Origin of the sequence: Bacteroides xylanisolvens XB1A (assembly GCF_000210075.1) — a bacterium.
Lineage (GTDB): Bacteria > Bacteroidota > Bacteroidia > Bacteroidales > Bacteroidaceae > Bacteroides > Bacteroides xylanisolvens.
Genome location: NC_021017.1, coordinates 3,825,342 through 3,883,012, shown reverse-complemented (window position 1 = coordinate 3,883,012; position 57,671 = coordinate 3,825,342). Strand labels below are relative to the sequence as shown.

General features: G+C 40.5%; 39 protein-coding genes, 1 tRNA gene and 1 pseudogene (1 of these 41 only partly in view). 20 read left to right on the top strand and 21 right to left on the bottom strand.

Annotated elements, in window-relative coordinates; translation table 11 throughout:
• The 4 genes from BXY_RS14985 to BXY_RS14970 all read left to right on the top strand — a co-directional run.
• Positions 1–259 carry the 3' end of a ParB/RepB/Spo0J family partition protein gene (locus BXY_RS14985; RefSeq protein WP_004301392.1) on the top strand. Its footprint begins 632 nt before the window's first position, so the window shows 259 of its 891 coding nt (coding positions 633–891); its start codon lies off the left edge, out of view; the stop codon is at positions 257–259.
• Positions 260–1,147, top strand: a complete 888-nt coding sequence (locus tag BXY_RS14980; RefSeq protein ID WP_015532347.1) for a DUF5683 domain-containing protein — start codon at positions 260–262, stop codon at positions 1,145–1,147.
• Between the two features lie 33 nt (positions 1,148–1,180).
• Positions 1,181–2,476, top strand: a complete 1,296-nt coding sequence (locus tag BXY_RS14975; protein WP_015532346.1) for a lytic transglycosylase domain-containing protein — start codon at positions 1,181–1,183, stop codon at positions 2,474–2,476.
• Between the two features lie 72 nt (positions 2,477–2,548).
• Complete coding sequence (locus tag BXY_RS14970) at positions 2,549–4,789, top strand: RelA/SpoT family protein (protein ID WP_015532345.1); 2,241 nt, start codon at positions 2,549–2,551, stop codon at positions 4,787–4,789.
• 119 nt (positions 4,790–4,908) lie between these two features.
• On the opposite strand, the gene BXY_RS14965 is transcribed toward BXY_RS14970, so the two are convergent.
• On the bottom strand, positions 4,909–5,253 hold the full coding sequence (locus BXY_RS14965; RefSeq protein ID WP_004301384.1) for a MerR family transcriptional regulator: 345 nt from the start codon (positions 5,251–5,253) through the stop codon (positions 4,909–4,911).
• A 20-nt stretch (positions 5,254–5,273) separates the two neighbouring features.
• On the bottom strand, positions 5,274–6,242 hold the full coding sequence (locus BXY_RS14960) for a M23 family metallopeptidase (protein WP_004315137.1): 969 nt from the start codon (positions 6,240–6,242) through the stop codon (positions 5,274–5,276).
• 171 nt (positions 6,243–6,413) lie between these two features.
• Here BXY_RS14960 and alaS point away from each other — a divergent pair, with 171 nt between their 5' ends.
• The 7 genes from alaS (at position 6,414) to BXY_RS14925 (ending at position 19,647) form a co-directional block, all read left to right on the top strand.
• On the top strand, positions 6,414–9,032 hold the full coding sequence (alaS, locus tag BXY_RS14955; RefSeq protein WP_004315136.1) for an alanine--tRNA ligase: 2,619 nt from the start codon (positions 6,414–6,416) through the stop codon (positions 9,030–9,032).
• 524 nt (positions 9,033–9,556) lie between these two features.
• Positions 9,557–11,794 carry a GH92 family glycosyl hydrolase gene (locus BXY_RS14950; RefSeq protein WP_134993107.1) on the top strand — a complete coding sequence of 746 codons (2,238 nt, stop codon included), beginning with the start codon at positions 9,557–9,559 and terminating at the stop codon, positions 11,792–11,794.
• A 27-nt stretch (positions 11,795–11,821) separates the two neighbouring features.
• Complete coding sequence (locus BXY_RS14945) at positions 11,822–12,379, top strand: RNA polymerase sigma-70 factor (RefSeq protein ID WP_004310994.1); 558 nt, start codon at positions 11,822–11,824, stop codon at positions 12,377–12,379.
• A gap of 34 nt (positions 12,380–12,413) precedes the next feature.
• On the top strand, positions 12,414–13,421 hold the full coding sequence (locus BXY_RS14940) for a FecR family protein (protein ID WP_009039026.1): 1,008 nt from the start codon (positions 12,414–12,416) through the stop codon (positions 13,419–13,421).
• Between the two features lie 44 nt (positions 13,422–13,465).
• Positions 13,466–15,772 carry a GH92 family glycosyl hydrolase gene (locus BXY_RS14935; protein ID WP_009039025.1) on the top strand — a complete coding sequence of 769 codons (2,307 nt, stop codon included), beginning with the start codon at positions 13,466–13,468 and terminating at the stop codon, positions 15,770–15,772.
• A 104-nt stretch (positions 15,773–15,876) separates the two neighbouring features.
• Positions 15,877–18,147, top strand: a complete 2,271-nt coding sequence (locus BXY_RS14930; protein WP_015532343.1) for a GH92 family glycosyl hydrolase — start codon at positions 15,877–15,879, stop codon at positions 18,145–18,147.
• Between the two features lie 843 nt (positions 18,148–18,990).
• Positions 18,991–19,647 carry a Fic family protein gene (locus tag BXY_RS14925; protein WP_009039023.1) on the top strand — a complete coding sequence of 219 codons (657 nt, stop codon included), beginning with the start codon at positions 18,991–18,993 and terminating at the stop codon, positions 19,645–19,647.
• Between the two features lie 135 nt (positions 19,648–19,782).
• On the opposite strand, the gene BXY_RS14920 is transcribed toward BXY_RS14925, so the two are convergent.
• The 8 genes from BXY_RS14920 to BXY_RS14885 form a co-directional block, all read right to left on the bottom strand.
• On the bottom strand, positions 19,783–21,126 hold the full coding sequence (locus BXY_RS14920) for a DUF4989 domain-containing protein (RefSeq protein ID WP_015532340.1): 1,344 nt from the start codon (positions 21,124–21,126) through the stop codon (positions 19,783–19,785).
• A 30-nt stretch (positions 21,127–21,156) separates the two neighbouring features.
• A complete protein-coding gene (locus BXY_RS14915) occupies positions 21,157–22,587 on the bottom strand; it encodes a BT_3987 domain-containing protein (RefSeq protein ID WP_008760902.1) in 1,431 nt (476 codons plus the stop codon).
• A gap of 33 nt (positions 22,588–22,620) precedes the next feature.
• Positions 22,621–23,775 (bottom strand): DUF1735 and LamG domain-containing protein, encoded by a 1,155-nt coding sequence (locus BXY_RS14910; protein WP_009039021.1) that lies wholly within the window; start codon positions 23,773–23,775, stop codon positions 22,621–22,623.
• An 8-nt stretch (positions 23,776–23,783) separates the two neighbouring features.
• The gene (locus tag BXY_RS14905) at positions 23,784–24,860 is read right to left on the bottom strand and encodes a glycoside hydrolase family 18 (RefSeq protein WP_009039020.1); all 1,077 of its coding nucleotides are present in this window, start codon (positions 24,858–24,860) and stop codon (positions 23,784–23,786) included.
• Positions 24,861–24,884: 24 nt separating this feature from the next.
• Positions 24,885–26,498, bottom strand: a complete 1,614-nt coding sequence (locus tag BXY_RS14900; RefSeq protein ID WP_015532339.1) for a RagB/SusD family nutrient uptake outer membrane protein — start codon at positions 26,496–26,498, stop codon at positions 24,885–24,887.
• A gap of 16 nt (positions 26,499–26,514) precedes the next feature.
• Positions 26,515–29,898, bottom strand: a complete 3,384-nt coding sequence (locus tag BXY_RS14895; protein ID WP_009039018.1) for a SusC/RagA family TonB-linked outer membrane protein — start codon at positions 29,896–29,898, stop codon at positions 26,515–26,517.
• Between the two features lie 387 nt (positions 29,899–30,285).
• Positions 30,286–31,428, bottom strand: coding sequence for an AAA family ATPase (locus BXY_RS14890; RefSeq protein ID WP_009039017.1), 1,143 nt, complete (start codon positions 31,426–31,428; stop codon positions 30,286–30,288).
• Between the two features lie 97 nt (positions 31,429–31,525).
• The gene (locus BXY_RS14885; RefSeq protein WP_015532338.1) at positions 31,526–32,944 is read right to left on the bottom strand and encodes an ATP-dependent DNA helicase; all 1,419 of its coding nucleotides are present in this window, start codon (positions 32,942–32,944) and stop codon (positions 31,526–31,528) included.
• A 95-nt stretch (positions 32,945–33,039) separates the two neighbouring features.
• Here BXY_RS14885 and BXY_RS14880 point away from each other — a divergent pair, with 95 nt between their 5' ends.
• The 3 genes from BXY_RS14880 to BXY_RS14870 are packed head-to-tail and all read left to right on the top strand — an operon-like array spanning position 33,040 to position 35,020.
• The gene (locus BXY_RS14880) at positions 33,040–33,726 is read left to right on the top strand and encodes a hypothetical protein (RefSeq protein ID WP_004301363.1); all 687 of its coding nucleotides are present in this window, start codon (positions 33,040–33,042) and stop codon (positions 33,724–33,726) included.
• Positions 33,726–34,496, top strand: a complete 771-nt coding sequence (locus BXY_RS14875; RefSeq protein WP_004323629.1) for a DUF3822 family protein — start codon at positions 33,726–33,728, stop codon at positions 34,494–34,496. The genes BXY_RS14880 and BXY_RS14875 overlap by 1 nt, the downstream gene beginning before the upstream one ends.
• The gene (locus tag BXY_RS14870) at positions 34,487–35,020 is read left to right on the top strand and encodes an RsmD family RNA methyltransferase (RefSeq protein ID WP_015532337.1); all 534 of its coding nucleotides are present in this window, start codon (positions 34,487–34,489) and stop codon (positions 35,018–35,020) included. The genes BXY_RS14875 and BXY_RS14870 overlap by 10 nt, the downstream gene beginning before the upstream one ends.
• 24 nt (positions 35,021–35,044) lie before the next feature.
• On the opposite strand, the gene cls is transcribed toward BXY_RS14870, so the two are convergent.
• The 3 genes from cls to BXY_RS14855 form a co-directional block, all read right to left on the bottom strand.
• Positions 35,045–36,484 (bottom strand): cardiolipin synthase, encoded by a 1,440-nt coding sequence (gene cls, locus BXY_RS14865; RefSeq protein WP_004301164.1) that lies wholly within the window; start codon positions 36,482–36,484, stop codon positions 35,045–35,047.
• A gap of 132 nt (positions 36,485–36,616) precedes the next feature.
• A complete protein-coding gene (locus tag BXY_RS14860; protein ID WP_004311007.1) occupies positions 36,617–39,538 on the bottom strand; it encodes a TonB-dependent receptor in 2,922 nt (973 codons plus the stop codon).
• A gap of 83 nt (positions 39,539–39,621) precedes the next feature.
• Entirely contained in the window at positions 39,622–40,026 is a 405-nt protein-coding gene (locus BXY_RS14855; RefSeq protein ID WP_004305412.1) for a hypothetical protein, read from the bottom strand.
• A gap of 80 nt (positions 40,027–40,106) precedes the next feature.
• Here BXY_RS14855 and aroB point away from each other — a divergent pair, with 80 nt between their 5' ends.
• The gene (gene aroB, locus BXY_RS14850; RefSeq protein ID WP_004305415.1) at positions 40,107–41,168 is read left to right on the top strand and encodes a 3-dehydroquinate synthase; all 1,062 of its coding nucleotides are present in this window, start codon (positions 40,107–40,109) and stop codon (positions 41,166–41,168) included.
• Positions 41,169–41,280: 112 nt separating this feature from the next.
• On the opposite strand, the gene BXY_RS14845 is transcribed toward aroB, so the two are convergent.
• From BXY_RS14845 to BXY_RS14815, 7 genes are all read right to left on the bottom strand, one after another.
• On the bottom strand, positions 41,281–42,150 hold the full coding sequence (locus BXY_RS14845) for a helix-turn-helix domain-containing protein (RefSeq protein WP_015532336.1): 870 nt from the start codon (positions 42,148–42,150) through the stop codon (positions 41,281–41,283).
• A 679-nt stretch (positions 42,151–42,829) separates the two neighbouring features.
• Positions 42,830–43,678 (bottom strand): 5' nucleotidase, NT5C type, encoded by an 849-nt coding sequence (locus BXY_RS14840; RefSeq protein ID WP_015532335.1) that lies wholly within the window; start codon positions 43,676–43,678, stop codon positions 42,830–42,832.
• Positions 43,679–43,754: 76 nt separating this feature from the next.
• Positions 43,755–44,630 (bottom strand): LysM peptidoglycan-binding domain-containing protein, encoded by an 876-nt coding sequence (locus tag BXY_RS14835; RefSeq protein ID WP_015532334.1) that lies wholly within the window; start codon positions 44,628–44,630, stop codon positions 43,755–43,757.
• A gap of 142 nt (positions 44,631–44,772) precedes the next feature.
• The gene (locus BXY_RS14830; protein WP_015532333.1) at positions 44,773–45,855 is read right to left on the bottom strand and encodes a hypothetical protein; all 1,083 of its coding nucleotides are present in this window, start codon (positions 45,853–45,855) and stop codon (positions 44,773–44,775) included.
• Positions 45,856–46,836: 981 nt separating this feature from the next.
• Positions 46,837–47,865 carry a phage/plasmid replication domain-containing protein gene (locus BXY_RS14825; protein WP_015532332.1) on the bottom strand — a complete coding sequence of 343 codons (1,029 nt, stop codon included), beginning with the start codon at positions 47,863–47,865 and terminating at the stop codon, positions 46,837–46,839.
• A gap of 37 nt (positions 47,866–47,902) precedes the next feature.
• Entirely contained in the window at positions 47,903–48,703 is an 801-nt protein-coding gene (locus BXY_RS14820; protein WP_015532331.1) for a helix-turn-helix transcriptional regulator, read from the bottom strand.
• Positions 48,704–48,726: 23 nt separating this feature from the next.
• Entirely contained in the window at positions 48,727–49,971 is a 1,245-nt protein-coding gene (locus BXY_RS14815; RefSeq protein WP_015532330.1) for a site-specific integrase, read from the bottom strand.
• Positions 49,972–50,468: 497 nt separating this feature from the next.
• On the opposite strand from BXY_RS14815, the gene BXY_RS14810 reads away from it, so the two are divergent.
• From BXY_RS14810 to BXY_RS14800, 3 genes are all read left to right on the top strand, one after another.
• Positions 50,469–50,543 (top strand) — tRNA-Pro (locus tag BXY_RS14810).
• 57 nt (positions 50,544–50,600) lie between these two features.
• Positions 50,601–51,821 carry an S-adenosylmethionine:tRNA ribosyltransferase-isomerase gene (locus BXY_RS14805; RefSeq protein WP_015532329.1) on the top strand — a complete coding sequence of 407 codons (1,221 nt, stop codon included), beginning with the start codon at positions 50,601–50,603 and terminating at the stop codon, positions 51,819–51,821.
• Positions 51,822–51,865: 44 nt separating this feature from the next.
• Positions 51,866–52,384 carry an NUDIX hydrolase gene (locus BXY_RS14800; RefSeq protein WP_004323622.1) on the top strand — a complete coding sequence of 173 codons (519 nt, stop codon included), beginning with the start codon at positions 51,866–51,868 and terminating at the stop codon, positions 52,382–52,384.
• On the opposite strand, the gene BXY_RS14795 is transcribed toward BXY_RS14800, so the two are convergent.
• Positions 52,362–52,904 carry a glutathione peroxidase gene (locus tag BXY_RS14795; protein ID WP_015532328.1) on the bottom strand — a complete coding sequence of 181 codons (543 nt, stop codon included), beginning with the start codon at positions 52,902–52,904 and terminating at the stop codon, positions 52,362–52,364. The two genes, BXY_RS14800 and BXY_RS14795, sit on opposite strands and share 23 nt — an antisense overlap.
• A gap of 210 nt (positions 52,905–53,114) precedes the next feature.
• Here BXY_RS14795 and BXY_RS14790 point away from each other — a divergent pair, with 210 nt between their 5' ends.
• Together BXY_RS14790 and BXY_RS23620 are read left to right on the top strand one after the other, a co-directional pair.
• Complete coding sequence (locus BXY_RS14790) at positions 53,115–57,440, top strand: CusA/CzcA family heavy metal efflux RND transporter (RefSeq protein ID WP_015532327.1); 4,326 nt, start codon at positions 53,115–53,117, stop codon at positions 57,438–57,440.
• Between the two features lie 62 nt (positions 57,441–57,502).
• A pseudogene (locus tag BXY_RS23620) lies at positions 57,503–57,671 on the top strand (efflux RND transporter periplasmic adaptor subunit); the annotation flags it as partial.

Genomic DNA, 57,671 nt, shown 5'->3' with positions numbered 1-57,671 from the left:
TTCAGTCCGCAAAGTAGAAGAAATTGTTAAATCATTAAGCGAAGGAGAAGCTGTGAAAAGCGGCACACGGAAAATAACACCCAAACGTGGCAAACTTCCTGAAGAATTCAACTTATTGAAGCAACAACTCTCCGGCTTTTTCAACACCAAGGTACAACTCACCTGCTCTGAAAAGGGAAAAGGCAAGATCAGTATTCCTTTCGGGAACGAGGAGGAACTGGAACGTATCATGGAAATCTTCGATACGCTAAAGAAGTAAATGACAAGAAAAAGTAAGAAATATCAGTTACTAGTCAGCGCCCTGCTTCTCTGTTTTTTACAGGTGGCAGGGATTGATGTGTATGCACAATCCACTATTACTCCGGCACGGAAAGATACAACAATCATACAGCGCGAAGCGCCGAAAGCCCGTGCACGAAGGCATCGTGATCCGATTATACAGGACTCGGTGAAGAAGGATTCTATCCAAATCATACCATCCAAAGAACTTCCGGCCATCGACAGTTTGTCAGCTGCTAAAATACAGATAGCGGACAGCTTGGATGCAGCCAACAAGAAAGAGCTGAAAAAGATAGAGCAACCTGCCTCCATTGTTGTAAAGACCGACACTGTGCCGCCACCTGCTCAAGATATTAACAAGAAAATATTTATCCCGAATCCGACCAAAGCAACGTGGTTGGCAGTCGTATTCCCCGGTGGAGGACAGATTTACAACCGTAAATACTGGAAATTACCTATTATATATGGAGGATTTGCTGGTTGTGCTTACGCCTTAAGTTGGAACGGTAAGATGTACAAAGACTATTCGCAAGCCTATCTGGACATTATGGACAGCAATCCGAATACGAAAAGTTACGAAGATTTGTTGCCCCCGAACTCCACTTATAATGAGGAGCAGCTAAAAAACACACTAAAACGAAGAAAAGATATGTTCCGTCGTTATCGGGACCTTAGTATATTTGCTTTTATCGGAGTTTACCTGATCTCTATCATCGACGCTTATGTAGATGCAGAGTTGTCCAACTTCGATATAACCCCCGACTTGAGTATGAAAGTAGAACCGGCTGTTATCGACAATAACAACCAGTTCCGCTCCAGCAGTTTAAAAAGCAAGTCGGTTGGTCTGCAATGCGTATTACGATTTTAAAAACACAATTTAGATTGATCTTATTATTGAAGCATGAAGAAATTAGTTAACTATTGTTCGATTATTTTTCTTTTACTGGTGGCAACGTCGCAGGTAAAAGCGCAAAGTGTAGATGTAGTGATTCGTGAAAATGGAACTGAACGCAAAGAAAGCATCGACCTGCCTAAAAGTATGACATATCCACTTGACAGTCTGTTGAACGACTGGAAAGCCAAAAATTATATTGACTTAGGCAAAGATTGCAGTACAGCTGAAATCAACCCTTTATTCAGCGACTCTGTCTATATCGACCGCTTGTCACGCATTCCGGCTATCATGGAAATGCCTTATAATGATATTATCCGCAAATTCATCGATATGTATGCAGGACGCTTGCGTAATCAGGTTTCTTTCATGTTGAGTGCCTGCAACTTCTATATGCCGATTTTTGAAGAAGCATTGGATGCATACGGACTTCCACTGGAACTTAGATATCTCCCGATTATCGAATCTGCATTAAACCCCTCTGCCGTGTCACGCGCAGGCGCTTCCGGTCTGTGGCAATTTATGATCGGTACAGGTAAGATCTATGGTTTGGAATCAAACAGCCTGGTAGATGAACGACGCGACCCGATTAAAGCAACTTGGGCTGCCGCACGTTATCTCAAAGAAATGTACGATATCTATGGAGACTGGAATCTTGTGATTGCTGCTTATAACTGTGGGCCCGGTACTATCAACAAGGCAATCCGCCGTGCCAATGGCGAAACGGATTACTGGAAAATTTATAATTACCTGCCTAAAGAGACACGTGGTTACGTACCTGCCTTTATCGCCGCTAATTATGTGATGACTTACTATTGTGACCATAATATTTGTCCGATGGAAACAAATATCCCGGCAAGTACCGACACAGTACAAGTGAACAAAAATCTGCACTTCGAACAGATTGCTGATCTTTGCAACGTACCTTTGGATCAAATCAAGAGCTTGAATCCGCAATATAAGAAGCACATGATTCCGGGTGACAGCAAGCCTTATACTTTAAGACTTCCTATCGATGCTATCAGTACCTTTATAGATAAGCAAGACACAATTTACGCACATCGTGCCGACGAATTGTTCCGCAACCGAAAAACCGTTGCAGTAAAGGAAATTACCCCCTCAACCCGCAAAACGACAGCAGCTGTTGCCGGTAAAGGCAAACCGACCTACTACACAATAAAAAGTGGAGACACTTTGTCAACTATCGCCGGAAAGTATGGCGTCACAATTAAGGATATACAAAGGTGGAATGGAATGTCCAACACCAAAATTGCTGCAGGAAAACGATTGAAAATATACAAATAAACAGCTTCCTGCTTGCATCGTTCGGAAATTTGCTTATTTTTGCAGAACTAAGCAAGTGAAAGGATAACAATTATGGATAATCTGCCCCCTAAAGAAATAAGTGATGAAGAGATGATCAATCAGGCGTTCCACGAACTACTGAATGATTATCTCAACACTAAACATCGCAAAAAGGTTGAAATCATTACGAAGGCTTTCAACTTCGCCAATCAGGCGCATAAAGGTATCAAACGTCGTTCGGGCGAACCTTATATTATGCACCCGATTGCCGTTGCAAGTATTGTATGTAATGAGATCGGCCTGGGTTCAACTTCTATATGTGCGGCCTTGTTGCATGATGTAGTAGAAGACACTGATTACACAGTAGAAGACATTGAAAATATCTTTGGCCCGAAGATTGCCCAAATTGTGGACGGACTGACCAAGATATCCGGCGGAATTTTCGGTGACCGTGCTTCAGCACAAGCAGAGAACTTCAAGAAGTTACTGCTCACTATGTCGAACGATATCCGGGTAATTCTTATCAAGATAGCCGACCGTTTGCACAACATGCGTACCCTCGGTTCCATGTTGCCCAACAAGCAATATAAGATTGCAGGCGAAACGCTTTACATCTATGCGCCACTCGCCAACCGCCTGGGTCTCTATAAAATAAAAACAGAGCTTGAGAATCTAAGCTTCAAATATGAACATCCCGAAGAATATGCGGAAATAGAAGAGAAGTTGAATGCCACAGCTGCCGAACGCGACAAAGTTTTCAACGACTTCACTGCTCCTATCCGTACACAGTTGGATAAGATGGGATTAAAATACCGGATACTTGCCCGCGTAAAATCAATCTATTCTATCTGGAACAAAATGCAGACCAAGCATGTTCCTTTTGAAGAAATATTTGATCTACTAGCTGTCCGTATCATCTTCGAGCCACGTAACATAGAAGAAGAACTCAACGACTGTTTCGACATTTACGTTTCCATCTCCAAGATATACAAGCCTCATCCGGACCGTCTGCGCGACTGGGTGAGCCATCCTAAAGCAAATGGTTATCAGGCATTGCATGTCACCCTGATGGGTAATAACGGACAATGGATTGAAGTCCAGATTCGTAGTGAACGAATGAATGACGTTGCCGAACAAGGTTTCGCCGCTCACTGGAAATACAAAGAAGGAGGAGGCAGCGAAGATGAAGGAGAGTTGGAAAAATGGTTGAAAACCATTAAGGAGATATTGGATGATCCGCAACCGGATGCCATTGATTTTCTGGATACCATCAAACTTAATTTATTTGCTTCTGAAATATTCGTATTCACCCCCAAAGGTGAGCTGAAGACTATGCCGCAGAATTCTACGGCTCTCGACTTCGCGTTTTCCCTGCATACGGATATTGGCAGCCATTGTATTGGTGCCAAAGTCAACCACAAATTAGTTCCGTTAAGCCATAAATTGCAAAGTGGTGACCAAGTTGAGATCCTGACTTCAAAATCGCAACGTGTGCAACCGCAATGGGAAGTTTTTGCAACCACTGCCCGTGCCCGTGCCAAGATAGCAGCCATCCTCCGCAAAGAGCGTAAAGCAAACCAGAAGATAGGTGAAGAAATCCTTAACGAGTTTTTGAAAAAAGAGGAAATCCGCCCTGAAGAAACCGTTATTGAGAAGCTGCGCAAACTGCATAATGCCAAGAATGAAGAAGAACTGCTGGCCGCCATTGGCAGCAAAGCAATCGTCTTGGGAGAAGCGGATAAGAATGAACTGAAAGAAAAGCAAACCAGTAACTGGAAGAAATATCTGACTTTCTCTTTCGGCAACAATAAAGAGAAGCAGGAAGAAAAAGAGCCGCAAGAAAAAGAAAAGATCAATCCGAAGCAAGTGCTCAAGCTGACAGAAGAAAGTTTGCAGAAGAAATATATCATGGCCGAATGTTGCCATCCTATTCCCGGTGATGACGTATTGGGATATGTGGATGAAAACGACCGGATCATTATCCACAAACGCCAATGTCCTGTTGCCGCCAAACTGAAGAGCAGTTATGGCAACCGTATATTAGCAACAGAATGGGATACACACAAAGAACTATCTTTCCTGGTATATATATATATAAAAGGTATAGACAGCATGGGACTTTTGAATGAAGTCACCCAGGTTATCTCCAGACAGCTCAATGTAAATATCCGTAAGCTGACCATCGAAACCGAAGATGGTATCTTTGAAGGAAAAATTCAGTTATGGGTACATGACGTGGATGATGTGAAAACCATCTGTAACAATCTGAAGAAAATACAGAATATCAAACAGGTGAGCCGCGTAGAAGAATAGCTTTCAAACGGTAAATAAGAAAACGATGAACGGTGAATAAGTTGCAGTATCATGCAAATTGTTCACCGTTCATTTTGTTATGAGGTTTCTTGGCTATCGAATCCATTATCGATTAGCATTTATTCCCGTCCATCCAATTCGCGTTTAATAGCCAAAAGCTCTTCTTTTATCGCTTTCAGCTTATTTACAATCTCATAATTACGAACCGTAGCTTCTTTATTATCCTTCAAACGTTGCCGGGCACCGGGAAGTGTCATGCCTTTTTCTTTTACCAAATGGTAGATAAGTCCGATCGTTTCTACATCTTCTTTGCGGTACTGACGTATTCCTCTTCCCGCTGTCTTAGGAGAGATTTGCGGAAATTCCTTTTCCCAAAAACGGAGCAATGACGGATTGACTCCGAACATATCGGCAACTTCTCCTATTGAATAATATAGCTTCAATTCTTTGTCTGTATTAAGCATAACACTCCTGTTTTAAGATTTTAATCAAATACTTTACCATGATTGGCTGCCAACTGAATCATCTTTTCATAATCTTCGGCACTCAAATCCATGAAATAATAATTGACCGGATTTACTACCTGCCCTTTCACGTACACTTCATAATGCAAATGCGGGCCGGTACTTTTTCCTGTACTACCCACTTTTCCGATAATCTCACCACGTACCACTTTCTTTCCGACTTTCGTATTAAATCCCTGCAAGTGAGCATACCGAGTAAGATACCCGAAACCATGATCTATCTCAATAGTATTACCGTATCCGGTTTCCCATCCCACTTTCACCACTGTTCCGTTTCCGGTAGCATAAACATCCGTTCCCGGATGAGCAGAGAAGTCCATGCCTGCATGGAACTTTGTCGTACCATAAATAGGGTCAATACGTGTACCATAACCGGATGCTGTCTGACGAAGATCTTTATTCGAAATAGGCTGTATGGCCGGAATACATTTCAGCATCTCATCGTGGTTCTTACACATATCAATCACATCATCGAAAGATTTCGACTGGATATAAAGCCTTTTGGAAAGCACGTCCAACTTTTGAGTCGTATTCACCACCAGCTTGGCATTCGCCAAATCCATCAGTTCTTCGTAACGGTTCGTCCCGCCATAACCTGCCTGACGAATAGCCGGAGAAACAGGATCTGCCTGTAAAATCACCCGATACAGATTATCGTCACGTTGCTGAATATCCTGAAGCACCCCCATAGCGTCGTCCAAACGCCGGGAAAGCACATTGTACTGCGCCAAAAGACGGCTGTTTTCAATTCTTAATTCCTTCTCCGACGGAGAACCAAAAATCAAAAGCAATACAATAAAGCAACCTGCTCCCAACCCCATTCCATAGAAAAGCCGACGCAGGATACTAAGCGCACGCTGCCGTACAGTAGGGTAAATTCGATCATAAGTCTGGGTCTGTGGATTATAGATGTAGTATACTTTGCGCATCTTTTTGGAAATATTTCGCTTGTTAATACGGCAAAAGTAATAAAAACAAGCTATCTTTGCACAGTTTTTACGAATTTATGAGTTGTGATTTATGATTTATTGGGGATTCCTCCCCTCTCTCATATCCCACAGCCCATAATTCATAATTCATAAATCATAATTCTTCATTATATGTTGACTGCAAAAGAGATCAGAGATTCATTCAAGAATTTCTTTGAGTCGAAAGGACACCACATCGTTCCCTCGGCTCCGATGGTGATTAAAGATGACCCTACCCTGATGTTTACGAACGCGGGTATGAACCAGTTTAAAGATATTATTTTGGGTAACCATCCGGCGAAATACCAAAGAGTCGCGGACTCGCAAAAATGTTTGCGTGTAAGCGGAAAGCATAATGACCTGGAAGAAGTAGGACACGATACGTACCACCACACCATGTTTGAAATGCTTGGTAACTGGTCGTTCGGCGATTACTTCAAGAAAGAAGCGATCAGCTGGGCATGGGAATATCTGGTAGAAGTCTTGAAACTGAATCCGGAACATCTCTATGCAACCGTATTTGAAGGAAGTCCTGAAGAAGGATTGAGCCGTGACGACGAAGCTGCTTCCTATTGGGAACAGTTCTTGCCGAAAGATCACATCATCAACGGTAACAAACACGACAACTTCTGGGAAATGGGTGATACAGGACCTTGCGGACCTTGTTCCGAAATCCATATCGACCTCCGTCCTGCTGAAGAACGTGCCAAGATCTCCGGTCGCGACCTCGTGAACCACGATCACCCGCAGGTAATTGAAATCTGGAACCTCGTGTTCATGCAATACAACCGCAAAGCAGACGGCAGTCTTGAGCCGCTTCCTGCCAAGGTTATTGATACCGGTATGGGATTCGAACGTCTTTGTATGGCTCTGCAAGGCAAAACATCCAACTACGACACAGACGTATTCCAGCCAATGTTGAAAGCTATTGCAGCAATGTCGGGTACAGAATATGGAAAAGACAAGCAACAAGATATTGCTATGCGTGTGATTGCCGACCATATCCGTACCATTGCATTCTCAATCACAGATGGCCAGTTGCCGTCTAATGCAAAGGCAGGTTATGTGATCCGCCGTATCCTTCGCCGTGCTGTTCGTTACGGATATACTTTCCTCGGACAGAAACAGGCATTTATGTATAAGTTGCTTCCTGTATTGATTGATAACATGGGAGAGGCTTATCCTGAACTAGTTGCACAAAAGACACTGATTGAAAAAGTAATCAAGGAAGAAGAAGAATCATTCCTCCGCACTTTAGAAACTGGTATCCGTTTATTGGATAAGACAATGGAAGATACCAAAGCCAATGGAAAAACTGAAATCAGCGGTAAAGATGCCTTTACTTTGTATGATACATTCGGTTTCCCGCTCGACTTGACAGAGCTGATTCTCCGTGAAAACGGAATGACTGTCAACATTGAAGAGTTCAATGAAGAAATGCAGCAACAGAAACAGCGTGCACGTAATGCTGCCGCCATCGAAACTGGTGACTGGATTGTACTGAAAGAAGGAACTACTGAATTCGTTGGTTACGATTACACTGAATACGAGGCTTCTATCCTTCGTTACCGTCAGATCAAACAAAAGAACCAGACATTGTATCAGATTGTACTCGACTATACTCCGTTCTATGCAGAAAGTGGTGGTCAGGTAGGTGATACAGGTGTATTGGTGAGCGAGTTCGAGACGATTGAAGTGGTCGACACAAAGAAAGAGAATAATCTTCCGATACATATTACCAAAAAGTTACCCGAACATCCGGAAGCTCCGATGATGGCTTGTGTAGATACTGACAAACGCGCTGCCTGCGCAGCTAATCACTCGGCGACTCACTTGCTGGATGCTGCTTTACGTGAAGTATTGGGTGAACACATCGAACAGAAAGGTTCATTGGTTACACCGGATTCATTGCGTTTCGACTTCTCTCACTTCCAGAAAGTGACCGATGAAGAAATCCGTAAAGTTGAACATATCGTCAATGCAAGAATCCGCGCTAATATCCCATTGAAAGAATATCGCAATATTCCTATCGAGGAAGCTAAGGAGTTGGGAGCTATCGCTCTCTTTGGTGAAAAGTATGGCGACAGAGTTCGTGTGATCCAGTTCGGTACTTCTATCGAGTTCTGCGGTGGTACACACGTAGCTGCAACCGGAAATATCGGTATGGTGAAAATCATCTCCGAAAGTTCTGTTGCTGCCGGCGTTCGCCGTATTGAAGCTTATACCGGAGCACGCGTGGAAGAAATGCTGGATACGATACAAGATACACTTAGCGACTTGAAGGCTCTCTTTAACAATGCTCCTGACTTGAGAATTGCAATCCGTAAATATCTGGATGAAAATGCAGGATTGAAAAAGCAGGTAGAAGACTTCATGAAAGAGAAAGAAGCAGCTTTGAAGGAAAGACTACTGAAAAATGTACAAGAGATCCACGGTATCAAAGTAATCAAGTTCTGTGCCCCACTACCGGCAGAAGTAGTGAAGAATATCGCTTTCCAACTTCGGGGTGAAATCACAGAAAACTTGTTCTTCGTAGCCGGAAGTACAGACAATGGCAAACCGATGCTGACAGTAATGCTTAGCGATAATTTGGTTGCTGGTGGTCTGAAAGCTGGTAATCTGGTAAAAGAGGCTGCCAAACTGATTCAAGGTGGCGGCGGTGGCCAACCTCACTTCGCTACTGCAGGAGGCAAAAATGCTGATGGACTACCGGCAGCAGTTGAAAAAGTACTGGAGCTGGCAGGAATCTAAGAATAAATAAAAGAGGCTGTCTAACAGGCCCCGAAAAAAAGAAATCACCCCTGTCAGAGTTTGTTCTGATAGGGGTGAAATCGTTAAAAAGAGACTTATAGACAACCTCTTTTACGTAAAGACTTAAAATTAGACGCGTCTGAATAAATACATAAGAAACTCCCTATTAATGTAGAAAAAAAATAGTGACGGTATATGCACAGGATAGTGACGGTATCGCTGGCATATAGCGTCACTATTTGCATCGGATAGCGTCACTATTTTACAGAAGGGAATTCACCAACAACAATTTCGGCTTGAATCCCCTTTTGAATCCCCTATAAAAGCATCGGGGAAGGATATTTCCTACCCTCCCCCCAAAACCAACAAACCCGGTAAAAAATAGAAGTCTATTTGTCTCTTTCTAAAAATATTAGCTTATAATTTAGGCTTGTCACAGTTTTTTTCTACCTTTGTGACCAGATTAATTATTTTTCTTATCCTTCAAATAAATAAAATAAGTAATCACTAATACCTAAAGAATGATGAGAACACCTGCTTATCTATGCCTGCTGTTAACCTGCATGCTCATTTCTTGTACCCCTACGCAAGAGAAACACGAAATAGATTACACATCTTATGTAAATCCATTTATCGGAACAGACTTCACTGGAAACACTTATCCTGGTGCCCAAGCTCCTTTCGGCATGGTGCAACTTAGCCCGGACAACGGACTCCCCGGATGGGACCGTATCTCTGGTTATTTCTATCCGGATAGTACGATTGCCGGTTTCAGCCACACGCATCTTTCCGGCACTGGAGCGGGAGATTTGTATGACATCTCTTTCATGCCTGTCACTCTTCCCTACAAAGAAGCGGAAGCACCGCTTGGCATCCATTCTAAATTCTCCCACAAAGATGAAAGTGCTCATGCCGGTTATTATCAAGTACGCCTGACTGATTATAACATCAACGTCGAACTGACTGCCACCGAGCGTTGTGGTATCCAACGTTATACGTTTCCGGAAGCCCAATCTGCTATCTTCTTAAATCTGAAGAAAGCCATGAACTGGGATTTTACCAACGATTCTCATATCGAAGTCGTAGACTCCGTCACCATTCAAGGTTACCGTTTCTCCGACGGCTGGGCACGCGATCAACACATCTATTTCCGCACCCGATTCTCCAAGCCTTTTGAGAAAATGGAACTGGACACAACTGCCATCATCAAAGACAATAAACGTATCGGCACAGCTGTTATCGCCCGCTTCGATTTCAACACCCAAAAGGATGAACAGATATTGGTAAACACTGCCATTTCCGGTGTCAGCATGGAAGGAGCAGCCAAAAACCTGCAAGCTGAAGTCCCCGAAAATAACTTCGACAAATACTTGGCGGAAACAAAAGCAAACTGGAACCGCCAGCTCGGAAAGATTGAAATAAAAGGTGATAATGAGAACGATAAAGTGAACTTCTACACCGCTCTCTATCACTCAATGATTGCTCCAACTATTTACAGTGATGTAGACGGAGCTTACTACGGTCCCGATAAGAAAGTACACCAAGCCGACGGCTGGATTAATTATAGCACTTTCTCCTTATGGGATACATACCGTGCCGCCCACCCGCTCTTTACTTATACCGAACCCGAGCGTGTCAACGACATGGTGAAATCCTTCATCGCCTTCTACGAACAGAATGGCCGTCTGCCAGTGTGGAACTTCTACGGAAGTGAAACAGACATGATGATCGGTTATCATGCTGTTCCTGTTATTGTAGACGCCTATCTGAAAGGAATCGGCGACTTCGACGCAAAGAAAGCCTTGGATGCTTGCATAGCAACGGCTAATCTGGATAATTACCGCGGCATCGGACTCTACAAAGAATTAGGATACATACCTTACAACGTAACAGACCACTACAACGCAGAAAACTGGTCGTTATCCAAAACACTGGAATACGCTTTCGATGACTATTGCATTGCCGAAATGGCGAAGAAGATGGGCAAACAAGACATTGCGGACGAATTTTATAAACGTTCTCAAAATTACAAGAATGTTTATAACCCCGCCACTTCTTTCATGCAGCCACGTGACGACAAAGGCACCTTTATCAAGGACTTCAAAGCCGATGACTATACACCACACATTTGCGAAAGTAACGGATGGCAATACTTTTGGTCTGTTCAGCATGACATTAACGGACTGATCGACCTTGTAGGAGGTAAAAACCGATTTGCCGAAAAACTGGACAGTATGTTCACCTATCATCCAGCAGCAGATGACGAACTACCTATCTTCAGCACGGGCATGATAGGACAATATGCGCATGGCAATGAACCGAGCCATCATGTTATTTATCTGTTCAATGCTATAGGACACGAAAATCGCACACAAGAATATGTGGCCAAAGTGATGAACGAGCTCTACAAAAACGAACCAGCCGGTCTTTGTGGCAACGAAGATTGCGGACAGATGTCAGCATGGTATGTATTCAGTGCGATGGGATTCTACCCCGTCAATCCCGTCAGTGGAAAATACGAGATAGGTACTCCCCTATTCCCGGAAATGCAATTACATCTGGCGAATGGAAAAACTTTCACCGTACTGGCCCCCAAAGTGAACAAAGAAAATATCTATATCCAATCCATCAAAATAGATGGAGAACCGTATGACAAAACGTATCTTACTCACGAGCAAATCATGAGTGGAGCAACTGTCGAATTCGAAATGAGTAACACCCCTAAAGCAATTGGAGTCATATTCGAAGAAAATAACCCATAAGCCAAACCTGAACAACCAATTGAGAGAATGAACGAAAACTTCGATATAACCTATAAAGCACTATTTCGCCGGTACTACCCCAGCCTGATTTTCTATGCTACCCGTCTGGTGGGAGAAGAAGAAGCAGAGGATGTAGTGCAGGACGTATTTGTAGAATTATGGAAGCGGAAAGACCACATAGAGATAGGCGACCAAATCCAGGCCTTTCTCTATCGTGCCGTTTACACCCGTGCCCTTAACGTCTTGAAACACCGCAGTGTGGAAGAAGGTTATTGTGTTGCCATGGAAGAAATCAACCAAAGACGCGCAGAATTCTATCAACCGGACAACAACGAAGTGATTCGGAGGATCGAAGACAAGGAACTCCGCAAGGAAATTCATGATGCAATTAATGAACTCCCTGACAAATGCAAAGAGGTTTTCAAACTTAGCTATCTGCATGATATGAAAAACAAGGAAATAGCCGATATTCTCGGAGTTTCACTCCGCACGGTGGAAGCCCATATGTATAAGGCTTTAAAATACTTGCGTGGCCGACTTGATCCTCTTTGGACGATTCTTTTCTTATTTTTATGGCGATTATAATAAGTGTTTTTGCGTTTTGAATTGTATTACTAATATGAAGGAAAAGAAAATGAGTAATCTGAGTGAAGAAATAATAAACAGATATCTGACAGGACAGTGTTCTGAAGAAGAGCTTATCGAGGTTAATGCCTGGATGAAGGAATCGGAAGAAAATGCCCGCCAGCTCTTTCGTATGGAAGAAATCTATCATTTGGGTAAATTCGACCAGTACACTGATGAACAACGGATACTTCGTGCGGAAAAACAACTCTATAAAAAGCTGGACGAAGAGAAAGGTAAACAGAGCAAAATACTAAGCATGCATCGCTGGATGAAATATGCCGCAGTGATTGCTGTAATGTTGGTCATGGGTGGTGGAGTCGGATATTGGTTCTATCAAAGCGGAAACAATCAACAAATGATGGTTGCAGTAGCCAGCGAAGGCATTGTTAAGGAGGTAGTCTTACCGGATGGCAGCAAGGTTTGGCTGAACAATGCAGCAACCTTGAAATATCCACGTGAGTTCTCCGAAAAGGAACGCAATGTCTACCTGGAAGGAGAAGCTTATTTTGAGGTCACCAGAAACCGCCATAAGCCATTCACCGTTCAAAGTGATGCAATACGCGTACGCGTATTGGGAACTACGTTCAATTTAAAATCCAATAAACGTTGCCGAATAGCAGAGGCGACACTTATTGAAGGTGAGATTGAAGTAAAAGGCAATAAGGAAGAGGGGCAGATTATCCTCACTCCGGGGCAACGTGCGGAACTGAACAAAAATAATGGACGATTGACCGTGAAACAAGTGGATGCCAAGTTGGATGCTGTTTGGCACGATAATCTGATTCCATTCCAAAAAGCAGATATCTTCACCATCACCAAAGCGCTGGAGCGTTTCTATGATGTGAAAATCATTCTGTCTCCTGACATTCAGACGGGTAAAACTTACTCCGGTGTACTGAAAAGGAAATCGAATATCGAGTCAGTGTTAAAATCATTGCAAAACTCTATACCTATTGATTATAAAATTGTCGGAAACAATATCTTCATTTCTCCCAAATAAGAAGTAAAAGATGAACCGGATAAAACTTAAAAGCTATTAATACCATGAAATTAAAAACATTCCTAATAGTAGAATGTTTAGGAGGTTTATTCACACTTAGCTCCTGCACAGCCCCCACTAATGTAAAAGACTATAGTGCTTACGTCAACCCTTTCATCGGTACCGGTGGACATGGTCATACCTTCCCCGGAGCGGTAGTTCCCCACGGGATGATTCAGCCCAGTCCGGACACCCGGATCGATGGTTGGGATGCCTGTTCCGGTTATTATTATGCCGACTCTACCATCAATGGCTTCTCACACACACACGTCAGCGGTACAGGTTGTTGCGACTATGGAGATGTCTTGCTCATGCCAACTGTGGGTAAACAACAATATCGTACAACCGATCCCCAAAGCCAACGCCTAGCATACGCTTCCTCTTTCTCACATAAGAATGAAATCGCAGAACCAGGATATTATTCTGTCTTTCTTGATACTTACCAGGTGAAAGCTGAAATTTCATCCACCAAACGAGGAGCAATCCATCGCTATACTTTTCCCGAAAACGCCGAATCCGGGTTTATCATCGACCTAGATTACAGCCTGCAACGACAGACTAACTCCGAGATGGAAATAGAAGTAATAAGCGATACGGAAATCTGTGGACATAAGAAAACAACTTATTGGGCTTTCGACCAATATATCAACTTCTACGCTAAATTTTCCAAACCATTCTCTTATACGCTCGTTACGGATTCTATCACCATGGACAATGGCAAACGGCTTCCTGTCTGCAAAGCATTATTGCATTTCAACACCAGTAAAGACGAGCAGGTTCTTGTTAAAGTAGGTGTGTCCGCTGTCGATATTGCCGGTGCACGGAAGAACGTTGAATCAGAAATTCCCGGATGGGATTTCGAGAAAGTACGTAAAGACGCACGTACGGCATGGAATGAATATCTTTCCAAAATTGATATTACAACTTCCGATAAAGAAGATAAAGCCATCTTCTACACGGCCCTCTATCATACGGGAATCAGTCCAAATCTGTTCACTGATGCAGACGGACGTTATTTAGGAATGGATCTTGAAGTGCATCAAGGAGACACCCTTAATCCGATATACACTGTTTTTTCTTTATGGGATACTTTCCGTGCGCTACATCCGCTAATGACTATCATTGATCCTGATCTGAATAATCACTTTATCAATTCGTTAATTAAAAAGCATCAGGAAGGTGGAATATACCCCATGTGGGACTTGGCTTCCAATTACACCGGCACTATGATTGGTTATCATGCTGTTCCGGTCATCGTGGATGCCTACATGAAAGGGTATCGCAATTTTGATGCCAAAGAGGCTTATAAAGCCTGCCTGCGTGCCGCCGAATATGACACTACCGGCATCAAATGTCCGGATTTGGTATTGCCTCATCTCATGCCTAAAGCAAAATATTATAAGAATGCCATCGGATATATCCCTTGTGACCGCGAAAACGAATCAGTGGCCAAAGCGTTAGAATATGCGTATGATGACTGGTGTATCTCTATCTTTGCAGAAGCGATGAGTGATTTTGAATCCAAAGCAAAGTATGAACGCTTCGCCAAGGCTTACGAATTCTATTTCGACAAATCAATCCGCTTCATGCGTGGATTAGATTCAAAAGGTGAATGGCGTACTCCATTCAATCCGCGTGCATCTACTCACCGCAGCGATGATTATTGTGAAGGAACAGCTTGGCAATGGACTTGGTTTGTGCCGCATGATGTAGAAGGATTAGTCAATCTGATGGGTGGAGAAGATGCTTTTGTCCAGAAACTCGATTCCTTATTCTCGGCCGATTCATCACTTGAAGGTGAGACAACCTCATCAGATATCAGCGGACTGATCGGGCAATATGCACATGGAAACGAACCAAGTCACCATGTGATCCATCTATATAACTACGTTAACCATCCTTGGAGGACTCAAGAGTTGGTGGATAGCGTTTACCGGAGCCAGTATACCAACAGTATAGACGGTCTTTCGGGCAATGAGGACTGCGGTCAGATGTCTGCCTGGTATATACTCAACTCTATGGGATTCTATCAGGTATGTCCCGGCAAGCCGGTATATTCCATCGGACGTCCTGCCTTCGACAAAGCAGTTATCAATCTGCCTGAAGGAAAGACTTTCAGTATTGTAGTCAAGAATAATGGAAAAAAGAATAAATACATTGAAAGTGTATTGCTGAACGGTAAAGCTCTAAACATTCCATTCTTTAACCATCAGGATATTGCGAATGGAGGAATGATGGAAATCAAGATGACCGATCATCCTACGAAATGGGGAGTCCTCTCTCCGGCTCTCTCCTCCAAAGAAGAGGAATGAGTTGGTACTAGCTGTTCAAATTGAATAAAAAAAACAAAACCTTGAAAAATAAATTGGCTCAATCGATTTCTGATTCGATTGAGCCATAAATAATAAATAAGACCATGAAAAAGTATCTCCTATTAGTATGCGCATTAAGTTGTATCGTCTTTGCAAAAGCCAAAGACTGGACGCAGTATGTCAATCCGCTTATGGGTTCTCAATCTAGTTTCGAGTTATCAACTGGTAATACTTATCCAGCCATTGCCCGTCCGTGGGGGATGAATTTCTGGACTCCACAGACAGGAAAGATGGGAGACGGATGGCAATACACTTATACAGCTAATAAGATTCGTGGATTTAAACAAACACATCAACCCAGTCCGTGGATTAATGATTACGGACAATTCTCTATTATGCCTGTAGTAGGCAAACCGGAATTCAATGAAGAGAAGCGTGCCAGTTGGTTTGCCCACAAAGGAGAAACTGCCACTCCTTATTATTATAAAGTATATCTTGCAGAGCATGATGTAGTGACAGAAATGGCTCCAACCGAGCGTGCCGTTCTTTTCCGTTTCACTTTTCCGGAAAACGATCATTCGTATGTTGTAGTGGATGCCTTCGATAAGGGATCGTATATTAAGGTTATTCCGGAAGAAAACAAGATTATCGGTTACACGACTCGCAACAGCGGTGGAGTTCCCGAAAACTTTAAAAATTACTTTATTATTGAATTCGACAAGCCTTTCACATATAAAGCTACGGTAGCCAATGGCAATCTGCAGGAAAATGTTACCGAACAGACAACAGATCATGCCGGAGCCATTATTGGTTTCCAAACACATAAGGGCGAACAAGTACATGCAAGAATTGCTTCTTCTTTCATCAATTTTGAACAGGTAGCTTTGAATATGAAAGAGTTGGGCAAAGATAATATTGAACAGCTAGCCAAGAAAGGAAAAGAAGTGTGGAACCAAGTGTTAGGCAAAATAGAAGTAGAAGGAGGCAATCTCGATCAATATCGCACATTCTATTCTTGTTTATATCGTTCATTGCTCTTCCCACGCAAATTCTACGAACTGGATGCTGCCGGACAACCTGTTCATTACAGTCCTTATAACGGGCAAGTATTACCGGGGTATATGTATACTGACACAGGCTTTTGGGATACTTTCCGTTGCCTATTCCCGTTATTGAACCTAATGTACCCGTCAGTCAACAAGGAAATGCAGGAAGGTCTGATCAATACATATAAAGAGAGCGGTTTCTTCCCGGAATGGGCAAGTCCGGGGCACAGAGGCTGTATGGTTGGTAACAACTCTGCTTCTGTCTTAGTGGATGCTTACATGAAAGGAGTGAAAGTGGACGATATAAAAACATTGTATGAAGGGCTGATTCACGGAACGGAGAATGTACATCCACAAGTATCATCAACAGGACGTTTGGGATATGAATATTACAATAAACTGGGTTACGTGCCTTATGATGTAAAAATCAATGAGAACGCCGCACGCACGTTGGAATATGCATACAATGACTGGTGTATCTACCAACTGGCAAAGGAACTTAAACGTCCGAAGAAAGAGATTAACCTCTTCGCCAAACGTGCCATGAACTACAAGAATCTTTTCGACAAAGAATCCAAACTGATGCGCGGACGCAACGAAGACGGTACATTCCAGTCTCCATTTTCTCCGTTGAAATGGGGTGACGCTTTCACGGAAGGAAATAGCTGGCACTACACTTGGTCTGTATTCCACGACCCTCAGGGACTTATCGACCTGATGGGTGGAAAAGACATGTTTATCACAATGATGGACTCCGTATTTGCCGTACCGCCTGTCTTTGACGACAGCTACTACGGACAGGTGATTCACGAAATACGTGAAATGACTGTTATGAACATGGGAAACTATGCGCATGGCAACCAGCCTATCCAGCACATGATTTACTTATATGACTATGCCGGTCAGCCCTGGAAAGCCCAATACTGGCTGCGCCAGGTTATGGACAGAATGTACACTCCGGGCCCGGACGGTTATTGCGGCGATGAAGACAACGGGCAGACTTCCGCCTGGTATGTATTTTCGGCACTGGGATTCTACCCTGTTTGCCCGGGAACGGACGAGTATATCATAGGTGCCCCGTTATTCAAGAAAGCTACGCTCCACTTCGAGAATGGAAACAGTTTAGTGATTGATGCTCCGAACAACAGCAAAAAGAATTTCTATGTCAACTCGCTGAATGTTAATGGTACTGATTATACCAAGAATTATCTCCGTCACGAAGACTTATTCAAAGGTGGCACTATCAAAGTGGATATGGGTAACCAACCGAATAAGAACAGAGGAACGAAAGAAGAGGATATGCCTTATTCTTTCTCTAAAGAGCAATAATCCTTTCTCTATAAAATTGTCGCCATCCCGGTTTCAGCCTTCAGTTTCTTTCTGAAAGTAGCTAATTATCGGGATTCTGGCTGAAAGCGATAGCCTGAAAGCAAAGAAGTCCGCTTTCAGGCTATTGTTTTTGATTACTTTTCACTACTTTTTGAGATAAAGTATCATAAATGCCACTATAAGACCATTACTATTCATCGATTTCACCTGATTCTCGAAATGCCGATGAATAAAGAGATAGCGGGTGAAAGCAAGTGGCAAATTCAGGTAAAACTGGACATTATCGGTTTCACCTTGTTTTTCAAAAATATCCCTTGAGCTAAAAACAATATCATTATAGCTAATCCGGATATGATTATAGCTAATAAAAATATGCTTATAGCAAATCTGTTGTCAGGTATTAATAGATAATCCATCAGGTATTAACAGCCTGAGCACAAGGTATTAACACCTTAATTTTCAGCCACTAATGCTTGAGTTGGTGTATCTATATATTCAACACATTGTATCTATATACTTACCATATTGAATCTATATATTCAGTACGGTGGCTCTATATGCCCAGCAACCGGTATAAACAAATTTGAAAGGTGAAAGCAATAACGGGAGATTTCACCTTGATTTCTTCTACGCTTTCACCCGCTATCTCCTTATTCATCGATGTTTCAGATATAAGGTGAAACTGGTGGAATTTATGAGTTTAAAGTTCATGTTATACTTATGAGAATCAGTAATTGAAAACAAATTCTCATTCATTTCCGTGCAGAATGGAATGAAATCTTCATTTCCCATCACTCCACAGCAATAAAAGGCTCTTCACTCACCGAAGAAGAATGCCGCCTGTTGATTGTAGACGGTATCACCGCCAAGGGAAAACCGCTGTATGATTATAATATGGTAAAGGATCATTTTGAAGCTTTGCGTTTTATAGTGGAAGAGGCTAAAAAGAAACGTGAAATTACTCCTGTTTTTATACAGGATATTTCAGTTCACGTAATGCGTACAACAGGAAGTATAATTCATTCCAGCGCAGGAGATTATGATTCTTCTAAAGGAGACTGGCGCAAATCTTCTGTACATGTAGGCGACCGTTACTTCGTAAACTATCAAAAAGTAGAACGTGAAGTAACCCGTCTATGCGAAATACTAAATCAGCGTATCAAACAAGTTCAGACACTCGACTCTATCTATCAGTTAGCTTTCGACGCCCATTTTTATTTAGTCAGCATCCATCCGTTTGCCGATGGAAACGGAAGAATTTCACGCTTATTGATGAATTATATTCTCTCTTATCATCAACTCCCTCTAGCCACTATATTCAAAGAGGATAAACTGGAATATTATCAGGCATTGGAAGCATCATGTCCTCAAGATGATGAAGAACCGGACTTATGCCCTATCCGTAATTTCATGTTTGCTCAACAAATGAAGTATCTTTCAATGGAGATTAAGAAATACAAGCAGGCGGAGAAAAAGGGGGGGATGAGGTTTGTTTTCTAAGTAGATATAATGAAGGTAGCAGTTGAATAAATTATACATTTAATCAACTATTGAATTATAGAAATACAAAAAAAGAGCCAGGCTTTCTGAATGAAGCCCGACTCTAAAATTAACTTGTATGCTAATGACTAGACCTTACTGAGCGTTGTAGATATAAACTTCAGTTAAATCAATAAATCTATTATAACGTCCCTCTAGTTCAACCTTCACATAGCGAGTGTTTTGAGGAGTAAAGAATTGGAAATAATGGTTATACGCCTGAGGAGTATCAAGTGAACCTTGCGTAACCCATGTTTCATTATCCATTGAGGTAGAAATAGTTACCTTCTTAGGAGATGATGCCGAACCATTATTATAATAATCAATACCAAAACCGGTCATTGTCTTTTCCGACTTCATATCAACAACAAACCAGAAATCACCCTGCTTATAGACATCATTTCCACCGCTTCCACCTTTGCCGTCAATAAGCACATTACCATTCCCCCAAAGACTCGGATCCAATTCTACCGACCAACCAGTTTTAGCCAGTTCAACCCAATTAGTAACCTTATCGGATACATATCCAAAGTTTCTGAAGACTTTATTGACATTGAAAGTCAGGAAGTTCTCCTTCTTATTTTCTACAACAACAGGGTCTTCACTTTCTGCCGAAGCAGTCACCACAAGCGTATGAGTTTCAGGATCTGCAGTTGTCAACAAGAAGGCGTCGGTAATAGACCATGTAATGTCTGCTGATTCTAACTCTCCAGCAGGTATGATGATTTCAGCAGGAGTAACAGTGATATCATTCATAAATTGTTCGTCCAGCCCTGTAGTGGCAAGTTTCACCTTTACGTCTTTTCTTGCCGGCTTATCCAACTTCATCTTGAAAGTATAGGATATAGGATCAGGATTGACAATCGCTCCTTGAGAGAAAGCACGTTCAAATGTAACGTTATTACCGCTCTCACCAACCACAGAGCATGAAGCTGTGTATGCTTCCTTCTCTATTACAACTTTAGATTCTATTGGTTCAGTTCCTATCTTATATCCTTCCACACTGGCTTTCACACCCAGTTCGTAGGTTGCCGCATCATAATTGGGTACTGCAAAACTAAAATCTTCATCCTTCAAAGCCACAGTGACAGAAGCATCTGTTGAACCGGCAGGAAGAACTACTTTAGTGGCACTGATCTCTACATTTTCTTTTGGGATATTAGTATTTATAATATCAAAAGTCACTGTAGCATCTTCCGGTGATGCAACAAAATGGAATGTATAAGTTCTAGTGACAGGACCATCTAATTCCAATGTACCATCAGATTTGTAAACTGCAGTTAACGCCGCTTTAGACGCTCCTTCCGCATCGTCAATCGTTATAGTAGGCTGATTCACCGGATATTTAACCAAATCCACCACCTCATCATCCTGACATCCAGCAAAAGTAACGAATGATCCTATTGCCAGAGATAAAAAGAGTTTATAATGTGCTTTCATATTCTTGTTTTTTATTTGTTCCTATTTTATTTAAAGATCATCCGGATATTTATATGGCGTCGGATCATTCTTCTTGTAGAATATAGTCGGTGCTGCTACATTAGACCCGTACAATACTTCACCACCACCTTGAAGACGGCTGAAAACACTACCATATTTAGCCGGACTTGGAGCAAATCCCATAAACCATCCATACCCTCCATCTATCATACTTTGAGCTTTAGAAGCTGATAAGCTACCGCCACCGCCTAAGTTGAATTCCATTGAAATACCGGAGCATTGTTTCTTTGTCATTTGTCCGATAGGATATGCAGCACTACCATAGTTGGCTACCACAATATCTATCCATTCTTTTGCATCTACCCCGTCAACAGTAGCTACACCATACATCTGTCCCCAATCAAATACAGTAACCAGTTTATCCGGCATTGCCTGTTTGGTTTCATAACACAGACGAGCTGCAGCAGCCGTACTTGGATTAGTAAGAGACGGATTGCTCAAATCAGGACTGTTTGAATACTCATCGTCATAATTTACTCCATCCAAGTTATATGCCTTACAATACTGGGCAACTTCACGGGCAAAGTCTTTAGCACCTTGTTCGGAAAGCTGTGCCAAGCCTGTAATGTCATGGTTACCAAGCAGTCCTAACAATACTTTCACACCACGTCTACGCAGTGGCTGAAGAAGAGTTTCATTATTATCCAACAGATACTGTACATTCGGGTTACATTGTACACGAGGACGTCCTGCTTCAGCATCATAGTTGATATTAGCAGCAAACAGTACAACAACATCCCAAAGAAGTTTTCCATTCTCTAATTGGAAAGAAAGAGTATTCAGCGGATTTACGTCATTTACTTCAAAGAACAAATAACCTTGCATTACACCTTCTCCTTTATATGCATCACCGGCATTTCGCATATCTTTCACCAGATAAATACAATGTTTCGCATCTTCATCTTTAATAGTGATATCACTGCTCTGATCACTGATAGCTACCGGAATAGCATATGTTTTATCTTCCTGCAGACCTTCTCCTGCCCGAATAGTCATCTCTACCTCCGCTGATTTAGTATTAGCGTTCACTGTAAGTATTCCTTCGTTAGCAAAGGTAACCAGGTCCTGCGGATACAATGCAAAATCTGTATTATGCGCTTTATTATACGTTTCCAAATAAGCAGCATCAATTTTCACTTTTGCCGATGTAGCTGTATTAGGTGTCTTGCTCAACCCCATTTTTACGGTAGTGGCATAAGTCTCACCGTGCAATTCGACAACCTTAGAAACTAAGTTCGACTTTCCATCACGCAGATATGCATTATTTTCATAAATGCCACTGTAGGCCGACTCATCAATATTCTTTCCGACCTCAAGATCATCAGCACAAGAGGTCAAGAATGCAGTACTGCTCACAATCATGGCAGCGAACAAACCCGAAGTTATATATTTCATATTCATAATGAATTCTTGAATAAAAGATTAAACCAACAATTAATTTATCTTAGGAATCTCTACTTTTACCCAAGTAGGATCGCCCGAACCTGTAATATCATTACCATGTCCAGTCTGGTCGGTAATAACATTTCCGGCACCTTCATTAAACTTCCAGTAAGCAACCAGTCCTTCACTGGCAGGATCTACTTCATAAGGATTAGTGGCAATTTGCTCTGCCGTTCTTTGCACTGACCACACGCGGACTTCTGAAATATCTCCCGGCAACCAACGAGTATCATCCCAAGCGCGACCAATATAACAACCACTGCTCAAAGATACATTACCTGAAGCTGCTTCGTCTTTATAAACAAGCACACCATCTTTATAATAGATTCGTTCTTTTGTCGTATTATCATAAACAATGGCAATGTGTACCCACTCATTAATCGGTAAACCCGGAACAACATTCGGACCTGGGAAATTACCACCGGGAGCTACTACCTGAACTTGATCACGTGGACGGTCAGCATCACCAATACGTACAAGGAATTTACCTTCAATACCGAAAACAGAACTCAGGGCATTTTCACGTCCTGCCACCCAGTCTTCACTACGAACCAAAGCCTCAATAGTAACAGTAGAAAGACCATTCACACTGCTCTTCCAGTTAATTGGGAAATAGATTTCTTTGATATTTGCCACTACATTAATAAGGGCAGCACCCTTAAATATGAAATAAGCAGTACGGGCACTTTCAAGTACATCAATATTGGATGCATCTAGAATGGTGACGGGCAATACATAGCGTTTTGACTTATCCAATTCGTTGGTATTCTTAAAGTCAATCACAATATTATCACTGGAAATATCCCCTGCCTTAATAGTAGTAGTTTTTGTTGGTATATTATAAAAATATGAATCCAGTGCAGTTGCATTATCATTGTAAATCAAATTATATGCTGCTGTCATAGCGGGAGCCGCATCAAAGCTTATTTGAATATCTTGTTCTGCCGGCGATGCTATACGATAGCTAAGTTCACGGGTAGCCTCAGTTATACTGGGCTTAATCAGCAAATCATCACAAACAGGAGCCGAGCTAACATAGAGTTTATTGTCATAATGATGCTCTTCATTGATATCTTCATTCTTACAACCACTCACTGTGACTGTTGTAAGAGCCAAAAGCGCAAAACAATATTTATAGAGTTTCATTTCTATTCTTATTTATTAGGATTCATAATACGAATAACTTCACGCACATATCCATAAGTATTGTTATAATAATCATTATGGACATTCATAATAAAGATTCCTTTCCGGGTGTAATTAGGAGATGCTTCAACCATCCACTGGGCTGCTCCCGGAGCTGCTACTAGTTTATTGCCTTTTTCATCTACTGTACTCCAGTAACCCTTCACTTTATCCTTATCGTCAGCCTGCGGCAATTCGACACAAACGATAAAACGATCAACAGGAACAGGATTCACTCCCCCTTCTGTACCGCCTACTGCATCTATACCTGCCTGAATAGCTAAATATGCTTTTAAAGCAAGATCATCAGCATTGGTAGAAGAAGCAGTTTTCAACATGATGTAGTCAAACTTGCTTAACATATCCATATTCTCCGGCACTAAATATTGTACATTTCCGTAGAATACCAGAGTCTTGTCATCATGATTGCCTTGCCAGTTCATCACCTCGCCAAAAAACTTCTGTTGACGGTCATTATATTCTTTCAGAGCTGCCTCCGGAAGGCTCACCAGTGAACGCCCCGTATAATCAGCAATAACACCATCAAAGTTATATTTGTCACAAAGTGCCAACATCTCATTAGTGCGTTCACCGATATACTGAAGAGCATCCTCTTCTGTCAACTCCGGTTCGGCTTTTACTTTCTCCTTCCAGGCATTTTCAATGCTGGAATAATCAATACTGTAAACCGTACGAGTTCCTTTCTCGCGTATTTTGACCATTTCTGCCTGTACTTCGGGACTTACTTCCGGATTATTCAGACAAATGAAATCAACGCTGTCAGGTACGACGGTCAAACGTTCAGCCTGCTTGCCGGGAGATCCCTTAGGGTTCTCGAAAGAAACAAAAGTGACCTTATGTTCTTCAGACTTATATCTGTTCAAATCCTTCAGATAGTCAGCATACAACTGAGGATTCTGCTCTTCAAATGTAGGAGTATTCAATTGGAGACTTTCCACATCTGTCCAATCACTACATGAAGTTATTGTCAGAGCTGATGCCAGAAACAGCAGAGCAGACAATCTATATTTCAGGTTATTTTTCATATATACTTTCCTTTAAGTTTAATATTATTTTTTAGAAGCCCACCATACATCTGTAGCCATATTATCTGCACCGTGCAGGTAGTTGGCAATCGCATATTCTACATTTGCCTTGTTGCTGACAAATTCATCCAACGGATAAGGCATACGACGTGCACCTTTCTCTGAATCAACTACACCACCGCTCTTATTTTCTTTCACCGGGATCAGTTTCGGATATCCGGTACGGCGGAAGTCTGCCCAAGCTTCATTACCTAATTGCCAGTTAGCAATCCACTTCTGTACGATAATGCGTTCTTGCTTCTCTTCTTTGTCGGCACTATCATTCCATTTAATAGTGATATTGGACAGAGCATTCTGATAAGTATTCGTACCTGCCGGATCGGTATATGCAGTCGGTTCGTTTACATCATCTTTCAGATAGTCTTCTGCACCGTCTACCCCCCATTGTTCAAATGACAGACGGATACCTTGATTATAGAATGATTCGGCTGTACCACCCATGCTGAAGTTGAAAACAGCTTGTCCTTCAGCACGTAAGAAAGCTACTTCGGCTGCATTCATCCAATAAAGCGGAGATGTAGGAGCAATGTTCACCCCAGAGTATTTATGTCCGGTTGTCTTCAGTTCGGGAATGACAATACCACGACGCATTCCTACATAGCCCTGTCCTACCCATTCGGATTTTGTGAAGAACTTTTCACGTCTGTTATCCTTGTAACCATTCATATAGCAGATGATATCAGCAGCAGCATGCGTATCACCACCAGTCAAACAGGGTACGCCGCCATGATCGGAAGTCTGTACCTGATTGTAGCGGGTAGCTACATAAATAGGATTTTGTGAAGTCTCAAAGTAGTTCCATGTTGCATTGTCCGCATTCGATTCAATGACACCTCCGTTTGCAGGATTCACAGCTTCTTCAGCCATCTGTTGAGCTTTCACCGGATTAGCATAAGCTATACGGATAGCAAGACGCAACTTCAGTGAGTTGGCAAATCTGATCCACTTCTTTACATCACCTTTATATATATAGTCGGCTGTAGGAACGAGCTGTTCGTTAGAATTCTCATTGAGTGTGGCAATAGCTGCATTCAACTCATCGAAGAATGTATTATATGTCACTTCCTGAGAATCATAAGGAGTAGCAATTTCGCCATTCGCACCTATCTGAGAATAAGGTATCGGACCAAAAGCATCAGTTACACGATGCATAGCTGCCACCTTTATCACTTGTGCAATGGCATAAGGAACCGGATCATTCGTATTCTGTGATACCAGTTTCACTTGGGTCAGATTAGAATATAATGTCGGAATAATCTTATCACTTTTCAGAAACACACGGCTCCAGTCGTCTTTCGGATTAAAAGTGGAGATAGCCTCAGTAAAGCCAGCATTAGAATCGGCAAAATATCCGCCTAAAGGTCCGCCCAACAAGCAGTCTGTGAACTGAGCTGTATTTACATCCGGTGATACCACGCAACCGGCCAGATTATTCATGGCAGATCCCAAAGCGTATCCATCCGCTGACAAATCAGGAGCTTCATATGGGTTGGAATTGATATTCTCATAGTTACCGATACACGAAGACAGGGCAACGGTAAGAGATCCAAGTACTATTTTATTTATTATATTTTTCATACCTATCTTGATTTATTTAGAATTTAAAGCTCAGATTAAAGCCAATATTACGCAATGAAGGCATCATAAAGTAGTCAATTCCCTGATAGAAGTTATCAGTAGATGCCACGCTTTCAGGATCGAAAGGAGCCTTGTTGTAGATCATCCAAAGATTACGTCCGATCAATGAAACTTTGATATCACACACATTGCCCAGCCATTTTCTCGGAATAGTATAACCGATAGAAGCTTCCTGCAAACGAATATTAGTAGCGGAATAAATGTAATACTGAGGAACAGCCGTACCACCAGCTACTACTGAATACCAGCCTTCCGGATTTACACGGTCGTTTCCATTTACCGATACATAACCTTTGTCACGTGCAGCAGCAGATGCTTCAGAAACTCCGAAATTATCGAGAACAGCTTGTGTACGTGAGAATACAACTCCACCCAGACGAGCTGATACAAGGAATGCCACATTAATGTTTTTCCAACTGAAATTGTTACGCCATGCCAAGTTTCCTTTCGGCAATACACTTCCTAATTTGATGTAATTATTAGCTTCCAGACTCTCTGTTACAACACTGTTGTTCTCATCGATATAAACAGCTCCATTGGCATCTCTCTTCAAATCCATCAAGGAGTAAATGTCACCCATGCTTCCACCTTCTTTCAGGATGAAACGGGTACTACCCAAGCCACCCATATTCAAAGAAGAAATAGAGAATTTCTCGCCAGTAATAGGATTGATGGCATTATCAGCTAAGGTAAGAATCTTGTTCTTGTTCATTGAATAAGTAACTCCTGTATTCCAAGTAAAATCTTTCCATGTATTATTGTAGTTCAACGCTAACTCAAGACCTTGATTGCGAACTGCACCTGTCTGAATGTAGATACGCGCATATTCACCTACCGGCAACTCAGGATTGAATGTCTGATTCATTGTCTTGGCGTTATAATAAGTCACATCTAGTTCGAAGTTCTTGAAGAAACGCATATTCATACCCACTTCAAAAGAATTAGTACGTTCCGGTTTCAAATTATATACCGGGAAGTCAGTCAGGTTACTCCACTGACCAATACTAGTATTCCATGTAAACAGAGGATTAGCTATATATCTTTTGAATGCTGTACCCACAGAAGCAAAAGAACCGCGTATCTTCCAGTAAGACAGATAGTCCTTATTCAATTTAGGCATCAACTCAGACAACACTACAGACATACCTACCGAAGGATAGAAGAATGATTTATTGACGGAGTTAGGACCTGCCAACTGTGAAGGCCAGTCATTACGACCTGTCAATGTCAGATAATAAGTACTTTGGTAACCAACTTCGGCAGATGCATAGATAGACTGAGTCTGTTCACGCCATCCAGTCTGCATTTTGTTTGTCTTAGTCGTACTCAGGTTTTGAATATAGAAACCGTTTGTCAATCCAGCCTTTTCACCGGCAAATGTTTGTGAATCATCAGCAATAGGTCCGCGTACAGCCATTTCATCATATCGCATATCAGTAAACGATCCACCCATATTAGCCTGTAAAGACCATTTTTCGCCGAATGTTTTGTTCACACTTACCAGGAAGTCTGCATACAACTGCTTTTCGTAGCTTCTGGAAATGCCATAAAGGCCACGATCAGACAGCTCTGTCAGCTGAGTATTTGTACTGGCATAAGCCTTTTCCGTATAATCATTGTTAGAATTATCCAGGCGAACACGTCCGGAAACACTCAACCAGTCAAGAATCTGATAATTCAGACTTGCACCTAACATATAGCGGTCTTTCTTATTTTCACGCAAGTTACGGTAGTTCACCCAATAAGGATTCTGCATAGTCATATTACCATCACCTGTCGGCCAGTACTGAGTATAAATCTTACGTGCAACGTCATAGCGTTCGTACATTTTAATATCTTCCCAATCATTGCCGCGAGGGAACAAGTAAGCTCCTACCAATGGATTGTTGTAAGTACCCTGGTTCACCATATTGCGGTCTTTCTGCAAAATGTAGCTGGCATTTACATCCAATGTCATTTTATCATCGAGGAATGAAGTAGTATTACGCACGTTGAAATTATAACGGTCATATTTGTTGTTAGGAACGAGACCTTTTGAATTAACCGCTGCAGCGGAAGCATAAGTTTGGTTCTTTTCCGAACCGGTAGAGAACGATACGCTTTCTGTACCGATAACACCTGTCTGAAAATAATCATCACGAGGATTATATCCGAAATATCTGGCCTCTGTCAGTTTAGGACCCCAGCTACGACTGGAGTTATCATCTTTCACACCACCAATACCTGTACCATAACGTGTCTGGAAACGGGGCATTACCAAAGGAGCGTTAAACTCAACACTACTGTTCACAGTGATATTCACACGACCTTCTTTTCCTTTTTTAGTAGTAATGATAATCGCACCATTGGCAGCATCGGAACCGTAAAGCGCAGCTGCTGCCGCACCAGTCAGCACAGACATTGATTCAATATCTTCCGGGTTAATGTCGGCAATCGGCTCAGTATTTCCTTTAGAAGAAAACTCCGTTCCGTTCACTTTATTTGCATTGGAGTACATTGGAACACCGTCTACTACATACAATGCATTGGAAGACTGCATGATAGATTTTGTACCACGCATCACTACCTTGGACATACCGCCCACTCCGGACGAAGAAGCATTGATATTAACACCGGCTACTTTACCACTCAATGAATTGATAAAGTTAGGGTCTTTATTGGCAGTCACCGCATCAGCGTTTACTTGCTGTACATTGTAAGACAGCGCTTTCTCTGAGCGTTTGATTCCCAATGCCGTAACTACGACTTCCTCCAAGACTTGAGCATCTTCTTTTAAAGTAATATTAATAGCAGTATTGCCTGCTACAGCTCTCTCCAATGTTTGATACCCAACATACGAAAATTGCAAAACTGCATCTGAACCTGTAACGACCAATGTATAATTACCATCAAAATCAGTAATAGTACCATTAGTGGTTCCTTTTTCCAAGACGGAAACACCAATCAGAGGTTCGTTATTAGCATCTACCACCTTACCTGTTACTTTCTGTTGTTGTTGAGCCGACTTTGTCGTAGAAGATGCATTTGCTTTCGACAAATAAACGACATTGTCATCAATTTTATAAACGATATCTTTCCCCTTCAAAGCCTTGTCCAGTACTTCTACCAAAGAAACATCTTTAACATTCAATGACTCTATGCGCATTGAAGCCAAATTGTCATCATAAAAAAATTGATACTTAGATTGAGACTGGATTTGCTTAATCACAGTTCCTAAAGAAGAATTGGAGATCCTAATTGTCAACTGTGCTATTGCAGATTGTGCCGGAAGGGCGAATAGCAACAAGATCAACAATGCCCGAAAAATCTTCGAGCCTCTACACGAGTCATTGATTCTCATACATTTGAATTTAAGATTAAACATTAGTTTTTAAACAAAAATTAGAATCGAAATTCTATGTATTATTCTCGATTCACATTTATATAACAACCCATACCTTAAAAAACACTTAGAGGATTTTGAAAAAAAATAAATATAATCTCATATTTACTTTCCCATAATGAGTATCTTTTCTATTCATCCTAACTGGAAATCAATAATTTATAAAGAAAAAGAGATTTTTTTTATAAAAATTGGAGTCTGTTCAATTTTTATAAAATCATAAAGACTATCAATAAAGGCATCATACCAATCCTTATGAATATACAAGGAAAAAACGCAATATTAAAGTAAGCAGACATTAATATTGTGGTTTTCATTTTTTAATTGACGTGATAGTAAATCTTACTATCTATACACATATTTCAACCAGTATTCAAATGCAGGATCTTGAATTTCAATGATATTTCCAAACAATACATCAATTAAATCCTTTCCCAATGTTGCCTTACGCAAATTTTTAATATTGGCAGATGTACCTAATTTATATTTGGTCAACACTTCTTTTGAAAAGAAATTAGAAACCCCATCAGCTACTGCAAGCAAAAAATTAAGTTGTTTGGGTGTTAAAGAATCAACAACATTAGCAAATAACAGACTCAATTGAGCAATCAAGCTACTAAAAGCCTCTTCAACAATTTCTTTCGTACAACCGCTATCCGGCGTACGAAACCAAACTTGTTGACTTAATTGTTGAGTATAGTAAGGATGATTTTTCATCTTATCGGCAATAAGTCCTGCCAATTCTGTTGAGATCTGTTTTCCCGTATCAGCAAAACGTTCAGAAATAAAAGTAACCCACTCCGCACGTTCTATCTTTGAAAGAAAAAGAATATCACCAAATTTATAAAATGGCATACCATAGTTATTAAATATATTCAGCAACATATGCCGCTTACTACCATACAAACAATAACAAACTGAAGTATGCTTTTGCCAATGGGAACGAAGTTTACGTTGAAAAGCCAATGGTTCTTCATATTCATTGATATTTTGAAACTCGTCAATATAAACAACAATCCTTTTTTTCGTATCATTAGCAATCACCTGAGGCAAATCCAAAATTTCATCATAAGACAAACGACTGTCCTTAAATTCAATACCAAACGAAAGTTCATAAGTTTGAGTTGCATCAGATATAGAAACTATAGGAGCCAGCCGTCCCAAGTATTTCTTTACCCCACCGACAAATTCTTCCCAAACAGTAGTGGTAGATTTTAATAAGGAATTTGCAAAAACAGTATAAAACTCTTCTTCTGTACGACAATTAAAAATATCAACCTGACAAATGATAACATCCTTTTCTTCCTCAGATATCAATTTAGCGACTTTATGTACCAAAGACGCCTTTCCCCAACGACGAGGAGATATAATAACAGTATTTATCAGCCCTTTAAAGTTTTTCTTTAAGAACTCTGTTTCATTCCTACGATTCGTAAAATTCTCGTTTTCAGCTATTCGCCCATATAAAAAAGGAGTTTCCATATTCATCTGTTTTGGTGCAAAAATAGGAATAAAGTATGAAATCAGTTAGTTTGAAATCAGTTGATTTCAAACTAACTGATTTCATATTTGATATTCCAACCATCTATTCTACCTGCTCTTTCGGATAATTCACCAAATACAGTGTCTTCGTCGCCCGAGTGAAGGCGGTATACAACCACCGGAAATAATCTGGAGTCAAATATTCATCTGTCATATACCCCTGATCTAAAAATACATTCTGCCACTGTCCGCCTTGCGCTTTATGACAGGTTATTGCGTATGCATATTTCACCTGTAAAGCATTGTAATGTGGATCGGCTTTCATCTTTTTCATCCGGTCTCTTTTGTTTGGAATATCTATATAATCCTCAAGTACCGTATAGAACAATCGGTCATTGTCTTCTTTCGACAATGCAGGTGAGTCCGAACGTAAGGTATCCAATAATAGATTCGCATCCAATTCAAAATCATTCTGGTCAGGAAATCTGAGAGTCACTTCCGCAAAGCGAAAACCATACATCTCCCGTGTCTTACGGACACGACGCACGACTGCAATTTCTCCATTGGCAATGAAGTCCATTTCCTTATATTGCTCCGTCCAATAATAATTATTTTTGGCTATCATCAACATATCTCCTGTATTCAGTTCATCTTCCCGCCAAAGGATCTGTGCACGTATTCCGTTATTATATAGGTTCGCGCGTTTATTTGAACGACAAATCACAATCGTCTCATCCATGCCGTCATGTTCATAACAACTGGTAATGGCATCAATCAATTCCGTACCCGGCATCATCTTTATATCAGGAAAACCTGTTATTTTTATTTTAGGTAAAGAATAACAATCATCCTCCGCTATCAGTTGCCTCAACTGCGTGGCATTCCACAATATTCCGGATTCTTGCACCTGCCGAACCACTTGGGTAAGATCAATCTCACGTACTTCAAGTCCATAACCTTTCAATGCATCAGCAAAAAGCGCAGGACTCAACTCCTCACCTACCGGGGGAAGCTGTGCGGTATCTCCCATCAACAAGAGCCGGCAACCTTGTCCCGAATACACAAATTGCACCAAATCATCCAATAAACGTCCTGTTCCAAACATACTGCCCGACAGTCCTTCGTTTGAAATCATGGAAGCCTCGTCGACAATAAACAATGTATTGGTAGCTAAATTGTCATTGATCGAAAAGTTACTAAGCTCATTAGAAAAAGATTGTTGTCTATATATTTTTTTATGAATAGTAAAAGCCGGATGTCCTGCATACGCTGAAAAAACTTTTGCCGCACGTCCTGTAGGAGCCAACAATACAGATTTCTGCTGCAGCTGATCCATCGTTTTCACCAATGCCCCTACCAACGATGTTTTACCAGTACCAGCATACCCTCTTAAGATAAAGACTTCATCTGCCAGTGTGGACAGCAGAAACTCTGAAAGAGATTTTACAGCAATTTCCTGCTCTAAAGTTGGCTGATAAGGAAAATTTTCCTTAATTTGCCTTTCTAAATAGTTATTTATCATTTTTGTACGAGAAAAAAGTTCGAGGAACTATCGTATTTAAATTTATTTATTCTATTTTTGCGATGCGAATATAACAACTAAAAACATAATTTATCATGAAAACAGTATTTAATATTGTATTGGTGCTTTGTGCTGCTGCACTGATTTACATCTGTTACACCAGCATTATGGGTCCTATCAATTTTGAAAACGCAAAAAAAGAAAGAGAAAAAGCAGTCATTGCCCGTTTGATCGACATCCGTAAGGCACAGCAGGAATACCGTTCGCTGCACCGCGGAATGTATGCACCCAAATTAGACACACTGATTGATTTCGTTAAAAATCAAAAATTGCCGTTCGTTATGAAGATGGGAATGTTAACTGACAAGCAATTGGAAGACGGACTGACTGAAAAGAAAGCCATGGCTATCATCGAAAAAGCAAAGAAAACCGGTAGATACGATGAAGTTAAGAAATGGGGACTTGAAAACTTCAAACGTGACACTATGTGGGTAGCTGTATTGGATACTATCTATCCAAAAGGATTCAATGCCGACTCTATGAAATATATTCCTCACGGAAATGGTGCTCAATTCGAAATGAATGTGAAAAATGACACTGCCAAGTCTGGTGCTCCAGTATATTTGTTCGAAGTGAAAGCTCCATACGAAACTTATTTGAGCGGACTTGACAAACAAGAAATCATCAACCTAAAAGACCTGGATTCTAAACTAGGTAAATATAGCGGCTTGATGGTAGGTTCTATCGATACTCCAAACAATGGTGCTGGTAACTGGGAATAATGATTGATTTTACTAAATCAAAACAATATACTTTATCCATCCGTCTTAGTACGGATGGATTTTCTTTTTCTATCTATAACCCGATTCATGACGATTCGCTTTCAATAATAGAGAAAGAGATAGACACATCTCTATCCCTTACAGCCAATCTAAAGGCGGTCTTTCACGAATCGGACTTCCTAAATCATCCTTACAAACGGGTAAATATAATGATGGCAAGCAAGCGTTTTACAATTGCGCCATTAGACTTATTTGAGGAGGGGCAGGCGGAACTTCTGTTTTATCATAATCATCAGAAAAGAGAAAACGAAACGGTGCTCTATAATATTCTAAGAAAGAATAATGTAGCTGTCATCTTCGGCATAGATAAAAGCGCACAGACCTTTTTGAATGAACAATATCCCGAAGCTCGTTTCTATTCTCAATCTACTCCATTCATCGATTATTTTTCTGTAAAAAGCAGACTGGGAAACAGTAAGAAGATGTATGCTTCTGTACGCAAAGACGGCATTGACATCTATTGCTTTGAACGAGGACATCTGCTTCTGGCCAATTCCTTTGAATGTACGCACACAGAAGACCGTATTTACTATTTATTGTACGCCTGGAAACAACTGGAGTTTAATCAGGAACGGGATGAGTTACACCTAACCGGAATACTTCCGGAAAAAGACGTTTTAATGAGTGAATTAAAAAAGTTTATCCTACAGGTATTCATTATGAATCCTGCAACTAATATTGACATGCAAGCCTTATTAACATGCGAGTAATCAGCGGTATTTACAAACGAAGAAGATTTGACGTGCCCCGAACATTTAAAGCACGCCCTACGACAGATTTCGCCAAAGAAAATCTGTTTAATGTACTCAATAACTATATCGATTTTGAAGAAGGAATAATAGCTCTTGATTTGTTTGCCGGGACAGGAAGCATCAGTATCGAACTGGTATCCCGTGGATGCGACCGTGTTATCAGCATTGAAAAAGATCCTGCACATCACTCATTCATCTGCAAAATCATGAAAGAGGTGCAGACAGACAAATGTCTGCCGATACGCGGAGATGTATTCAAGTTTATCAGGAATGGCCGCGAACAGTTCGACTTCATTTTTGCCGATCCTCCCTACGCTTTAAAAGAGTTGGAAACAATCCCCGAATTAATCTTTCAGAATAATCTTCTCAAAGAAGGAGGATTATTGGTATTGGAGCATGGAAAAGATAATAATTTCGAAGAAAATCCACATTTCTTTGAGAGAAGGGTGTATGGAAGTGTGAACTTCTCACTATTCAGATAAGATCCAAATACAATTTCATCCTTATTAAAGTAGCGGAGCCAATAAACGCACGATAGACTCCGCAGCTTTTTGTCTCCACGAACGTCTGCCCCAATTCTTCAAAAAGATCTGTGTACTTTCGCGCTGGTCCTGAAGAAATATTTCTTTCATTTCAAGGGCAGTTTCTACGTCATACATAAAAGCATTCACCTCAAAGTTATGCTCAAAGCTACGGAAGTCAACATTGGTAGAGCCTACAGTGGAAAGCATATCATCTGAAACCATCAGCTTAGAATGTAGAAAACCTTTCTTATAAAAATAGACTTTAACACCTGCCTGCATCACATCTGCCAAATAAGAACGCGATCCAAGATGAGTTATCCAGTTATCTGCACGTTCCGGTAACATCAAGCGTATATCCACCCCAGACAATGCTGCTGTTTGCATAGCTGCTAATATTGGTTCTGTAGGCAAAAAATAAGGTGTTTGCATATAGAAATATTTTTTTGCACTGGTAATGGCAACAGTCAATCCCTGCATGATTTCTTTCCATGGCCCGATAGGCTCACTCGTGACAATCTGCACTAAAGAACTTCCGCAAGAGTCAATCTTCGGAAAATAACGGGAAGCGGTTATCAACGTACGGTCTACAAAATACCAATCAAGCAAAAAAGCTGTTTGTAAACCATGCACTGCCTTGCCTTCCAACATGATATGCGTATCGCGCCAAATCCCCCAAGAAAAGCCACGCATATAACGTTCTGCCAGGTTCATTCCCCCAACGAAGCCCACGCGTCCGTCAATAACGACAATCTTTCTATGGTTACGGTAATTCACCCTACTGGTAAATAAAGGAAAACGTACTTTCAAAAAGCTCCTGACTTCGATACCGGCATTGCGCATTTCTTCAAAAAAACGGTTAGGTACATGCCAGCAACCTACATCATCATAGATAACCCGTACTTCAACCCCGTGAGAAGCTTTTTCTATCAGCACATCCCTGACCATACGCCCGATAGCGTCATCTTCAAAGATGTAATATTCCATGTGGATATGCTGCTTCGCTTTTTGCAGTTCACGCAACAATGATTGAAGTTTGGTATATCCTTCGGTATAGACTGCCACACGGTTCCCCTCAAATGGAAACGCTTGATTCGTTTGCTGGAAAAGCTGAATAAGACGGGAGTATTCATAAGGAACGTCCGAACAATCCTGTGCGAGATATTCGGCCATTGGTTTCTTCAATAAGCGGTCGTAGCTTTTTTGCCCAATGATACGTTCGCGACGTTGACTCCGCCCAAAGAAAAAATAAAAGACAAGTCCGACAATAGGAAGGAAAAGTAATATGAGTATCCATGCCATGGTTTTAACCGGATTCCGGTTGTCAAGAATGATGATGACAATCGTACCGATAATGGCTCCAAAATAAAGAATATCAAAAGCCACTGTTGCTATCTGACTAAGCATATAGTTCCAATCAATCATAGGAATCTCCTTTCATACGGATACTAAACAACAAATATAGAGTAAATTCTCGGATTAACAAAGAAGTCCCGGCAACAACATTGAATCGTTGTGCCGGGACTTCCTGTTTTTATTTAAACCTATTACTCTGCTTTAGTGTGGTCTGCCACCTCCAAAGCCACCACGCGGGCCACGAGGTCCACCACCATCAAAACCGCCATGACGCATATTGCCGCGAGCTTCTTTATTTCCAAAAACATTCAGACGATAAGAGAAACGAAGCATGCAGTAGCTATTAATTCCGTTATATTCAGAAACAGAACGCATATCGGCTGTTAACGAACGGCTGATATTAGATTGCTGCCGCAGAATATCATATACTTCAAAACTGATGGTTGCGGCATTACCTTTCAGGAAGTTTTGGGCAATCTGTGCATTCCAAATAAGTTCATTCTTATTCATACTGGCATCACGATAACCACGACGAGCGTTATTAGTGATATTGGTAGACAACGTCATACTCCAAGGTAAAGAGATATTAGTACTTGCACCATAACCAAATGTATAGGGTTCTTGATTGTTTTCCGGACGCAGTTGATTTCGCTCAAAGTTATAGTTGATTGAACCATTCAAGGTAAATTCAAACCAGTCGTTACGGAAAGTTCCATTCAAATTCTCTCCGAAAGTCAGTGTCGTACTAGTGTTCTTGTCATTTATTTTAGTATCGTCATTAAAAAGATAAGAAACCGCATTGGTATAATTAGCACGGGAGAAAGAATTTATGGTAAACCGCTTATCTCTCAATGCAGTATTGAATCCAAACATTCCCATCGCATTCCAGTTTCCGTTGATATTCTCCGGTTTAACAGTCACTCCACCAGTACTCTGATTATAAGTAGTGGCATTAGTAATGCTATTTTGAGTCATATTCAAGTTTGCATGAGCCATCATGCCACGCTGTTTATCTGCATTATAAGTATTATAAAACAAACGCATAGAATGAGAGAAAGAAGGTTTCAATCCCGGATTACCCTTACGGATATTCAACGGATTAGAGTCATCAGTTACATCAAGCAAATTTTCCATACTCGGCTGGCTTGCACGTCCCCGATAGGTAAAGCGCAACTGGCTGACTTTAGAAAATCTGTAACGAAAATCAACGTTAGGAGCAAAATTGAACACATTTCTTTTTACTACAGTATCTACTTCGGCTTTCTTATAATCCAATCTGGTGTTCTGCGGTTGCAAAGATACTCCAAAGTTCAATCTATATTTCTCGCGGATAATATTTAGTCCTGCATTAATATCATGGTTATAATATTTATATTGAGCATACTTACTCAAATCTCTATCTTTATTCTCTTCATATCCTACAGGCAGGCCATCACCAAAATTCCAAAACCAATCCTGTCCTTTATCTGCATCAGGAATCAAGCTGTATGTACTTCTATCACTTTCACTATATTTATATTGAAATTTATAGCGGAACTGTAAGAAGGTAGCTCTCGCAATCGGTTCGCTATAAGTCAGTTCGGCAGTATAATCATAATTCTTGGTTGGAGAAGTAGTATATTGTTTACGCTCATCATCTTCTTTTTTTGCATTATCATCAAAATAACGCGTCAATGATTCACTAAACTGTTCGCTGTCATTATCCCCATAACTAAATGTACCACGGAAAGTGATGTTTCGTCCCTGATTATTCAATCTACGATTCACTTGCAAAGAAGCATTTGCAGAGAGATTCTGCCCTTCAGATTTTGATTCACTATTACTGGCGTTGACACGAATAGCTTCTAAAGGATCATCCGTACTTCCCCAGAAAATCTTATTCAAAAACTCATTAGGATTAGACACCAAATTAAATGGATCTCCATTAAAAGTACCCGATTCGGAAATAGAATAACTGTTAGACTTTCCATAAGAAACATTCGGACGGAAAATGATATTTGTCAATGTGTCCGGTTTCCACTCCAACCGAAAGTCTGCATTAAAGTTCGTATTCTTATTGCGGCCCTTACTGTTCGAATTTGAATAAGAATTTCCATTTTGCAGGAAACGTTCCGAGTAGTTTGTAGATGTTGCATCCCGATCACTGAAATTATAACGGGCACTACCTCCCAGTTCCAATTTTTCAGTCTGGGTAGCAAAGTTAGCCCCTAACATCTTGGTAGCAGTCAAACCATTGCTGTTCCGGAAACGAGGTCCGCCACCTCCACCGGAGAATCCCTGATCGTTCACATTATTAGCAGAACCGATTAAAGAGAATTGGCTATTATCGACAAAACGATTCAACATCAAGTTGCTTCCGTAACGATCTTCTGTACCACCGGCAACACTTGCATTACCAAACCAACCTTGATTCATACCTTTCTTCACTTTCAGGTCAAGAACAGTTTCTTCTTCTCCGTCATCTATTCCGGTAACACGTGCCAAATCAGACTTTTTATCGTATGTTTTCAGTTTGTCGATCATGTTGACCGGTAAGTTCTTCAATCCGGTTTTCACATCACCACCAAAGAACTCTTTACCATCCACCATAATCTTCTTTACTTCTTTACCATTGATTTTGACGTTACCGTCATCGTCTATTTCTGCTCCCGGAAGTTTCTTCACCAACTCTTCGAGCATCGCCCCTTCGGGAGTACGGTAAGCTGTTGAGTTATATTCCAGCGTATCTTCTTTCACGACCACCTGCGGAGCTTCAGCAGTAATCACCGCTTCCTTCAGCATGACAGCATCAGGGTCCAATGTAATGGTTCCCAATTTTTTATCAGTGGCGTTAGCAGATAATTGTACCGGTACGAGCTTGGTTCGGAATCCAATATAGGAAACTTTCAACACATATTTTCCGGCTTTTACTTTGGGGAGAGTAAACCATCCCTGGTTACTACTGGCTATACCGGCGGCATAAGCGCTATCGGGTAATGACAACAATTGAACTGTAGCCTGCGCTGCGGGCTCTTTAGTATCGGATTCCACCACACGTCCCGAAACGGTAATAACCTTATTCTGTGCAAAAATTGAGAAGGTGCATAGCAACATCAGCACCAACCCTGCTGAAAATCTTTTCATTTACCTTATTTACGATTATATTAGTAGCAATAACAATGTCTTTTTGACAAATCGAATCGTAAAAGGTTTAATTGAAAAGAAAATTATCTTTTAAAGAATCGATCAACAAGCGCTTTTTTCAGACCAAACTCCAGACAAAGCACATTAAAAACCAGAAAAGTAAGGAAAGAGGAAGTATCGACGTTTATCACATCTCCTTGCATAACACGCCACAACATACCACCAAAGACGAACAAGAATGTCAAAAAGATAGCATTACGAACAGCCGAATTCCGGATTTGCTCCGTTTCACGGCTTTCATTCTTACTCAATGCAAAGATTATCAACAAGCATCCTGCCATCATCAACAACTTTGTACATTCTTTATAAAACAGCAAATTAGTATCAGTTACTACTCCCTGCATCACCAAAATAAAAGGGATAAACAGAGCTACCAACAAGACAACATATCCTAAAGGACGACAATATACAGGTAATAATGCTTTCATGATTAAACGTTTTAATGAGACAAAAGTAAGTAAAAAAAGATATTTTATATACATTTGCAGAGTAAAAAAGCAAAAGAATCATGAGTAAACAAGAAGTTATTCTCTGCGAAAGCTTGGAAACGAGCCTCGGTCGTGCCATTGAGCTATGTCCGCATGACAAATTATTCGTCCTCACAGACGAGCATACCCAGCGTCTTTGTCTCCCCTCTCTAAAGGAATCGGGGCTGTTGAAAGATGCTGTAGAAATCTGTATCGGAGCAGAAGATGTGCATAAAACTCTGGAAACACTCGCTTCCGTCTGGATGGCATTAAGCACTCAAGGGGCTACCCGCCACTCTTTACTTATCAATCTTGGAGGAGGGATGGTGACAGATCTCGGAGGTTTTGCCGCAGCTACATTCAAACGGGGCATTTCCTATATCAATATACCAACCACTCTGCTCGCTATGGTGGACGCATCAGTGGGGGGTAAAACAGGAATCAACTTCAACGGACTGAAAAATGAAATCGGTGCTTTCGCTCCGGCAAACAGTGTATTGATTGAAACTGAATTCCTACGCACATTGGACACACACAATTTCTTCTCCGGATATGCTGAAATGTTGAAGCACGGTTTGATTAGCAATACGGCACATTGGGCAGAATTGCTCAATTTCGATTCCTCTAGTATTGATTATGCAGCTCTCAAACAATTGGTAGGTCAATCGGTACAAGTGAAAGAAGATATTGTAGAACAGGATCCCTTCGAACATGGAATCCGCAAAGCATTAAATCTGGGACACACCGTAGGACATGCGTTCGAAAGTATGGCACTGGCAGAAAACCGTCCTGTATTACATGGATATGCAGTAGCTTGGGGAATTGTGTGCGAACTGTATCTTTCTCATCTCAAAGTAGGTTTCCCGAAAGAGAAAATGCGGCAAACGATCCAGTTTATCAAGGATAATTATGGTGTATTTACTTTCGACTGCAAGAAATATGACCAACTGTATGCATTTATGACGCATGATAAAAAGAATACTTCAGGTACTATCAATTTCACCTTACTAAAAGATATTGGAGACATTTGCATCAATCAGACTGCCGATAAGGACACTATCTTCGAAATGCTCGACTTCTATCGCGAATGTATGGGAATTTAATCCATCCTACATCAGATATACCACATAGTAAAAGGGAATGAAATAGACTTCATTCCCTTTCTCTTCCCAATCCCTATAGATATTATTGCCTATTGTGAGGCAATTGTCCGCACTATTGTTCTAAGTTACTCATTCGATATTGTGAAAGCGACATTCCTGTATGCTTTCTAAAAAAACGTCCAAGCGACGATTGATTCGCAAAGTTCGTTTTAATCGCTATTTCCTGAATGTTCAGGCTTGTGTTTTTCAACAAAGCCTTGATTTCTAATATGATGTATTCAACAATCCAGTCTTTAGCAGACTTCCCGCTTGTCTCCTTAATTACCATAGTCAGGTATTTGGAAGTAATACACAGTTTATCCGCATAAAAAGCCACATCCTTATTCTCCTTAAAATGCTTCATGATAAGCCCAAAGAATTTATTAGCCAACTCTTCTTTACGGGTATCCCTGCGGGCAGTCATCAAGGTCGATTCCTTTTGATAAGCATTGAACAGTTCCAGATACAGATACCTCAACAAATGAATAATCAGCTCACGCCTATATATATCTTGAGAGGTAACTTTATCTTTTATCATACCCAGATAATTATACATCCGGGGAATATCGCGTTCTGACTGCGGATACCAGTAATGAGTCCGCATGTAGAAAAAGAAATGCGGAGAAAATCTGGGCACACCACTTAACGCATCACTAAACAGTGAAGTAGATATAACCATCGTAACGGTCGAGAAATCTTCACTTGGCTCACTAAATGAGACAAATTGTCCGGGTAATAATATAATCAATTCCTCCGGTTGTATCCAATGTACATCTTCATGCACTGTAATTTTGGCCTTTCCACCTAAACAATATATAATCAAAGCTGATTGATTATTAGAAGGATAAGAAGTCAAAGGAAGATACTTCAGATTCTGATAAAATTTAAAATCGTCACCCAAGACGTATATCTCTAATGTCTCTCTATTTTTAATGTCTAACATTTAACACCTTTCTAAACTAAGTCTTTTTACAAATGTATAACTTCCTAATTTACCACGCACCAAAAATGGAAATATAGTATCATACTAAGGAAGTCAAACACCTTTTATTTGCATTAATTTATAAACAAACTCTCTGATTGTTAGTTCATTTATCATTTTCCTATTTCGTTTTATTATAGACTGACCTGTTTTTTATAGTGTTTTTAGGACAAGAAAAGGATTAATGCTTTCAAATGAAAAATAAGCAGATTGTTTTCTAATTCAAGCAAAATTAAAGAAATGTACTTTTATATCACATAAGAGGCAATCAAAAAAACTACTAACTCATTGAAATAAAGATTTGTATGTTCACAAGAAAGACTAATAATCAGAATAATAGCTATAAATCGGCACAATTCATACTAGAAAAATCAACGGATTATTTGCTAATTAAAAATTAATCTGTACTTTTGCATCCGCAATTCGGGGTGTAGCTCAGCCCGGTTAGAGTACGCGTCTGGGGGCATTGAAATGAGTAAAAGATTTTCATCATGCAATCATATATAAAACAAGGAGTTAGATAGTTATCTAGCTCCTTTATTTTTATACCGATTAAAATTCGATTAAAGTTTTCGGGATATTTAGTCCAAACTAAAGCAAATTGCAGTGTAAAATCTCTTTTGCGTTCTTCGTGTTTTTATCACATTAAATACCTTACCACAGACTCCCAATTTGGAAACCGTTCAGAACCGAACAATATAAGCTCACCTTTAAAATCGGCAGCACCATTCTTTTTCCTGTCATCTATTAAATAGTCCCCTGCATTCAAGTTTTTGTGGTGCGACAAGATCAAACGTTTATAGCATACTTCACCCAAATAACGCTTCACCCATTCTAACTTGTCAGACCATGCACTTGGGTTATCCCATGGAGCTGTTGATAAAATGTAAATGTCGTATTTGTCTTTTAAACGATTCATGGCATCTATTGCCCCTTCATTGGGTTGCATTTTTGCAAATATATTAGGGACTTCATCATAACACCCCGCATATCGGCTTTTTAAATCCTCATTTAAGGCGTCTATGCCCGATTGGAAGTTTACCAATACATTATCCATATCTACATATAAAACTTTCTTATTTGAGCACCGTTCGAGGTACTCCAACGCTTCTTTATATGTTTCCAACTTCCAATGTGCCTTACCATTCAAACGGGTTACATCCATATTATCTTTTAGGTCTTGTATTTTAACCTTTGTAGCCAAGCGATTAGTAGAGACACGTTCAATAAACGCTTTATAATCTTCACCCTCTTCTTTAGTCAGACATTTTAAAGCCTCCAGTAGCCTGTCATCCAACCCTTCCGTTTTTAAATCCTCAAATGTTATAGATGTATCTTCTACAACATCATGCAACAATGCTACTATCTTTTCATCCTCTGTTTGACAGTGTAAAGCAACTCTGACTGGATGCAATATATACGGACTGCCACCTTTGTCTAACTGTCCAATATGAGCCTTATAGGCAATATTTAAAGCTTTGTTCAACATATTTCTATTGACATAAAATTAATCAGAATTAGAGATTCTGCATTACTCTCCTCACAAAAATAATTCAAAACATTTTTCATCTACTAATACGTAAAGCCTGCCCTTCTCTCAACACTGTTGTTATTTTTACACGATTTAACTTACAAATTGTGTCTATAGAAACCCCTAATTTTTCTGCTATATCTTGGATTTTATCTCCATTCTTTACTTTATAGTATCTTATTTTTTGCTCATTTCTTTCCTCTACTGGTTTTATTCTACTTTTATGCACATATCCTTTGATTCCTTTTGCAGTTTGCACAATATACCAATTATCATTTGTTTCCCAATAAGTGAATACTTCCCTATCCACAATTTTACCTATAATTTCCGAATTTACACTATTTGACTTACGGATATTTGTATAGCCATCCGAATCAGTTATCACCCCCTTGCGCAATTGAGTGGACAATTCATTCACTGTTTCTACTTTATTTTTTATAGGAACAATGGACGAAATCATATAAGTTTTAGGAAACACTATAATAATTCCAACAGAACTCTCGACTTCTTTATAAGAATTGACACCGTAGTTATTTGCATAAAGACTTAATTTTTTCTTGGTAGTAACCACAACATCCATTCTTGAAATCCTGTCTATACCTTTGTAAATATAGGCTCCTTCACCACCATTGGAATATTTTATATGCAAATTCACCTTGTCTCCTTTTACATTCACAAATATATCATAATAATTCAAGGAACTATCGTATGCAATTTCTAATCCTGTAACTTTTATACGAGTATTTGTATCTGGCATAAAATAAGCCTCATCGTAATTGCAGAAACGTACCTTTCCATTTAACTCTGTTTTTACGCCAATTCCTAATTGTTGAGCTTGGACAGTTTTAATGGAACTTATAAAAAAGAACATTACAGACATTCCTACTGATAAAATAAAATTCCTTTCCATAATAATGCATTATTAAAAAATTTTGAACATATCATACATCTAACATTCTATTATTCTCCCTTTTTCTTTCGTACCATAGGAATATTTTCAAGTAAATTACTATAGCCTACCCAACGTACTACAGCCTAATACGTTATACAATTTATTCATATATTGAATATAACTCAATTTTTTCTTTGTTAGAAATATTCGAATATTTTTGGGCAACTACAGATATAAGCTCTCCATCTAATTCCTGTATTTCAATTAGGTATCGTCCCTTCTTTAGCAAGGCAATATTAGCCTCTATGACCTTCTCCGCCTTTTGGCTAACCTTACCACTCCCCCAACGAGTATATAAAACTTTTCCTTTTTTCAATACTATTTCTCGAGTTAACGTACAAACAATCAAATTTGGGGAAAATCTATCAGTTAGGAACATCTTTCCATTAATTAGTTTTGCACCATTGTTATTTTTAGCTTGATATTTGTATTCATTTCTATTAAACTCATCTAGATATTCAATATTTTCAGCTACTTTCACATCATTTATTTTAAGAATTTTCACAACCTTATTTGAATCTATGCAAGCCATATACCTAACAGCAAAATTCGTCTCTGAATCCCAACTATATCGCCCGGCACCCTTCTTCTCGAAAAATTCCTTCTTAAAAGAATTTCGCAAACTGTCTTGAACGCTCGCTTTAGTACTTTGCCAATATGAATATAGTTCATTTAGTTTATCTTGCAATCTATTTCTTTCTTTTATCTTAATGCTCCTTTCTTCTCTTTCTTTTCGTCTTTCAGGAGTATCTTTCATTGGATAAATAGATAAACTCCCCGAACCACTTATGTGAATTTCAATCAATTTATCCTTTTCAAAATAATTATCTTGGGATTGTCCAAAGTTATTCAGAAAATGACTTAATTTGGTACGAGTCATTACAATTACTTTGGACATATCATCTATTTCAAATCCTGTATATTTATACCAACCATTCTCAGTTCCTTTATAACTAAGACTTAACCTATACCTTATAAAACCGTATTTAAAATCAATTCCATAAGAACCTAGTTTACTTGAATAGCTTATTTCGAGGGATTCTCCTCCATATATTGGTCTGCCTGTATAGGGATTAGGACAGAGATAATTAGAATATTCAAACGACCTTACAGATGTCGATTCTTGGGCAGACATAGCAACAGTCACTATGACCATTGCGATAAACAACAAAATTCTTTTCATAATATCACAGATTTGATTTCCCTAGCCCCAACAAGAAAGGTTTGTATAAAAAGAAAGCGTGAGGCTGTTAGGATTATCTGTTTTAGAGGTTCTGGACAAACCTATCACACGAGATAAAACGACACCCCACGCCAAACTGTATATATCATTTGAGTATGTATATACGGCTAGCATGAACGTTTGTATCGCCAATCCCCGTGTGATTCGAAATTGTCCAGATTCCTAAAAACGGGATAAAGCTAAACGCTTCCATAATTAACTATGTCCACCAAACAGGGGTAAACCTGTATGATGCGACAAATATAGTCAAAATTCCACGTCCTACAAACGTTTTTCGGGGTGTCATGGAACAAATTTATATAAAACTTGATACCCAACAAGGATTTAGGGAAAGAACTTCGATGAGACTTCCCAAACCTCTGATATCACTTTTGTCAATGAGACGTCGCTATTAGCCTCATCACTATGCCTTTCCCCTACCTTTTCACTACATATCTACCCCAATCCATTCTATTTTAATCCTATATGACATTCTCATATTACCGCCTGTCCCCTATCCTACCCCTAGCTTGTTACATCATTTTACAGGTATCATTCAACCAATGTGGACATTCTACACCCTCATTCTTTTTTATGATAACTTGAAAATGGAACATCGACTCTTAGCAATAGCCTCATCACATACTTAATCATAGAGGTTCGTTTTAGAGCGGTATTAGCATTTTATTCCCATACCGAGTAAATTATACATTTGAAGAATGAAAATGGCAATACGCTTCCAATAGAGATGAGAGAAGATATATACGCAGGACAATAGCCTGCGTATATTGACGAAAGAGGACTTTGATATATTTCATATATCTAGTCCTCCTTTTATTTTTATGACCTCTCATAATAGTCTTTTATAGAAGAATTACCCCTAATCAAACACTATTCCCCCAGCCATTAGAAGTTTATCTCGCATAGAACCTAATAGAGAGCTTATTTGACCGAAGCACTATCTTTCCGCACATCATAAGCATCGGGGGAGTTTTCGAACTTATCCGTTAGATATGCTTCAATCTTATCTGTCAGTTCTTGCATCAACTCTGTCTTTCCCATAGTACCACTAAAGTGCTTCATAGCTCCTCTAATTTTATCCTGTATTCTTTTATGATATTGTCTATCCTGTCCATCCTTTTTATTGCCATTCGATTCGCCAAGACTCCGCTCTCTGACAGAGAAACGCCCTTTTACAAAAGAAGGAAGCCCAACAACACTATGAGCAATACAAATACACCACTCCTCAAAATCACTCAGCGTTTTTATCTGTTCAAAAGACACATCAAAAAGCTTATCCGATATTATACCTATTTCGTCATAGGAGTAGAGCCACTCGGATACCAACCTCCAAAATATATCTTTATCATACAAGTCTTTCGCTTTTAACTGATGACCGAACATCCGCCTGATTGCCTTTTTACCAAAACATATCTCGTATCTTAATAAATTCCGTTCCACACTTGTAGAGAAAGCACCGGAAGTATTCTTCTGATTTTTCCTTTTCTTACGCACTTCCTTGGACTTATCATAGAAGCGTAACAATACCCCATTAGAAGGAAAATAGGTAGTTCCTTTCCACTTATTAGGGCAACATTCCCCCAAACTTTGCATTTTAGAGATATAAAATTCAGGGGGACGAGACATTTCAAAGTTTTCAGCCATATCCACCCGTTCCACATCAGCCTTTATCATAGGAACACCCAAATCCTTGCCCAACTGCTTGATAGCCTTTTCAACTTGTGACAAGGTTAAAGAATCAAGATTAGTACCTCTGAAATATTTAGAGAGGCTCCCACTGACTTTGACGTGTTTTGCCGTTACAGTAACGCGTAACCCGTTTATATGTCCAGAGCCACCTTCAAATGGCTTGTACTCACTGATTTGGTCAATCTTATTAAAGACAGACCTCCAATCGTATTTATCGCCTATATCCTCTTTTAGAAGTTTTAAAACTACTGTGTCATACATAACTGATTATTTTAAATGTATACAAATACCACTACTTTTATAGGTTATTATAGATATACTTGGAAGCCAACTCCGATTCTTTGCGTTTTATAAACTCATCTTTCGTTTCCTGTTTCCGAGCTGTCAGCCATTCTACAATTTCATCACGTTTGAATACCAATTTACGCCCATTAGTGCCGGAACGATGACACGGTATTTCTTTTGTGCGAGTCCACTTATAAATCGTATCCTTGGCATAGCCTGTCAATTCACAACAAATACCAAGACCAAATATCTCCGGATAATCTTCTATCCGTTTTAATGGTCTACTAGACGTCTGCGACTCACTTTTAGGGGTATCACAGACCATACCCAACATACTACAAACAATATCCCGTAATGACATTATCGGAGCCAATACCAAATACTCCCATTCTTTCCGCAAAAACTCCATGTCATGATAAAAACATGCACTTTCTACAGCATCCTGATGATGTTCATTTATAAAACCATACTTTGCAATAGATTCATATAAATAATCTACTGACAGTGCAATTTTACCAGACTTCAACAAATAATTTTCTTCATGATAAATATCATCCAACTCTTGAGGTGTTATTGCCAATTTACTTCGATTAAAAGCAATCACCCTTTCTTCATAAACGGATATAAAATAGCCATCCTTCCATTTAGCAACCATATCATCTATATCTTTCAATGCTTGCCGAAGTTTACCTTTATCCCCATTCGTTAAATTCTCAACATAAAGATAGAGTCTCTTTTCTGACAGTGCTGTTACTTCCCCTTTAAGAAGTTTACCTATCAATTGCTCCAAAGGTGTTTTTAGCGTTAAAATCATATCAAATAAGATTTAATAAATTATTATAATAACATTGCAACTCTATCCAAAACATTTTGTGACAAACTATCCAAATATGTCATGGTGGTTTTAATGTCACGATGTCCCAATACTGCGCTAATTGTTTCGCGGGAAACGTCATTACCCTGCAACGTCATAGCCATCGTATGACGACTCACATAGGTGGTAAGATTCTTCTCAACACCTAATATCTTACCTAATTTCTTCAGGTTATTATTAAGGCGTTGATAACGGGTACGTATATGATCATACAGTTGCTCCCCGTCATAATCCTTCGTTATTATAGGCAAAAGATAATCTCCTACTAAAGAAGTATTTTGTTTAAACCACTCCAATATATCTTTCAAGGCAGGGGTAACAGGTATTATTAACGGCTTCATGTTCTTGACATTCTTCGTCTTTTCCCGTTTATAAACAATATGTCCTATCCCTTCCGATACAACTATATTTTCAGTCGTAAGCTTTGCCATATCAACAAAACTCATCCCATAACAATAATAGGAAAATAAAAACAGCATACGGGCACGCTCCAAGACAAAATTCGTTTGGGGCGAATTCTTTAAAAGTTCCAAATCCTTTGGCTGTAAATAGCGTTTCTCTGTTTCTTCCTCCAAACAACCTATTTCAAAACCATTTTTACCAAACAGATAGGTTCTTGATGAGGCTTCATGCTCCTTTATTGCCCTGTTCATAACCGCCCGTAATGTTTTAAGGTAATATTTACGGGTATTGCCACAGCACCCGTCTTTTTCCATTTCCAAATTAAAACGATTGATATATTTTATATCCAATTCTGAAAATACCCGTTCCTTAATCTTCGGGTCATACTTTGCCAACATGCGTAGAGTTCGCTCATAAACCTTTGCATTTCCAATATGTTTTGTAGCTTTCAAATTCTCAACCTGCCTCATAAAGTAGTCATAAACCTTTCCCTGCCTTGACATACCCAGAAATTCCGATTCAAACTGATTCAAAGTCCAATCTACACGCTCTTCCAAAAACTTCCTTAGGATAGTATTTTTTCGGTCTTCATAATGACTCAACAGCCCATTATATAATTCATAATTAGGATTGACACGCTTATCATTCTTAAAGCGGCAAGTATCTTCATTCCACTGCCCCTCTAATGATGATAATTTTAAATCAATGTACTTGAGCTTACCTTTTTTAGACACTCTTAAACATACAGGGTAACTCCCGTCTTTTCTTTTGTTGCTTTTGTACAACACAAATTTAACTGTTGCCATACTCTTCTTTCTTTTAATAAAATTAATCCTTTAAATAGCAACGAAATTATTTACGAACTTCTCTAAAGTTCAGATACAAAGATACAAAATTCCGATGATTAAAGACGATTAAAGTTACCCCATTAACTTTAATTTCTAAAGACAAATCCGTAATTAATTCGGGAACCTCGTTCACACTTTAACTTTCATTAAAATTCAAGGCTATTATAGTTCACAAATAAAGAACTAAAACCGATTAAAGTTTTATTAAAGTTTTTTCGGCTAATTGATATGAACTAATCCCACAACTCAGCCATTTTGCATAAACTGGAAAATGCAATATGGAATTAAATATAAATCCATAACATCTTTTTATTTTGCCTCTACCAACAAACAAAACAATCCCATAATCTACTAATAACCAGACGATAGCACTAAATAGTAAATTTATAATAGAAGAAATTTCACACTATTTATTTGCTAATTAAAAATTAATCTGTACTTTTGCATCCGCAATTCGGGGTGTAGCTCAGCCCGGTTAGAGTACGCGTCTGGGGGGCGTGTGGTCGCTGGTTCGAATCCAGTCACCCCGACTGGTTAAAGAGGTTAGAAACCGAATGGGTTCTAACCTCTTTTTATTTTAGAAAACAATGAAAGAAGATCCTAGACATATCCATATCAGTGAATACAGTTATCCTCTTCCGGATGAACGTATTGCTAAATTCCCGTTGCCTACCCGCGACCAGTCCAAACTCTTAATATACCGTCGTGGAGAAGTTAGTGAAGATGTTTTCACTTCTTTGCCGGAATATCTGCCGCAAGGCAGTCTGATGATATTCAATAATACAAAAGTCATTCAGGCACGCCTCCATTTTCGAAAAGAGACGGGAGCACTGATCGAAGTGTTTTGTCTTGAACCGATTCAGCCAAACGATTATGTCTTGAATTTCCAACAGACAGCACATGCCGCCTGGCTTTGTATGATCGGCAATCTGAAGAAATGGAAAGACGGACAATTGAAACGCGAAATGACCGTCAAAGGATTCCCTATTACCCTGACCGCTACCCGAGGAGAATGTAAAGGAACCAGCCATTGGGTAGATTTTGCATGGGATAATCCGGAAGTGACGTTTGCCGATATCCTTGAAGTATTCGGAGAACTTCCTATTCCTCCTTACTTAAACCGGGATACGGAAGAAAGTGACAAGGAGACTTATCAGACTGTTTATTCTAAGATTAAAGGTTCGGTAGCTGCGCCTACGGCGGGATTACATTTTACTCCACGAGTATTGGATGCACTTCAAAAGAAAGGGATTGATCTTGAAGAATTAACCCTACATGTAGGAGCAGGCACATTCAAACCTGTAAAAAGTGAAGAAATCGAAGGTCACGAGATGCACACGGAATATATATCGGTCAATCGGAGTACCATCAAAAAACTGATTGACCACGACGGTTGTGCTATTGCAGTAGGGACTACTTCTGTACGGACTCTGGAAAGCCTGTATCACATTGGAGTTACATTGGCTGAAAATCCGTATGCTACGGAAGAAGAACTACGTGTCAAACAATGGCAGCCTTATGAAAAGTACGACCAGATTCCTCCCGTTGTTGCGCTGCAAAAGATATTAGGATATCTCGACAGGAATGGTTTGGAAACCCTTCACACCAGTACACAGATTATCATAGCACCGGGATACAATTATAAAATAGTGAAAGCGATAGTTACTAATTTCCATCAGCCGCAAAGTACCTTGCTGCTTTTAGTTTCAGCTTTTGTAAAAGGGAATTGGCACACAATTTATGATTATGCACTGGCGCATGATTTCCGATTCCTAAGTTATGGAGATTCTTCTTTATTAATACCATAAGAAATCCTCCTCTCCGAAAGATTTTACGCAATATAAAAGACACTATGCCAAGCGATAATAACCAGGAAATGTTCCCTATCGTAGACGAACAGGGAAATATCACCGGAGCCGCCACTCGCGGAGAATGTCACAGCGGTAGCAAACTGCTTCATCCGGTAGTTCACCTTCACGTATTCAATGCCCAAGGAGACATCTACTTACAGAAACGCCCCGAATGGAAAGACATTCAACCGGGGAAATGGGATACGGCTGTGGGCGGACATATTGATTTGGGCGAAAGCGTAGAAATCGCCCTAAAGAGAGAAGTCCGTGAAGAATTGGGCATCACAGACTTCACCCCCGAGCTTCTCACCAGTTATGTTTTTGAATCCAGCCGTGAAAAAGAGCTTGTTTTTGTCCACAAAACCGTTTATGAGGAAGAAATCCATCCCAGCGACGAACTGGACGGTGGACGATTTTGGAAGATCGAAGAAATAAAAGAAAATCTGGGTAAAGGAATCTTCACTCCCAACTTCGAAGAAGAGCTGAAAAAAGTATCTCTTATTCCTTCTCTATCCAAGTAATAATCTTTTCAGAGAACGGACTTTCTTTCGGAGACACAACTCCCGCCCAACGTCCGTTCTCATCAATCATAAACTTCTGAAAATTCCACTGAACCGGTGCGTTTTCTTTTCCATTCTGTTTTTTCTCCGTCAACCATTGGTAAAGAGGAGCCATATCTTTTCCTTTAACGGAAATCTTAGCCATCATCGGAAAAGTAACATCATAGTTCAAAGAACAGAACTTGGCTATTTCCTCATTACTACCCGGTTCTTGTCCCATAAAGTTATTCGCCGGAAAACCGATAACAACAAAGTCTTTTTCTTTATATTTCTCATATAGTTTCTCCAGTTGAGCATACTGGGGCGTCAGCCCACACTTAGATGCCACGTTGACTACCAGCACTTTCTTACCTTTCAGTGAAGAAAGAGAAAAGTCCTTACCATCAATAGTTTTCACTGTAAAATCATAAAAAGACTTGTTTTGCGCTTCCGAAGAAATTGCAAACAACAGGCTTACCATCATCAAGACGAATGTTTTCATGCTGAATATACATTTAGTTTGTTTTTATATTAAACGAGTAAACTGAAAGAAATGTTTGTTCAGCAGTGAAACAAGAACTATGATTTTACATCTTTCAATTCCCAAATCCGTCACTTCACCCCACAATCTTTCCGCTTCATTTATTCTTAGTGATAACGGATGAAGATAGGTAGTAATTTTGTATCGTGAAATAATAATACAACGAAAGTCATGTTTACAGCTATTGTACGTTTTTCAATCAAGAAGAAACTATTTGTAGGACTCACTACTCTCTTCCTGTTTATCGGAGGTATCTATGCGATGCTGACACTACCTATTGATGCCGTGCCCGACATTACCAATAATCAGGTACAAATAGTGACCGTATCTCCTACACTCGCGCCACAAGAGGTGGAACAACTCATCACTATGCCTATCGAAATAGCGATGAGCAATATTATGAATGTCGAAGATATCCGTTCTGTCAGCCGCTTCGGGCTATCGGTCGTAACGGTCGTTTTTAAAGAAAGTGTCCCCACACTCGATGCACGGCAGTTGATAAATGAACAAATACAAAGCGTAACAAGCGAAATTCCCTCCGAGCTCGGAACACCGGAGATGATGCCCATCACCACCGGTCTGGGAGAAATTTACCAGTATATATTGAAGGTAGCTCCCGGATATGAGAAGAAATATGACGCAATGGAACTCCGCACCATTCAAGATTGGATGGTGAAACGTCAGTTGTCCGGTATCCCCGGTATAGTAGAAATCAATAGTTTCGGCGGTTACCTGAAACAATATGAAGTAGCCGTCGACCCGGACGCCCTGTTTTCTTTGAATATCACTATCGGCGAGGTGTTCGAAGCACTTAGCAGCAACAACCAAAATACCGGCGGAAGTTACATTGAGAAAATAAAGAATGCCTACTATATCCGGTCGGAAGGTATGATTACCCGCATCAAGGATATTGAACAGATTGTAGTGACCAACCGGAATGGGATTCCGGTACATATCAGTGATGTAGGAGTTGTCCGCTTCGGTTCTCCAAAGCGTTTCGGTGCCATGACAAAGGATGGTGAGGGCGAGTGTGTCGGTGGAATTGCCATGATGCTGAAAGGTGCCAACGCAAATGTAGTGACTCAAGAACTCGAAAAACGGGTAGAAAAAATACAGCAGCTATTACCCGAAGGAGTCAGTATAGAACCTTACTTGAACCGTTCGGAACTGGTAAACCGGAACATCTCTACGGTTGTCAACAACCTGATTGAAGGAGCGGTTATCGTCTTCCTTGTACTCATCCTCTTCCTCGGCAACCTCCGTGCCGGACTGATTGTAGCATCCGTCATCCCGCTGGCAATGCTCTTCGCTTTTATCATGATGCGTGTATTCAATGTCACCGCCAATCTAATGAGTCTAGGTGCCATTGACTTTGGTATTGTAGTAGATGGCTCTATCGTTATCTTGGAAGGTATCCTCGCCCACATTTACGGAAAACAATTCCGAGGCCGCACACTGACCCGCAAAGAGATGGACAAAGAAGTGGAAAAAGGAGCTTCCGGCGTTGCACGTTCCGCCACCTTTGCAGTGTTGATTATCCTTATCGTCTTCTTCCCCATCCTTACATTGAACGGGATTGAAGGGAAATACTTCACCCCCATGGCCAAAACACTTGTGTTCTGCATTATCGGAGCCTTAATTCTTTCACTGACTTATGTTCCTATGATGACCTCCCTCTTTCTGAAGCATACCATTATTGTGAAACCCACCCTTGCCGACCGCTTCTTCGAGAAATTGAACAAGATCTACCAGCACACCCTGCGCGCCTGTCTTCGTCACAAATGGCGTACCGTCATCGTAGCCTTCTCTGCGCTGATCGGTTCACTTTTTCTCTTTACCCGCCTGGGAGCAGAATTCATTCCTACTTTGGACGAAGGAGATTTTGCCATGCAAATGACACTACCCGCAGGAAGTTCGCTGACCGAAAGTATCGAAGTATCCCGCTTGGCAGAGAAAGCATTAATGGATAAATTCCCTGAAATCAAACATGTTGTAGCCAAAATAGGAACGGCGGAAGTTCCCACTGACCCGATGGCGGTGGAAGATGCCGATGTGATGATTATCATGAAACCATTTAAAGAATGGACAAGTGCCGGAAGCCGTGCAGAAATGGTGGATAAAATGAAAGACGCACTTGCTCCGCTCTCCGAACGTGCCGAATTCAACTTCTCGCAACCGATACAGCTTCGCTTCAACGAGCTGATGACGGGAGCAAAAGCAGATATTGCCATCAAATTATATGGAGAAGACACGCACGAATTATATGAAAGAGCCAAAGAAGCAGCTACCTTTGTAGAAAAAGTGCCGGGAGCAGCGGATGTCATCGTTGAGCAGACGATGGGATTACCTCAATTGGTAGTGAAATACAACCGTGGCAAAATAGCCCGTTACGGCATCAACATACAAGAGCTTAACACCATTATCCGAACTGCCTATGCCGGAGAGTCAGCAGGTGTAATCTTTGAAAACGAGCGGAGATTCGATCTCGTGGTCCGGCTTGACCAGGAGAAAGTGGCCGACTTGAATCTTGATAAGTTGTTTGTACGCACTTCGGAAGGAATTCAAATCCCTGTTGGAGAGGTAGCAAGCATCGACCTTGTCAGTGGACCACTGCAAATCAACCGGGATGCAACCAAACGGCGCATCGTCATCGGTGTCAATGTGCGTGACGCAGACATCCAGCAAGTTGTCGCCAATATTCAAGAGACATTGAACAAGAACATCAAACTGAAGCCGGGATATTACTTCGAATACGGCGGCCAGTTCGAAAACTTGCAAAATGCCATCAATACCTTACTGGTGGTCATCCCCGTAGCATTAATGCTCATTCTATTGATTCTGTTCTTCGCATTCAAGAACATCACCTATACCCTGATGGTATTCTCAACCGTCCCCCTATCGCTCATCGGTGGTATCGCCGCACTTTGGCTACGCGGACTTCCGTTTAGCATATCGGCCGGAGTAGGATTCATCGCTTTGTTCGGGGTGGCAGTATTGAATGGTATCCTGATGGTAAATCACTTCAACGAACTTCGTAAACAAAATACCTATTCCATGACTACAAACCAGATTATCAAAAGAGGGACTCCACACTTGCTCCGTCCTGTATTCCTGACAGGACTGGTTGCATCTCTGGGATTCGTCCCGATGGCAATAGCCACTTCAGCCGGCGCAGAAGTACAACGTCCGTTGGCAACAGTGGTCATCGGTGGCTTGATAATTTCTACCGTACTGACTTTACTCATCATTCCGGTGTTTTACAAAATTGTAAATTCATTTGCTACCTGGAGACGTCCGGGAATCAAACTGCGCTGGCCTTTCGGGGGATTGTGTCTCCTGTTCTTGTTTCTTCCCGCGTTCGTTTCCGCTCAACAGACACAAACAGTCAGTCTCGAACAGGCGATAGAAATAGCCAAACAAAATCATCCTCGCCTGAAAATAGCCAATAATGCTATTCAACAAGCCAAAGCCACTCGCGGAGAAGTGATAGAAGCAACGCCTACCTCGTTCAGCTATTCCTGGGGTCAACTTAACGGAGAAAACAAAAAAGACAAGGAACTGACTTTCGAGCAAAGCCTGGGCTCCCTTCTAACGCCATTCTATAAGAATGCGTTAGTCAACCGTCAGGTAAAAACGAACACCTATTATCGGCAGATGGTAAAGAAAGAAATCACAGCAGAAGTGAAAAGGGCGTGGGCCTACTACCAATATGCCACTAATCTCTGTTCAATGTATCGGGATCAGGATAAAATGGCAGAAGAACTGCAGCGCATCGGAGAATTACGATACCAACAAGGAGAGATTACCTTGCTAGAGAAAAATATGATGACCACCATAGCTGCCGATCTGCATAACCGCTGGTTCCAAGCAAAAGAAGAAGAGAAAATGGCATTGGCACGTTTCCAATGGAGTTGCTACTCCAACGATCCCATTGTTCCGGTGGATTCCACTTTATCCTTATTCTATACCGGCATTTCGGATGGAAACCTGTCGGGAGCACATACTGCCTACTTTCAAAGCCAGGCAGATGAAGCGAAAGCAATGCTCCGTGTAGAGCAGAGCCATTTCTTTCCTGAAATCAGTGTGGGGTATACACGTCAGGACATTCTCCCACTTAAGAATCTGAATGCCTGGATGATCGGGGTTTCTTTCCCCATCTACTTCCTACCACAAAAGAGCAAAGTGAAGCAGGCACGGCTAACTGCTACTTCAGCGCAAATACAGGCAGATGCCAACATCCGGGAGTTAAGAAATAAGACACTCGAACTGGAAGCATCCCTTCGCAGATATAATGAGAGTTTACGATATTATACCTCTTCTGCCTTGAAAGAAGCGGATGAACTGACAAAGGCAGCCAACCTGCAATTGCAGCAGAGCGAAACAGGCATTGCCGAATATATACAGTCGATTACCACCGCCAGAGAGATACGCAGAGGCTATATTGAAACAGTCTACCAATACAATATTGCTGCACTGGAATATGAACTTTTCAAGTAGGTGGAAAATCGAGACATTGAATGAGATACATCACCCTGAATAATTATTATAAAACATAAGATATGAAAAAAATAGTTTATCCCATCCTTTTACTAGTTCTAACGGCTTGCAAAGGAAACCAGCAAACTACAAATAACGAATCCGCCGCAATTCCCGTTGCCGAAACGATAGCAGATACCATCGCACAACCCGAAGTGGATGCCATCACTTCAGCTACCTCAAAGCCTAATC

Bases quoted from the DNA above. Each gene is read 5' to 3' on its own strand.
- BXY_RS14980 (WP_015532347.1), top strand. From the start codon at position 260: ATGACAAGAAAAAGTAAGAAATATCAGTTACTAGTCAGCGCCCTGCTT.
- BXY_RS14975 (WP_015532346.1), top strand. From the start codon at position 1,181: ATGAAGAAATTAGTTAACTATTGTTCGATTATTTTTCTTTTACTGGTG.
- BXY_RS14970 (WP_015532345.1), top strand. From the start codon at position 2,549: ATGGATAATCTGCCCCCTAAAGAAATAAGTGATGAAGAGATGATCAAT.
- BXY_RS14965 (WP_004301384.1), bottom strand. From the start codon at position 5,253: ATGCTTAATACAGACAAAGAATTGAAGCTATATTATTCAATAGGAGAA.
- BXY_RS14960 (WP_004315137.1), bottom strand. From the start codon at position 6,242: ATGCGCAAAGTATACTACATCTATAATCCACAGACCCAGACTTATGAT.
- alaS (WP_004315136.1), top strand. From the start codon at position 6,414: ATGTTGACTGCAAAAGAGATCAGAGATTCATTCAAGAATTTCTTTGAG.
- BXY_RS14950 (WP_134993107.1), top strand. From the start codon at position 9,557: ATGAGAACACCTGCTTATCTATGCCTGCTGTTAACCTGCATGCTCATT.
- BXY_RS14945 (WP_004310994.1), top strand. From the start codon at position 11,822: ATGAACGAAAACTTCGATATAACCTATAAAGCACTATTTCGCCGGTAC.
- BXY_RS14940 (WP_009039026.1), top strand. From the start codon at position 12,414: ATGAAGGAAAAGAAAATGAGTAATCTGAGTGAAGAAATAATAAACAGA.
- BXY_RS14935 (WP_009039025.1), top strand. From the start codon at position 13,466: ATGAAATTAAAAACATTCCTAATAGTAGAATGTTTAGGAGGTTTATTC.
- BXY_RS14930 (WP_015532343.1), top strand. From the start codon at position 15,877: ATGAAAAAGTATCTCCTATTAGTATGCGCATTAAGTTGTATCGTCTTT.
- BXY_RS14920 (WP_015532340.1), bottom strand. From the start codon at position 21,126: ATGAAAGCACATTATAAACTCTTTTTATCTCTGGCAATAGGATCATTC.
- BXY_RS14915 (WP_008760902.1), bottom strand. From the start codon at position 22,587: ATGAATATGAAATATATAACTTCGGGTTTGTTCGCTGCCATGATTGTG.
- BXY_RS14910 (WP_009039021.1), bottom strand. From the start codon at position 23,775: ATGAAACTCTATAAATATTGTTTTGCGCTTTTGGCTCTTACAACAGTC.
- BXY_RS14905 (WP_009039020.1), bottom strand. From the start codon at position 24,860: ATGAAAAATAACCTGAAATATAGATTGTCTGCTCTGCTGTTTCTGGCA.
- BXY_RS14900 (WP_015532339.1), bottom strand. From the start codon at position 26,498: ATGAAAAATATAATAAATAAAATAGTACTTGGATCTCTTACCGTTGCC.
- BXY_RS14895 (WP_009039018.1), bottom strand. From the start codon at position 29,898: ATGAGAATCAATGACTCGTGTAGAGGCTCGAAGATTTTTCGGGCATTG.
- BXY_RS14890 (WP_009039017.1), bottom strand. From the start codon at position 31,428: ATGAATATGGAAACTCCTTTTTTATATGGGCGAATAGCTGAAAACGAG.
- BXY_RS14885 (WP_015532338.1), bottom strand. From the start codon at position 32,944: ATGATAAATAACTATTTAGAAAGGCAAATTAAGGAAAATTTTCCTTAT.
- BXY_RS14880 (WP_004301363.1), top strand. From the start codon at position 33,040: ATGAAAACAGTATTTAATATTGTATTGGTGCTTTGTGCTGCTGCACTG.
- BXY_RS14875 (WP_004323629.1), top strand. From the start codon at position 33,726: ATGATTGATTTTACTAAATCAAAACAATATACTTTATCCATCCGTCTT.
- BXY_RS14870 (WP_015532337.1), top strand. From the start codon at position 34,487: ATGCGAGTAATCAGCGGTATTTACAAACGAAGAAGATTTGACGTGCCC.
- cls (WP_004301164.1), bottom strand. From the start codon at position 36,484: ATGATTGATTGGAACTATATGCTTAGTCAGATAGCAACAGTGGCTTTT.
- BXY_RS14860 (WP_004311007.1), bottom strand. From the start codon at position 39,538: ATGAAAAGATTTTCAGCAGGGTTGGTGCTGATGTTGCTATGCACCTTC.
- BXY_RS14855 (WP_004305412.1), bottom strand. From the start codon at position 40,026: ATGAAAGCATTATTACCTGTATATTGTCGTCCTTTAGGATATGTTGTC.
- aroB (WP_004305415.1), top strand. From the start codon at position 40,107: ATGAGTAAACAAGAAGTTATTCTCTGCGAAAGCTTGGAAACGAGCCTC.
- BXY_RS14845 (WP_015532336.1), bottom strand. From the start codon at position 42,150: ATGTTAGACATTAAAAATAGAGAGACATTAGAGATATACGTCTTGGGT.
- BXY_RS14840 (WP_015532335.1), bottom strand. From the start codon at position 43,678: ATGTTGAACAAAGCTTTAAATATTGCCTATAAGGCTCATATTGGACAG.
- BXY_RS14835 (WP_015532334.1), bottom strand. From the start codon at position 44,630: ATGGAAAGGAATTTTATTTTATCAGTAGGAATGTCTGTAATGTTCTTT.
- BXY_RS14830 (WP_015532333.1), bottom strand. From the start codon at position 45,855: ATGAAAAGAATTTTGTTGTTTATCGCAATGGTCATAGTGACTGTTGCT.
- BXY_RS14825 (WP_015532332.1), bottom strand. From the start codon at position 47,865: ATGTATGACACAGTAGTTTTAAAACTTCTAAAAGAGGATATAGGCGAT.
- BXY_RS14820 (WP_015532331.1), bottom strand. From the start codon at position 48,703: ATGATTTTAACGCTAAAAACACCTTTGGAGCAATTGATAGGTAAACTT.
- BXY_RS14815 (WP_015532330.1), bottom strand. From the start codon at position 49,971: ATGGCAACAGTTAAATTTGTGTTGTACAAAAGCAACAAAAGAAAAGAC.
- BXY_RS14805 (WP_015532329.1), top strand. From the start codon at position 50,601: ATGAAAGAAGATCCTAGACATATCCATATCAGTGAATACAGTTATCCT.
- BXY_RS14800 (WP_004323622.1), top strand. From the start codon at position 51,866: ATGCCAAGCGATAATAACCAGGAAATGTTCCCTATCGTAGACGAACAG.
- BXY_RS14795 (WP_015532328.1), bottom strand. From the start codon at position 52,904: ATGAAAACATTCGTCTTGATGATGGTAAGCCTGTTGTTTGCAATTTCT.
- BXY_RS14790 (WP_015532327.1), top strand. From the start codon at position 53,115: ATGTTTACAGCTATTGTACGTTTTTCAATCAAGAAGAAACTATTTGTA.